Origin of the sequence: Intestinimonas sp. MSJ-38, assembly GCF_018917925.1 — a bacterium.
Lineage (GTDB): Bacteria > Bacillota > Clostridia > Oscillospirales > Butyricicoccaceae > Pseudobutyricicoccus.
The window spans coordinates 1-57,671 of the sequence record NZ_JAHLPO010000002.1 but is presented as its reverse complement, the minus strand read 5'-3'; the positions used below and the strand labels follow the sequence as shown (position 1 = coordinate 57,671).

Annotated in this window: 56 protein-coding genes; 40 read left to right on the top strand and 16 right to left on the bottom strand. The window is 55.4% G+C overall.

Going from position 1 to position 57,671, the window contains the following annotated elements; translation table 11 throughout:
- The first annotated feature begins 214 nt into the window (after positions 1-214).
- The 7 genes from KQI26_RS01550 to KQI26_RS01520 all read left to right on the top strand — a co-directional run bounded on the left by KQI26_RS01550 (position 215) and on the right by KQI26_RS01520 (position 7,354).
- Entirely contained in the window at positions 215-799 is a 585-nt protein-coding gene (locus tag KQI26_RS01550; protein WP_216502871.1) for a zinc ribbon domain-containing protein, read from the top strand.
- Positions 800-1,000: 201 nt separating this feature from the next.
- The gene (locus KQI26_RS01545) at positions 1,001-1,807 is read left to right on the top strand and encodes an amidohydrolase family protein (protein WP_216502870.1); all 807 of its coding nucleotides are present in this window, start codon (positions 1,001-1,003) and stop codon (positions 1,805-1,807) included.
- A 25-nt stretch (positions 1,808-1,832) separates the two neighbouring features.
- A complete protein-coding gene (gene pnuC / locus KQI26_RS01540) occupies positions 1,833-2,588 on the top strand; it encodes a nicotinamide riboside transporter PnuC (RefSeq protein ID WP_216502869.1) in 756 nt (251 codons plus the stop codon).
- 164 nt (positions 2,589-2,752) lie between these two features.
- Positions 2,753-4,933 (top strand): S-layer homology domain-containing protein, encoded by a 2,181-nt coding sequence (locus tag KQI26_RS01535; protein ID WP_216502868.1) that lies wholly within the window; start codon positions 2,753-2,755, stop codon positions 4,931-4,933.
- 193 nt (positions 4,934-5,126) lie between these two features.
- On the top strand, positions 5,127-6,791 hold the full coding sequence (locus tag KQI26_RS01530; protein ID WP_216502867.1) for a SulP family inorganic anion transporter: 1,665 nt from the start codon (positions 5,127-5,129) through the stop codon (positions 6,789-6,791).
- 83 nt (positions 6,792-6,874) lie between these two features.
- Positions 6,875-7,165 (top strand): hypothetical protein, encoded by a 291-nt coding sequence (locus KQI26_RS01525; RefSeq protein WP_118427955.1) that lies wholly within the window; start codon positions 6,875-6,877, stop codon positions 7,163-7,165.
- An 18-nt stretch (positions 7,166-7,183) separates the two neighbouring features.
- The gene (locus tag KQI26_RS01520; protein WP_177614155.1) at positions 7,184-7,354 is read left to right on the top strand and encodes a hypothetical protein; all 171 of its coding nucleotides are present in this window, start codon (positions 7,184-7,186) and stop codon (positions 7,352-7,354) included.
- Between the two features lie 126 nt (positions 7,355-7,480).
- Here the strand turns inward: KQI26_RS01520 and KQI26_RS01515 are convergent, their stop codons facing one another.
- From KQI26_RS01515 to KQI26_RS01495, 5 genes are all read right to left on the bottom strand, one after another.
- Positions 7,481-8,407 carry a TDT family transporter gene (locus tag KQI26_RS01515; protein WP_216502866.1) on the bottom strand — a complete coding sequence of 309 codons (927 nt, stop codon included), beginning with the start codon at positions 8,405-8,407 and terminating at the stop codon, positions 7,481-7,483.
- A 6-nt stretch (positions 8,408-8,413) separates the two neighbouring features.
- Positions 8,414-8,956 (bottom strand): C-GCAxxG-C-C family protein, encoded by a 543-nt coding sequence (locus tag KQI26_RS01510; RefSeq protein ID WP_216502865.1) that lies wholly within the window; start codon positions 8,954-8,956, stop codon positions 8,414-8,416.
- Positions 8,957-9,219: 263 nt separating this feature from the next.
- Positions 9,220-10,392, bottom strand: a complete 1,173-nt coding sequence (locus KQI26_RS01505) for an NADP-dependent malic enzyme (protein ID WP_216502864.1) — start codon at positions 10,390-10,392, stop codon at positions 9,220-9,222.
- Between the two features lie 46 nt (positions 10,393-10,438).
- On the bottom strand, positions 10,439-11,404 hold the full coding sequence (locus KQI26_RS01500; protein ID WP_118747695.1) for a transketolase family protein: 966 nt from the start codon (positions 11,402-11,404) through the stop codon (positions 10,439-10,441).
- A gap of 1 nt (position 11,405) precedes the next feature.
- Positions 11,406-12,257 (bottom strand): transketolase, encoded by an 852-nt coding sequence (locus KQI26_RS01495; RefSeq protein WP_216502863.1) that lies wholly within the window; start codon positions 12,255-12,257, stop codon positions 11,406-11,408.
- 524 nt (positions 12,258-12,781) lie between these two features.
- Here KQI26_RS01495 and KQI26_RS01490 point away from each other — a divergent pair.
- The 3 genes from KQI26_RS01490 to KQI26_RS01480 all read left to right on the top strand — a co-directional run bounded on the left by KQI26_RS01490 (position 12,782) and on the right by KQI26_RS01480 (position 14,529).
- Entirely contained in the window at positions 12,782-13,753 is a 972-nt protein-coding gene (locus tag KQI26_RS01490) for an ornithine cyclodeaminase family protein (RefSeq protein ID WP_216502862.1), read from the top strand.
- A 19-nt stretch (positions 13,754-13,772) separates the two neighbouring features.
- A complete protein-coding gene (locus tag KQI26_RS01485; protein WP_216502861.1) occupies positions 13,773-14,072 on the top strand; it encodes a DUF6506 family protein in 300 nt (99 codons plus the stop codon).
- Between the two features lie 193 nt (positions 14,073-14,265).
- Entirely contained in the window at positions 14,266-14,529 is a 264-nt protein-coding gene (locus KQI26_RS01480) for a late competence development ComFB family protein (RefSeq protein WP_118428000.1), read from the top strand.
- 141 nt (positions 14,530-14,670) lie between these two features.
- Here KQI26_RS01480 and ppdK read toward each other — a convergent pair whose 3' ends face one another.
- Positions 14,671-17,301: a pyruvate, phosphate dikinase gene (gene ppdK / locus KQI26_RS01475; protein ID WP_216502860.1), complete on the bottom strand. Its 2,631-nt coding sequence runs from the start codon at positions 17,299-17,301 to the stop codon at positions 14,671-14,673.
- A gap of 118 nt (positions 17,302-17,419) precedes the next feature.
- Complete coding sequence (gene mnmA / locus KQI26_RS01470) at positions 17,420-18,442, bottom strand: tRNA 2-thiouridine(34) synthase MnmA (protein ID WP_371744059.1); 1,023 nt, start codon at positions 18,440-18,442, stop codon at positions 17,420-17,422.
- A 341-nt stretch (positions 18,443-18,783) separates the two neighbouring features.
- On the opposite strand from mnmA, the gene dnaA reads away from it, so the two are divergent.
- From dnaA to KQI26_RS01410, 12 genes are all read left to right on the top strand, one after another.
- Entirely contained in the window at positions 18,784-20,082 is a 1,299-nt protein-coding gene (gene dnaA, locus KQI26_RS01465) for a chromosomal replication initiator protein DnaA (protein WP_253292608.1), read from the top strand.
- Between the two features lie 231 nt (positions 20,083-20,313).
- On the top strand, positions 20,314-21,426 hold the full coding sequence (gene dnaN, locus KQI26_RS01460) for a DNA polymerase III subunit beta (RefSeq protein ID WP_216502858.1): 1,113 nt from the start codon (positions 20,314-20,316) through the stop codon (positions 21,424-21,426).
- 39 nt (positions 21,427-21,465) lie between these two features.
- On the top strand, positions 21,466-21,687 hold the full coding sequence (locus tag KQI26_RS01455) for an RNA-binding S4 domain-containing protein (protein ID WP_118747688.1): 222 nt from the start codon (positions 21,466-21,468) through the stop codon (positions 21,685-21,687).
- The gene (gene recF, locus KQI26_RS01450) at positions 21,678-22,793 is read left to right on the top strand and encodes a DNA replication/repair protein RecF (protein WP_216502857.1); all 1,116 of its coding nucleotides are present in this window, start codon (positions 21,678-21,680) and stop codon (positions 22,791-22,793) included. Before KQI26_RS01455 ends, recF begins: the two co-directional genes overlap by 10 nt.
- A 10-nt stretch (positions 22,794-22,803) precedes the next feature.
- Positions 22,804-23,082, top strand: a complete 279-nt coding sequence (gene remB, locus KQI26_RS01445; protein WP_118747686.1) for an extracellular matrix regulator RemB — start codon at positions 22,804-22,806, stop codon at positions 23,080-23,082.
- A gap of 78 nt (positions 23,083-23,160) precedes the next feature.
- Positions 23,161-25,080 carry a DNA topoisomerase (ATP-hydrolyzing) subunit B gene (gene gyrB, locus KQI26_RS01440; RefSeq protein ID WP_253292607.1) on the top strand — a complete coding sequence of 640 codons (1,920 nt, stop codon included), beginning with the start codon at positions 23,161-23,163 and terminating at the stop codon, positions 25,078-25,080.
- A 27-nt stretch (positions 25,081-25,107) separates the two neighbouring features.
- A complete protein-coding gene (locus KQI26_RS01435) occupies positions 25,108-25,365 on the top strand; it encodes a PspC domain-containing protein (RefSeq protein WP_118427969.1) in 258 nt (85 codons plus the stop codon).
- Positions 25,366-25,538: 173 nt separating this feature from the next.
- Complete coding sequence (gene gyrA, locus KQI26_RS01430) at positions 25,539-28,067, top strand: DNA gyrase subunit A (protein WP_216502856.1); 2,529 nt, start codon at positions 25,539-25,541, stop codon at positions 28,065-28,067.
- 8 nt (positions 28,068-28,075) lie between these two features.
- The gene (gene rnhA, locus KQI26_RS01425; protein ID WP_216502855.1) at positions 28,076-28,513 is read left to right on the top strand and encodes a ribonuclease HI; all 438 of its coding nucleotides are present in this window, start codon (positions 28,076-28,078) and stop codon (positions 28,511-28,513) included.
- 134 nt (positions 28,514-28,647) lie between these two features.
- Positions 28,648-29,808, top strand: a complete 1,161-nt coding sequence (gene nifS / locus KQI26_RS01420) for a cysteine desulfurase NifS (RefSeq protein WP_216502854.1) — start codon at positions 28,648-28,650, stop codon at positions 29,806-29,808.
- Between the two features lie 20 nt (positions 29,809-29,828).
- Positions 29,829-30,272 carry a Fe-S cluster assembly scaffold protein NifU gene (gene nifU, locus KQI26_RS01415; protein WP_118427973.1) on the top strand — a complete coding sequence of 148 codons (444 nt, stop codon included), beginning with the start codon at positions 29,829-29,831 and terminating at the stop codon, positions 30,270-30,272.
- Positions 30,273-30,408: 136 nt separating this feature from the next.
- Positions 30,409-30,849, top strand: coding sequence for a hypothetical protein (locus KQI26_RS01410; protein WP_118747679.1), 441 nt, complete (start codon positions 30,409-30,411; stop codon positions 30,847-30,849).
- Positions 30,850-30,904: 55 nt separating this feature from the next.
- Here the strand turns inward: KQI26_RS01410 and KQI26_RS01405 are convergent, their stop codons facing one another.
- The 8 genes from KQI26_RS01405 to KQI26_RS01370 all read right to left on the bottom strand — a co-directional run bounded on the left by KQI26_RS01405 (position 30,905) and on the right by KQI26_RS01370 (position 39,889).
- Positions 30,905-31,756: a YitT family protein gene (locus KQI26_RS01405; RefSeq protein WP_253292606.1), complete on the bottom strand. Its 852-nt coding sequence runs from the start codon at positions 31,754-31,756 to the stop codon at positions 30,905-30,907.
- 202 nt (positions 31,757-31,958) lie between these two features.
- Entirely contained in the window at positions 31,959-32,597 is a 639-nt protein-coding gene (locus KQI26_RS01400; RefSeq protein WP_216502853.1) for a vancomycin high temperature exclusion protein, read from the bottom strand.
- A 4-nt stretch (positions 32,598-32,601) separates the two neighbouring features.
- A complete protein-coding gene (locus tag KQI26_RS01395; RefSeq protein ID WP_216502852.1) occupies positions 32,602-33,075 on the bottom strand; it encodes a YbaK/EbsC family protein in 474 nt (157 codons plus the stop codon).
- A 321-nt stretch (positions 33,076-33,396) separates the two neighbouring features.
- The gene (locus KQI26_RS01390; protein ID WP_216502851.1) at positions 33,397-35,286 is read right to left on the bottom strand and encodes a serine hydrolase; all 1,890 of its coding nucleotides are present in this window, start codon (positions 35,284-35,286) and stop codon (positions 33,397-33,399) included.
- A 312-nt stretch (positions 35,287-35,598) separates the two neighbouring features.
- Positions 35,599-36,357: an acyl-CoA dehydratase activase gene (locus KQI26_RS01385; protein WP_118747675.1), complete on the bottom strand. Its 759-nt coding sequence runs from the start codon at positions 36,355-36,357 to the stop codon at positions 35,599-35,601.
- A gap of 3 nt (positions 36,358-36,360) precedes the next feature.
- The gene (locus tag KQI26_RS01380) at positions 36,361-37,536 is read right to left on the bottom strand and encodes a double-cubane-cluster-containing anaerobic reductase (protein ID WP_216502850.1); all 1,176 of its coding nucleotides are present in this window, start codon (positions 37,534-37,536) and stop codon (positions 36,361-36,363) included.
- A gap of 140 nt (positions 37,537-37,676) precedes the next feature.
- Complete coding sequence (locus KQI26_RS01375; protein WP_216503065.1) at positions 37,677-39,017, bottom strand: TrpB-like pyridoxal phosphate-dependent enzyme; 1,341 nt, start codon at positions 39,015-39,017, stop codon at positions 37,677-37,679.
- Between the two features lie 377 nt (positions 39,018-39,394).
- The gene (locus KQI26_RS01370; protein WP_216502849.1) at positions 39,395-39,889 is read right to left on the bottom strand and encodes a DUF5673 domain-containing protein; all 495 of its coding nucleotides are present in this window, start codon (positions 39,887-39,889) and stop codon (positions 39,395-39,397) included.
- Positions 39,890-40,042: 153 nt separating this feature from the next.
- Between KQI26_RS01370 and KQI26_RS01365 the strand changes: the two genes are divergently transcribed.
- From KQI26_RS01365 to KQI26_RS01280, 18 genes are all read left to right on the top strand, one after another.
- Complete coding sequence (locus KQI26_RS01365) at positions 40,043-40,417, top strand: VOC family protein (RefSeq protein ID WP_216502848.1); 375 nt, start codon at positions 40,043-40,045, stop codon at positions 40,415-40,417.
- Positions 40,418-40,426: 9 nt separating this feature from the next.
- The gene (locus KQI26_RS01360) at positions 40,427-41,188 is read left to right on the top strand and encodes an alpha/beta fold hydrolase (protein WP_118747671.1); all 762 of its coding nucleotides are present in this window, start codon (positions 40,427-40,429) and stop codon (positions 41,186-41,188) included.
- A 24-nt stretch (positions 41,189-41,212) separates the two neighbouring features.
- On the top strand, positions 41,213-42,097 hold the full coding sequence (locus tag KQI26_RS01355) for a VIT1/CCC1 transporter family protein (RefSeq protein ID WP_216502847.1): 885 nt from the start codon (positions 41,213-41,215) through the stop codon (positions 42,095-42,097).
- A gap of 41 nt (positions 42,098-42,138) precedes the next feature.
- Positions 42,139-43,695, top strand: coding sequence for a UDP-N-acetylmuramoyl-tripeptide--D-alanyl-D-alanine ligase (murF, locus tag KQI26_RS01350; protein ID WP_216502846.1), 1,557 nt, complete (start codon positions 42,139-42,141; stop codon positions 43,693-43,695).
- A gap of 142 nt (positions 43,696-43,837) precedes the next feature.
- Positions 43,838-45,034 carry a D-alanine--D-alanine ligase family protein gene (locus KQI26_RS01345; protein WP_118747668.1) on the top strand — a complete coding sequence of 399 codons (1,197 nt, stop codon included), beginning with the start codon at positions 43,838-43,840 and terminating at the stop codon, positions 45,032-45,034.
- Positions 45,035-45,088: 54 nt separating this feature from the next.
- Positions 45,089-45,790 (top strand): GNAT family N-acetyltransferase, encoded by a 702-nt coding sequence (locus KQI26_RS01340; protein WP_216502845.1) that lies wholly within the window; start codon positions 45,089-45,091, stop codon positions 45,788-45,790.
- A 328-nt stretch (positions 45,791-46,118) separates the two neighbouring features.
- Complete coding sequence (rpmH, locus tag KQI26_RS01335) at positions 46,119-46,253, top strand: 50S ribosomal protein L34 (RefSeq protein ID WP_118427986.1); 135 nt, start codon at positions 46,119-46,121, stop codon at positions 46,251-46,253.
- A gap of 52 nt (positions 46,254-46,305) precedes the next feature.
- Positions 46,306-46,647, top strand: a complete 342-nt coding sequence (gene rnpA / locus KQI26_RS01330; RefSeq protein WP_118747666.1) for a ribonuclease P protein component — start codon at positions 46,306-46,308, stop codon at positions 46,645-46,647.
- A gap of 1 nt (position 46,648) precedes the next feature.
- Complete coding sequence (yidD, locus tag KQI26_RS01325; RefSeq protein WP_118427988.1) at positions 46,649-46,861, top strand: membrane protein insertion efficiency factor YidD; 213 nt, start codon at positions 46,649-46,651, stop codon at positions 46,859-46,861.
- A gap of 110 nt (positions 46,862-46,971) precedes the next feature.
- Positions 46,972-47,931 carry a YidC/Oxa1 family membrane protein insertase gene (gene yidC / locus KQI26_RS01320; protein WP_216502844.1) on the top strand — a complete coding sequence of 320 codons (960 nt, stop codon included), beginning with the start codon at positions 46,972-46,974 and terminating at the stop codon, positions 47,929-47,931.
- A gap of 21 nt (positions 47,932-47,952) precedes the next feature.
- Positions 47,953-48,639, top strand: coding sequence for an RNA-binding cell elongation regulator Jag/EloR (gene jag, locus KQI26_RS01315; RefSeq protein WP_118747665.1), 687 nt, complete (start codon positions 47,953-47,955; stop codon positions 48,637-48,639).
- Between the two features lie 74 nt (positions 48,640-48,713).
- Positions 48,714-50,069 (top strand): tRNA uridine-5-carboxymethylaminomethyl(34) synthesis GTPase MnmE, encoded by a 1,356-nt coding sequence (gene mnmE, locus KQI26_RS01310; RefSeq protein ID WP_216502843.1) that lies wholly within the window; start codon positions 48,714-48,716, stop codon positions 50,067-50,069.
- Positions 50,070-50,079: 10 nt separating this feature from the next.
- Positions 50,080-51,948 carry a tRNA uridine-5-carboxymethylaminomethyl(34) synthesis enzyme MnmG gene (gene mnmG, locus KQI26_RS01305; RefSeq protein ID WP_216502842.1) on the top strand — a complete coding sequence of 623 codons (1,869 nt, stop codon included), beginning with the start codon at positions 50,080-50,082 and terminating at the stop codon, positions 51,946-51,948.
- A gap of 1 nt (position 51,949) precedes the next feature.
- Entirely contained in the window at positions 51,950-52,666 is a 717-nt protein-coding gene (rsmG, locus tag KQI26_RS01300) for a 16S rRNA (guanine(527)-N(7))-methyltransferase RsmG (RefSeq protein WP_216502841.1), read from the top strand.
- Between the two features lie 157 nt (positions 52,667-52,823).
- Entirely contained in the window at positions 52,824-53,660 is an 837-nt protein-coding gene (locus KQI26_RS01295) for a ParB/RepB/Spo0J family partition protein (RefSeq protein ID WP_253292605.1), read from the top strand.
- 234 nt (positions 53,661-53,894) lie between these two features.
- Positions 53,895-54,650 (top strand): ParA family protein, encoded by a 756-nt coding sequence (locus tag KQI26_RS01290; protein ID WP_118747700.1) that lies wholly within the window; start codon positions 53,895-53,897, stop codon positions 54,648-54,650.
- A gap of 28 nt (positions 54,651-54,678) precedes the next feature.
- Positions 54,679-55,545: a ParB/RepB/Spo0J family partition protein gene (locus KQI26_RS01285; RefSeq protein WP_216502839.1), complete on the top strand. Its 867-nt coding sequence runs from the start codon at positions 54,679-54,681 to the stop codon at positions 55,543-55,545.
- 27 nt (positions 55,546-55,572) lie between these two features.
- Complete coding sequence (locus KQI26_RS01280; protein WP_216502838.1) at positions 55,573-57,228, top strand: CvpA family protein; 1,656 nt, start codon at positions 55,573-55,575, stop codon at positions 57,226-57,228.
- Between the two features lie 73 nt (positions 57,229-57,301).
- Here KQI26_RS01280 and KQI26_RS01275 read toward each other — a convergent pair.
- Positions 57,302-57,671: IS3 family transposase (locus KQI26_RS01275; protein ID WP_253292604.1), on the bottom strand; the 370-nt coding region annotated here is incomplete at its 5' end.

The window sequence follows — 57,671 nt, the reverse complement described above, 5'->3', positions numbered from 1 at the left end:
ACTGGTACACATAGGGTGTCTGGACTGGCTGAGAGGCCAGATGTCTCCGCCCCTGTTTGTCAGTAGGAATCACGAAAATCCAAATTTGGCATGTCAGAGATATGTCAGGCTTAATGAAATCGATTATTCCAAATGTCCTGTATTTGATTCAGGGACTACTCTATGCTATCTATGGAAAATGAATCTTTACTCGTACGTTTCCCTGTATAAGCGAATGACTCGGGCCAGAGATGGGAAAAAGCGTATCGTATGGCGCTGCGTTTCCGGATTGGAGTTTGGCACGAAATACTGTCACAACTCCCCGACACTGGATGAGAGCAAGCTCCACAGTGCAATCCTCGCCGCCATGAACGAGTTTGCCGCCATCCGGCAGGAGGTCTGCCCCGATGTACTGGCGATGGCAGAGGAAGCCAAGCAGGCATTATCGCAGGCTGGCGCAAAGCTGCTGGAACTGAAGAAACACCTGGAAGCGGTGAGTCGGGAGCAAAGCGATCTGCTGGACCGGCTGCTGGAGAACATGGGCGATGCCGAACTGAATGCCAAAATGAAGGCCCTGACGGACGAGAAAGAATCCCTCAAAGCACAGATCCTGGACACCCAACAGATGGAAGTCAGCTTGGAGGAACAGGCCGCCCGCCATCAGCAAATGTGGGACAGCATCATGGAGTGCAGCGCGGACTACACGGAGTTCGACGATGAGTTCGTCCGTCAGATCATCCAGAAGATCACGGTAGAGGACGAGGAAACCATTCGCATCCACTTCCGGGATTCGGAGATGGTGATGGAACAAGAATTATAAAAGATGTGAATGGACAATCATATAAAGTAGAGGTACAATATAAACAAGAAGCTTAGAGATGGTGAACACAATAAGAGGCAATAACCTTAGTAATGCATCTTTTCTGTCAATACAAGGCAAAAAGAGCCTTGGCATTGTTTGCCCTAGGCTCTTTTTTGCGGTTTCCTTATTCCTCCTTTGCTGCAAAAGGAAAAAAGAAAGGTGTTTTCTGTGCGCCCCAGGATCGATTGCCATACCCACATCGTGTCCCCGGCCATCCGGGACGAATATTTCCAGCGTGCCCAAGGGTTCGCTCTGGTGATGCAGTTTCCCCCCGACCTGATGGAAAATCCCCAGTGCATCCAGACGGTGCTGTCCGATCCCCGGCTGTTTCTGTGCCCCTGTGTGGATCTCCATCGCCCCATCCCGCCCCAGCTCAGTGAGCTGGAACCCCATCTGGATGAGTGGAAGGTGGTAGGCCTTAAGGTCTACCTTACCTACCAGAAGGGAAGGGCCTGTGACGAAAAGATGATCCCCATCTATGAATTTGCCCGTCAGCACCAGCTGGCGGTGACTTTCCACACCGGCCTTTGTTCTCTGGTCCTCCCGTCGGAAAATGACATGGAGGGCTCCCAGGCCAAGTACATCGCCCAAGCGGCCCAGCGTTTCCCAGAGGTGAACTTTATCATTGCCCATATGGACGACCCCCGCTTTATGGAGTGCGCCGCCCTGCTGCACCGGCATAAAAACCTGTTCACCGATGTATCCGGCGCCTATGAAACCGGTACCAAAGAGGGAAACGATGTGCAGGGAGCCATCGCCACTTTCCGCCAGGCCCTTCTGTCCCAGCCGGATCTTTGGAAGCAGTTTCTCTATGGTACCGACTTCTGCCCGCCCCTCAATCTCGGTCAACTGGACGAATACGACGAGACCATCGAAAAGATTTTCCCGCCGGAGACTTTTGACGCCATCTATTATCAAAACTGCCTGCGGGCCTTCCCTCGGCTGGGCCGCTGGCTTTCCCTTTAAAATTCAAAAGAGAGGACACTTTTTCGTGAAAACTTCATCCCAGTTCAAAGCATTTCTCAAAAGCTTTACCCCTTACCAGATCGGCTACCTCACTGTGGTGCTGCTGCTGACCATCGGCTTTACCATCTTCCTGCCCGATATGATGCTGGAGGATATGTCCAATTCCTTTGTGGTGGTCTGTTCGGTGATCGCCGTCCTGGCCAATCCGGTGTGTGAGCTTCTGATCTCCAAACAAAGCAAACTGAATTTTATGGTGGACTTGTTTTTCATCGAGATCCCCGAGCTGGTGCTGTGTGTGGCCCTGGGCTGGTATACCATCGCCATCATCACTGTGGCCTTCTGGATTCCCATCGACATCATCAGCTTCCTGCGCTGGAAGCGCCACCCCGATGAAGTCCAGCAGGAACTGACCGTGGTCAAGCGCCTGGGCTGGAAACAGGATATTCTGGTGATCGCCGGCATTCTGGTCTTTGGCCTTGTGGTAGGCCAGCTGATCCAGATGATCCCCGGGGCCGAAGACTCCTTCCTGGACGCCCTGGCCAGCGCCTGCGGCATTGCCAACGGCATTCTGCTCCTGCTCCGCTACACCGAACAGTGGTATGCCTGGTTTGTCACCCTGCTGCTCTACACCGCCCTGTATCTCATCTCGGGCAGCTACATCATGCTGATCACCGTGGCGGCCATGCTGGTCAACACCTGCTATGGCTTTGGCAAGTGGCTGCTGTACACCCGCTCCCACCGTCAAAAGCAGGAAAAGTCCTTTTCTCCCGCTTCCCATTGACATAGACAGACAGGGGAAAAGGGGACAGGTCAACCCCATTTACTCCATCAAGTTTTTTACAAATAAACCCCCGGTTCTCGTCTTGACGAAACCGGGGGTTCGGTTTATATTGTTAATTGAAGGGAATTTTAAATTTTTGTAAACAGTATAAGGAGGAAGGTATTGTGAAAAAAGCCCTTTCCCGGCTGGTAGCCGGGCTCATGGCAGGGGTGCTTTGCATTTCCCTGTGTCCCTCTCCGGCCAAGGCCGCCTCGTCTGTGTCTGTCAAGACCAAGTATCTCTATTCCGGCGCGGCCCATGCCAAATACACCAACCTGGCTTATTATGCCGAGCCGGTGGTGGCCGACATCAATAAGGACGGCCGGGACGAAGTGGTCAGCGTATCCTTCGCCATTACCGTCACCGACGCCCAGAGCGGCAAGACTCTGTGGCAGGTGGACTCCGGCAAGGACCATTCCACCCCCTATAACAGCGAACCCTCCGCTCACTATTCCGGCGCCTGGTGCTCTCCCGTGGTGAAGGACATCGACGGCGACGGCTATGTGGAAATCATCTCCACCCACAAAAATCTCATCTCTGTGCTGGATCACAACGGCTATTTCAAGAAGGGCTGGCCCAAGTATCTGGAAGTGGACAGCTTTATCCGTTCTCTGGCCGTGGACGACTTTGACGGCGACGGTACCTGTGAGATCGTTGTAGGCGCCGGTGTCAACTCCGAGGCCTCTGTGTGGGTCTACGACTGCTACGGCGTTCTCTTCCCCCACTGGCCCCAGCTTTCTCCCGACCAGCAGGATCAGGCGGAAAGCTACGGCATCTTTGCCAACGGCATTTCCACCGGCGACATCGATGGCGATGGCCTGCCGGAGATCATTGCTCCCACCGACAACCGGTGCATCCAGGCTTTTGAGCTGGACGGCTCTCTCATCATGGCCGATGCCGAAACCTTCGGCGACAGCCCTTGGGGCTCCATCCGCACCTACATCGACTACGACCATGAAAAGACCGTGGCCCAGCGGGGCTGGGACACCGACCAGGGCAAAGTGGATATGAAAGAGCGTCTGTGCATGGAATTCGGCCATGCCGGCTCGGTGATCGACGACCTGGACGGCGACGGTAAAAACGAAGTGGTGGTCACCGGTATCGTCATGGATACCAACTCCATCTCCAATGCCTTCTGGCTGGACAGCCTGTGCATGTCCGTGGCCATTTTCAACGGCGACCGCACCCGCTACCAGAACACCGAAAAGGGCTTTGACTGGACCACCATTCCCACCAATCCGGGCGCCCGCATCAAGGATTGCCAGAACTCCGGCTCCTCCTTTGTGCTGCCCGAGCCTGTCACCGCCGATCTGGATGGAGACGGCAACAAGGAGATCCTGTTCAATTCCTTTGACGGCAAGCTCTATTGCTTCTCCCTGGATCAGACCATGAAGAGCTTCACCCTGCCGGCCACCACCTCCACCATTGCCGAATATGCCGCCCAGCCCACCTGCGTGGACATCAACGGCGACGGCAAGAAGGAGATCATCTTTGGCTCCTGGACCGACAGCATCACCAGTCCCAACCACGACACCACCAGCGAAAACACCGGTGTCAACGGTTCGCTGTACATCCTGGACAGCGATCTGAAGCTGATCTCCCGCACCCAGCTGCCTGCCGAATATCCCGGCTATCTGGGGGCTTATCAGACCAACGGCGTCAAAGCAGCTCCTGCTGTGAAGGATGTGGATGGCGATGGGGAATATGAGGTCATCCTCAACACCTCCTACCGTTCGGTGTGCGCCTACGACCTGGTGGGCTCCACCATCTATGACACCCCCTTCACCGATATGCGCTGGCATTGGGCCAAGGACTATGTGAACACCTGCGTCAAACGGGGCTATTTCAACGGCACCGGCAACAACACCTTTACCCCCAGCGGCACCATGACCCGGGGCATGCTGGCCACCGTGCTCTACCGTATGGCCGGTTCTCCCCAGGTGACCATCGACAATCCCTTTACCGATGTACCTGCCGGTCAGTGGTATACCAATGGCGCCATCTGGTGCTATGAGAAGAGAATTCTGGCCAATATGGACAGCACCACCATGGACCCCAACGCTTTGGTGACCCGGCAGGAGCTGGCCTATATGCTGTATCAGTACAGCGGCGCGCCGGAAGAGCCCTCTTCGGCCCTCACCGATTTCTCTGACAGCGCCTCGGTGTCCGACTGGGCCCAGGATGCTATGGAGTACTGTGTGGGCCTGGGCGTGCTCCAGGGCAGCGAAGGCAAGCTGAATCCGCAGAATTCTGTTACCCGTGCTGAGGCCGCCACCATGTTGGTGCGCTTTGCCGACGCTCAGTAATCAAATTTCCCTGTATCATTTTTCCCCAGGCGGCTTGCCGCCTGGGGAATTTTTTTGTCAGACTGAAAAAATATCCCAGTTTTTCTGGAATTTCTTGCCCTTTGTTCACTGCCATGATATACTTTCTTTGCATTTTTATACTTTTTCCCGTTTACAGGGGGAAAAGAAAACATATTCCGGGGGGAATAACAAAATGCTGCAAAAGTATGCACAGGATCTAAAGAAGGAATTTGCAGGCTACAATGCCAAAGGACTGCTATCCGATGTGATGGCCGGTTTGACGGTGGCGGCGGTGGCACTGCCCCTGGCCCTGGCCTTCGGCGTCAGCAGCGGCGCTTCGGCGGCCTCCGGCCTGCTTACCGCCATCGTGGCCGGTGCCATCATCGCCCTTTTGGGCGGAGCTTTTTACCAGATCTCCGGCCCCACAGGGGCCATGGCCGCCATCCTCACCTCCGTTGTGGCCCAGTATGGCCTGAACGGTGTCTTCCAGGCCACCTTCCTGGCCGGTATTCTGCTGGTAATCGCCGGACTGTTCAAACTGGGACGGCTCACAGCCTTTATCCCCATGCCGGTCATCACCGGCTTCACTTCGGGCATCGCTGTGATCATCGCCTTGGGGCAGGTGGACAACTTCTTTGGCGTCACCTCCATTGAAGGCTCTGCCATCCAAAAAGTGGGGGGATATTTCACCCATGGCTTTGACCCCAACTGGACCGCCGTGGCCATCGGTTTTTTCGTGGTGCTCTTCATGGTGTTTTTCCCGAAAAAGTGGAACAGCGTGGTGCCTGCATCCCTGGTTGCCATCATCCTGGCCACAGCCGCTTCCATGCTGCTGAAGCTGCCCGTAAACACCGTGGGTGAGATCCCTTCCTCTCTGATGCTGCCTCAGCGGCTTGACCTGCTTTCTCTGGATTTGAACACTTTGAGCGGATTGCTGGCTCCGGCCATCAGCATTGCCGCTTTGGGCATGGTGGAAAGCCTGCTCTGCGGAGCCAGCGCCAGCCGGATGACCGGCGTCAAGCTGGACAATGACCGGGAGCTTCTGGCCCAGGGTATCGGCAACATTCTCACTCCGCTGTTTGGCGGTATCCCGGCCACTGCGGCCATTGCCCGTACCAGTGTGGCGGTGAAATCCGGCGCCCGCACCCGGCTCACCGGTGTGTTCCACGCTCTTTTCCTGCTGATCTCCATGCTGGCCCTGGGGCCGGTGATGGGACAGATTCCTCTGTGCGCTTTGGCCGGAGTGCTGATGGTCACCGCCTGGCGGATGAACGAGTGGAAGACCATCCGTTATATTTTCTCCAAAAAATTCAAAGGCGCTATTCTGAAATTCCTGGTGACCATGGCCGCCACCATCCTCTTTGACCTGACGGTGGCCATTCTGCTGGGCATTGTGGTGTCCCTGGTGCTGCTGGCCGTGCGGCAGTCGGAACTCCAGGTCAACTACGAAGATGTGCTTCCCCATCGCCTGGCCGCCCCTGACGCCCTTCTGGCCCATCGGGCCGAAAACGCCCGGGTGGTCTATATCACCGGCTCCATCCTGTTTTCCAACACCCAGATGATCGAAGAGATCGGCCAGCAGGTAAGCGGCTTTTCCAGCGTGATCTTTTCCATGCGGGGCGTCTCCTATATGGATATCTCCGGCGCCCAGGCTTTCCTGGATCTGCTGCGCCAGCTGCAAAACCAGCAGGCCCAGGGATTCCTCTGCGGCGTGTCTCCCTCGGTGCGGCAAATGATGGACCGCAGCGGCATCACCCAGCAAGCAGGAGAGAAGGCCTTTTACTGGAGTGTGGAGCAGGCCCTGACACAGGATGAACCCACTCCCGCCCCTTATCTCCAAACGGCCGTCAAAAACTGATCCCTTGCCCCAGAGCTGGTTGCAAAATCCCACAGGGATGCTATAATAAAGCTACACACTTTAATGATGATGGAGGAAAAACAATGAAAGCATATGATATGATCCACAAGCAGGAAGTGGAAGTGGACCGGAAGGGCCTGATCGACCTGATGCTCAACAACCGGCAGATCGACCTGAAGTTTGCTCAGAAGAAGACCGATGGCGACGGCTACCTCACCTGGGATGCAGAAAACTGGACCACTGTGGACGGTAAGAAGTTCATCCGCTGCTACTCTCTGGAAGGCCGGGTACTCCGTGACTCCACCACCCACAACATCTACGACCTGGACAACGACTTTTTCCCCGAGCAGGCCGAAAAAGTAGAGATCAACTAAGCTTTTCTTTCTGATTTTATGGAACTGACCCCTTTGGCCCTGGGTGTTTTGTGCTTTCTCATCGGCAGCATCTGTCTGAAAAAAGAAAAGCACTACAAGACCTTTTTCATCTTGGCCATTTTGTGTTTTGCCGCCACGCTGGTGCTTTCCATTCTGCGCTTACTGGATGGCATGACAATTCCCTTATAGCGATAACCAGATGCAAAAAAACCGCCGGACAAAACCGGCGGTTTTTTATCCACAACCTGTGGACAAGTATTGTGGATACTTTGCGCAAAAAAATGCCTGAGATTAACTCTCTGGCATTTTTTCGATTTATTTTGCTGCCTGCTTAGGTTCTTGAAACAGAAAGATCAGATACCGAATCAAGGCATAAAGGGTGGTGCAAGTGGCGATGATGGTCTCCACCAATACCACCGTATTCAAAAAGGCCATGGGATTTCCCAAATTGGCCGCACAAGCCATCAGCTGTTTGGAAGCGATAGCGCTGATAACAAAGGGAAAGGTATAGGCGGAATAGCTGGGGAAGAAGGGCAGCTTCCAATATTGCACAAACTTGATACAGGCCAGCACAAAGAGTACCGTCGCCACGGCCCACAAAACAGTGAGCAGGGACAAGGACTTGGGTGTGACCGACTGAATATATCCAGCAATGCACAGACTGGTAGGTGCAGCATAAATACAGATCACTGGCTTGGCCGGATCGGGAACAGGCTTTTTCACATACCGCATAGTCACCAAAATCAGCAGGACCACCAGCGCCGCAATGCCAAACCAGACACAGGCCGATCCGATGGACTCGGTCCCAAAGGCCGGTGCAGTGATCCCGGCCATGGCAATACCCACATAGACGATAAACCAGCTGGCAAAAACCTTTTCCAACGAAAAATGCAGTACAAACTTCGCAGTGAAATAGAGGATCATCACCACATGGATGGCCACACCCACAAACCAAATTGCCTTGGTCGGAGAACCAATATAGGGTTTCACATAAGTGGCCAGCATCATCACAGCCATGGGAAAGGCACAAAACACGCTGGCCATGATGGGATTTCCCATTTCATTGCAAAACTTTTTCCAATCCAGCAGTACACGGATCAAAAACATCACCATCAGCACTGCGCCTACGGCCCCGCACAACAGCCGAACTCCTTCGGAGTAGGACTGAAGCAGATTGCCCAGGCCGAACATGCCCAATATTACAGCACAAATAGGGACGGGAACTTTCTTGAATACATTCATGCTGCACTATGCCTCCAGCGGAGCCACTCTGGTTTTGATGTACTCCTCATAGGGCTGGACGGTGATCTCTCCTTCGGTGGGAATGCCCAGCTCTCTGGCGATGATCTCAGCGGCCTTGGCTGCACAAATGCCGGTGTAATAAATGCACTGGCTCTTGTGGCCGCCTTGGGACATATCAAACTCGCGGGTGAGGATACGGCAGCAGGTAACACCTTTGGTGTTATTCTCCTTGAACCAATCATGAAGCTCCTTGGTCAGACTCATACACTTGACCACATTGGGATCGGTGGGGCCTTTGTGCTCGGTGCGGCCAAAGAACATACCGATGGCCAGAACACCGCCGTTGAGGGCGCCGCAGATACAGCCCGACTTGCCCACACCGATGGCCATACCGGAAGCCATGCGGATCACATCTTCCGGCACATCCAATTCAAAATTGGAACGGATGATTTCCATCACCGCTTCACAGCAAAAGAAACCTTTGCGGAACGATTCTTCCGCTTCCTTCTGAATTTTTGTCAGATTGATGGATTTTGCATTGACTTTCATATCTTTTACCTCCTGAACATCTCACTTTTCCCCAGGGCTTGTTAATTATATCACAACTTTTTTATGCTGTAATCCATTATTTAAAAAAACGATCATATTTATAGGTACTTATAGAGATTTTTATAAACAAAAAAGACGCTTGGATAAAATCCAAGCGTCCTTTTTGTTATTGATCAGCTGCACACCCAGCCAAACGGCCGGAAATCCAGTCTCTTTATCCACATAGGCCGGCGACCGGCCAGCATGGGTGCACAGACACTGTGCTAGATGCGGGCAACGCCGCTCTTGCGAGCCGCTTCGGCCACAGCCTTAGCCACAGCGGGAGCCACTCTGGGATCGAAAGCTGCGGGGAGGATGTAGTCGGGATTCAGCTCCTCAGGGGAGACGATGTCAGCAATGGCATAGGCAGCAGCGGCCTTCATCTCATCGTTGATATCGCTGGCACGCACATCCAGAGCGCCACGGAACACGCCAGGGAAGGCCAGAACATTGTTGATCTGATTGGGATAGTCGCTGCGGCCAGTGCCGATAACGGCAGCACCGCCCTTCTTGGCCTCTTCGGGATAGATCTCAGGCACAGGGTTGGCGCAGGCAAAGACCATGGGATCCTTGTTCATGGTAGCCACCATCTCGGCGGTGAGCACGCCAGGAGCAGACAGGCCCAGGAACACATCAGCGCCCTTGACCACATCGGCCAGAGTACCCTGCTTCTTGTTCTTGTTGGTGATCTTAGCCATAGCGGCGATCTCGGGGTTGAGGTCGGTGCGGCCGTCATAGACAGCGCCGCCACGGTTGACCAGGATCGCGTCGCCAATGCCCATGGACAGCAGCAGGCGGGTGACAGCCACAGCAGCAGCGCCGGCGCCGGACACCACCATGGTCAGATCGCTCAGCTTCTTGCCGGTGAGGCGGCTGGCGTTGATCATAGCTGCGGCAGTGATGATAGCAGTACCGTGTTGGTCATCGTGGAAGATGGGAATATCACACTCTTCCTTCAGGCGGCGCTCGATCTCAAAGCAGCGGGGAGCGGAAATATCCTCCAGGTTGATGCCACCGAAAGAACCGGCCAGCAGCTTAACAGTGTTGACGATGTCGTCCACATTCTTGCTGCGCACGCAGAGGGGGAAGGCATCCACATCGGCAAAGGTCTTAAACAGGGCGCACTTGCCCTCCATCACAGGCATACCGGCTTCGGGGCCGATGTCGCCCAGGCCCAGCACAGCGGTGCCATCGGTAACAACGGCAACCAGGTTGCCACGGCGGGTATATTTATAGCTCAGGTCCACATTCTTGCTGATTTCCAGGCAGGGCTCGGCAACGCCGGGGGTGTAGGCCACGGTCAGGTCGTCGGCGTTTTCCACCTTGCAGCGGGCGATGACTTCAATCTTGCCCTTCCAGTCCTCGTGGGCCTTGAGAGCCCGTTCCTTGATGTCCATAGTACAGATTCTCCTTTTATATTTTGATAAAATAGGAAAAACAATGTTATTTCCGGCTGATGGCCTTCTGAGCGGCAGAGACGATGGCCGCAGCGGTGAGACCGAAGCGCTCCTGGAGGTAATCCACAGTGCCCACTTCGCCGAACTCGTCCTGCACGCCTACCATTTCCACAGGCACCGGATGGCTCTTGGCCAGAGATGCAGCCACAGCGCTGCCCAGGCCGCCCACCACATTGTGGTTTTCGGCGGTGACAAAAGCGCCGCACTTCTGAGCATAATTGCCGATGGTGTCGCCGTCCAGAGGCTTCCAGGTGAAGCAGTCGATGACGGCGGCGGAAATGCCCTGTTCCTCCAGCACCTTGGCGGCCTTCAGAGCCTCGCTGACCATGATGCCCGAGGCGGCGATGCACACATCGGTGCCGTCCCGCAGCACGGGAGCCTTGCCCAGGGTGAAGGTGGAACCTTCCTCATAGATGCCCACGGCATTTTTCCGCAGCATCCGGATATAGAAAACGCCGTATGCGTCCTGAAGCATTTTGATCACCTGCTCCAGCTGCACGCTGTCGCAGGGCTCGATCAAAGTGATCTTGGGGATGCTCATCAGGCAGCCCATATCCTCAAAAGGCATATGGGTGCCGCCGTTATAAGCCGCTGTGACACCGGGATCGGAACCCACAATGCGCACATTCTGCTTGCCATAGGCGCAGGAGATGAAAATCTGGTCCATCACCCGGCGGGTGGCAAAGGGAGCAAAGGAATGGGCAAAGGGAACCATGCCGGCGGCGGACAGGCCAGCGGCCATACCCACCATGTTGGCTTCCTGGATGCCGCAGTCCACAGCCCGATCGGGGAACTCTTTGAAGAAAGCCTGCATACCGGAGGAGCCGATCAGGTCGGCGTCCAGAGCGCAGATGCGGCTGTCTTCCCGGGCCATGTCGCACAGAGTCTTACAATACACTGCCCGCATTTCTTTCTCTTCGTTTTTCAGAGTCTCTTTCACTTTGTAGCTCATTTTACCGCACCTCCAGCGCTTCCCGGGCCTTGGCCAGCACCTGTTCGGCCTCGATCACCGAGGGGGCGATCTGCTCGGGCTTGAATTTCAAATGGTGGCAGGGGAAGGTCTCCATGGCCAAACGGCAGCCGTTGCCCTTGATGGTGTCCAGCACGATCATGGAAGGCTGGCCCTTATGGGCTTTGGCGCTTTCCACCGCTTCCAGCAAAGCGTCGATATCGTGGCCGTTGACCTGCTGCACATGCCAGCCGAAATCCTCGAATTTCTGTCCGATGTCGCCCAGGTCCAGCACATCGTCCACAGCGCCGTCCAGCTGCTGCTTGTTCCAGTCCACAAAGGCAATGAGATTGTCCAGCTTCAGATGGGCAGCAGACAGAGCACCCTCCCACACCTGGCCTTCATCGCATTCGCCGTCGCCCAGGATCAGGTAGGTAGTAAAGTCCTTGCCCCGCATTTTAGCGCCCAGAGCCAGGCCCAGGGCCATGGAGATGCCCTGGCCCAGAGAGCCGGTGGTCATGTCCACGCCAGGAGTTTTCAGCCGGTCGCAGTGGCTGGGCAGTGTGGTGCCGTTCTGATTGAGCGTCTTCAGCCGCTCCAGGGGGAAGAAGCCCTTGAGAGCCAGGGTGGCATAGAGGGCCGGGCCTGCGTGCCCTTTGCTCATCACCAGCCGGTCTCTTTGTTCCATGGTGGGGTTCTTGGGGTCATAGTTCATCTGGCTGCCGTAGAGCACCGCCAGGGTCTCCACCACCGACATGGAGCCGCCCACATGGCCAAATCCCAGATGGGCCAGCTCTTTGATGGTCTCCACCCGGATCTCTTCGGCGAACACCCGCAGTTCCTTGTTTTTTTCCATGTTCGCAACACCCTCTATCCTTTTTTATTTGATGGGACATTTTGTTGTTTTTTTAACGATCGCTGCCAGGAGAAGATCTCCAGACTGTTTTCATTATACCATAACCGCAAGTCCATGCAGACTTGCACGCCGCCAATGCGGCATAAAATCAGCTTTGCTGATTTTTGCTATGGTGTAACATCAACAGCAGTCGTTTTGTGAACAAAACGACTGAATACGCAGTATCCTGCCGCACATGTGCGGCTACTGTTGATATTATACCACAAAGCGAAAGCGAAGTGGTAGAATGGCCGTGTTTTCGGTTGTCCCGCTTGCGGGACGAGAAAACGGCCGCAAAATCCGGTATAACAACCGTTCTGCGGTTATTATACCACAACGGTCTGCCGTGTGTCAGCATGGATTGTGAACATTTCCCCAGGGGGTACTTTTCTTTTTTTTGTTTTTCCGGCCTTTTTCATTTCTTCCCAAAGGCTTTTCTTTTTGCCTTCCATGGAGTATCATGAAGGCAAAAGGAGGGAAGCGCCATGCTTTATTTAAACAAACAGGACATCATCCGCTCCATCACCCCTCAGGAGATGATGGAGGCCATTGAAAAAGCCTATGGGCTTTTTACGGCCGGAAACTATTTCATGCCCGATCGCCCCACCGTGGAATACCAGAACAAAACCATCGTCTATATGCCTTGCTTTGCCGATGGGGCCATGGGCCAGAAGATCCTCACTGTTTTCCCGGAAAACACCCAGCGGGGCCTTCCCGCCATCGACGGACTGATGCTCTTGTGCGATTATGACACCGGCATCCCCCAGGTGATGATGGACGGCAAAGCCCTCACCGCCCTGCGCACCGGTGGTGTGGGAGGTGTGGCGGTGCGCCATCTGTCCCCGGCCGATGCCCACACCCTGGCCGTCATCGGCGCCGGCGTACAGGGGGCCAACCAGGCCGCCTTTGTCTGCGCCGCACGGCCCATCCAGCACATTTATGTATACGATGCCTATGCCAAGGACCCGGCGCCATTTATCCACAGGCTGGAGGAAGTTCTGGGGGAAACTCATCCTCCCGTCACTTTCTGTGCCTCCTCCCAAGAAGCCGCCCGGCAAAGCCAGATCCTCATCACGGCCACCACATCCAATGAGCCGGTTTTTCCTGATGACAGTGCCCTTTTTGCCGGAAAATGCTGCATTGGCGTAGGCTCTTATAAACCCACCATGCGGGAATATCCCCCCTGCCTGTGGTCTTTGCTTTCCCAGGTCTATGTGGACCTTCCCTTTGCCTGCGAGGAAAGCGGCGATCTGAGCCAACCACTAAGCGAAGGGCTTCTGACCATGGATCAGGTAATCACCATGGGGCAGCTCCTGGCCGGTCAGGCTACAAAGCCAAAAGAAGGGGAGACCGCCTTCTTCAAAACGGTGGGCATGGCGCTGTTTGATCTGATTGCCGCCCAGGCCATCGCCCAGAAGGCCATGGAAAAGGGCATCGGACAAAAAATTCAGCTGTAACAGGAAAGGAGTACACCAAATGAAACCCATTTTTGCCTTTATCCTCATGGGAGCCCAATACGATCCGGAAAAGGACCAGGCCCATTTTGAAACCGAAAGCAAACACACCTATATCTACACCGTGCAAAACTGGGAGCAGGCCAAAAAGCGGGTGCAGGATCTGTACCAAAAAGGCTGCGGCGCCATTGAAGTGTGCGGCGCTTTCGGCCCGGAGAAAACCAAGGAGCTGATCGCCCTGACCGAGGGAAAAGTGGCTATCGGCTATGTGACCCACTTTGCGGAACAAGACGCCCTCTTCACCGCCTTTTTCGGCAAGTAACCACAAGATATGCTAAGTTGTCCCCAGGAAATTTCCACAGGGTGTGGATAACCCCTGGGGATAACTTCTTGTAAAAAAGAAAGAGATCATTGCGCTTTGTTCATAAAGCAACAAAAAGAGACCGCCGGAGGCTTTCTTTACATCGGCCCAAAGCTGTGATAAAATATTCAAAAATTGAAAAGGGATGAGCACCATGAGTTCTTACCACAATATCATGGAAGATGTGGTGGAAGAGCAGTACAACGCCATCAAAGACCGTTTGGATGCGTGTTCCTGTGAGCAGTGTCACAGCGATATCGTCGCTTTGGCGCTGAACAATCTGCCGCCCCGTTATATTTCCACCATCAGCGGCCTCACTTTCAGCAAAGTGGCCAGTGCAAAGGTCCAATTCCAGGCCGATGTACAGGCGGCCCTGATCCGTGCGGCCCAGATTGTGAAGCAATCGCCCCGTCACTAAACCCGAAATAGGAAGGGCCTGCCTGAAAAGCAGGCCCTTCTGGTATTTTTCAGCAAAAAAGCGTGGCCCAGGAATTTTATCCTGGGCCACGCTTTTTATATGATGCTTTGCAGCAACAATTCAGTCTATCGGAACCAAAACTTACTTATTCAGCAGTTCCTTGGCTCTGGCCTGAGCAGCCGCCAGACGGGCGATGGGCACACGATAGGGGGAGCAGGACACATAGTTCAGGCCGATCTTGTGGAAGAATTCCACAGAGGCCGGATCGCCGCCATGCTCGCCGCAGACGCCCAGCTTGATGTCGGGACGGGTCTTCTTGCCCTTTTCCACAGCCATCTTCACCAGCTGGCCGATGCCATCCTGGTCCAGGGAGGCGAAGGGATCCCGCTCCATGATCTTCTTGTCATAGTAAGCGTTGAGGATCTTGCCCACATCGTCACGGGAGAAGCCGAAGCCCATCTGGGTCAGGTCGTTGGTGCCGAAGGAGAAGAACTCAGCTTCCTGAGCGATCTCGTCGGCGGTGACAGCGGCCCGGGGGATCTCGATCATGGTGCCCACCAGGTACTTCATTTCCACACCGGACTGAGCGATGATCTCATCGGCGGTCTTGGTGACCACATTCTTGACAAACTTCAGCTCGTTGACCATGCCCACCAGGGGGATCATGATCTCGGGCTCGATATCCAGGCCGGTGGCCTTCTTCACATTGATGGCAGCCTCGATAACGGCACGGGTCTGCATCTCAGCGATTTCCGGATAGGTGACGGCCAGACGGCAACCACGATGACCCAGCATGGGGTTGAACTCATGGAGATCGGCGATGATCTGCTTCAGATCGGCCACAGACATATTCATCTCGCCGGCGATCTCGATGATGTCCCCTTCCTCCTGGGGCAGGAACTCATGGAGAGGGGGATCCAGGAAGCGGATGGTGACCGGGCGGCCGCCCATGGCCATGAACAGGCCTTCGAAGTCACCGCGCTGCATGGGCAGCAGCTTCTCCAGAGCCTTGCGGCGCTGCTCTTCGTTCTTGGAGACGATCATCTCCCGCACGGCCTTGATACGGTCGGCTTCGAAGAACATATGCTCGGTACGGCACAGGCCGATGCCTTCGGCGCCAAAACGGACAGCCTGCTCAGCATCCCGAGGAGTATCGGCGTTGGTGCACACCTTCAGGGTGCGGATCTCGTCGGCCCAGCCCATGAAGCGGCCAAAGTCGCCGGTCATGGAAGCGGGAACGGTCTTGATCTCGCCCAGGTACACATTGCCGGTGGAACCGTCGATGGAGATGTAATCCCCTTCGCAGACCTTCTTGTCGCCGATGAGGAAGTACTTCTCCTCTTCATTCATCTTCACTTCGCCGCAGCCAGCCACGCAGCAAGTGCCCATACCGCGAGCCACAACGGCGGCGTGAGAGGTCATACCACCGCGGACGGTCATAACGCCCTGAGCCGCGGCCATGCCTTCGATGTCTTCAGGAGAGGTCTCCAGACGGACCAGAACCACCTTGTTGCCGTTTTCCGCAGCGGCCACAGCCTCAGCGGCGGTGAAATAGACCTTGCCGCAGGCAGCGCCGGGGGAGGCGGGCAGACCCTTGGTGACAGGGATAGCGGCCTTCAGGGACTCGGCGTCAAACTGGGGATGGAGCAGAGCGTCCAGCTGCTTGGGCTCCACCTTCATGATGGCCTCTTCCTTGGTGAGCATGCCTTCGTCCACCATGTCCACGGCGATCTTCAGAGCGGCCTGAGCGGTACGCTTGCCGTTTCTGGTCTGGAGCATATAGAGCTTGCCCTTTTCGATGGTAAACTCCATGTCCTGCATATCTTTATAATGCTTTTCCAGCTTGTCGGCAATGGCGGCAAACTGATCGTACACTTCGGGCATGACCTCTTTCAGCTGGTCAATGGACTGAGGAGTCCGGATGCCGGCCACCACATCTTCGCCCTGGGCGTTCATCAGGAACTCGCCATAGAGGTGAGGATCGCCGGTGGCGGGGTTACGGGTAAAGGCAACGCCTGTACCGCTTTCATCGCCGGTGTTGCCGAAGACCATGGCCTGGACATTGACGGCGGTGCCCCAGGAGCTGGGGATGTCGTTCATGCGGCGATAGACGATAGCACGCTGGTTGTTCCAGGAGCGGAAAACCGCCTTGACAGCGCCCATCAGCTGCTCACGAGGATCGGAGGGGAAGTCCACGCCCAGCTTGGCCTTGTATTCGTCCTTGAACTGCTCGGCCAGCTTCTTCAGGTCGTCGGCATCCAGTTCGGTGTCCAGCTTGACGCCCTTTTCGGCCTTCATCTCGTCGATGAGCTCTTCGAAATACTTCTTGCCCACTTCCATAACCACATCGGAATACATCTGGATGAAGCGGCGATAGCTGTCATAGGCAAAACGGGGGTTGCCGGTGATCTTGGCGAAGGATTCCACCACTTCGTCGTTGAGGCCCAGGTTCAGGATGGTGTCCATCATGCCGGGCATGGAGGCCCGGGAGCCGGAACGAACGGAAACCAGCAGAGGATTGTGGGGATCGCCGAACTTCTTGCCGGTGATCTCTTCCATCTTCTTCAGGTATTCGTAGATCTGATCCTCGATGTCCTGAGCGATCTTCTCCCCGTCTTCATAGTAACGGGTGCAGGCTTCGGTGGAAATGGTGAAGCCCTGGGGCACAGGCATGCCGAGATTGGTCATCTCAGCCAGGTTGGCACCTTTGCCGCCCAGCAGCTCACGCATATTGCCGTTGCCCTCGGAAAACAGGTAAACGTACTTATGCATTTTCTACACTCCTTATGTGTTTCTATACAAAACTCTTGGTATCCAGGGTCAAAAATGCAGACTGCTCCACATTCGGATTTATTATATCAGACAATTTCTCTCATTGCACGAAAAATTTTTATAAACAGGGCTGTTTTTCAATATACCCGCCGCCGATGACCCGGCCATCCTGGTAAAAAACCGCCGACTGACCGGGGGAGGGAGCCCGCACCGGGGAGGAAAATTCCACTTTGGCCCGTCCTTCCGGCAGATAGGTGACGAGGGCTTTGTCCAGACGGCGGCTGTGGCGGATCTTCACATCGGCCCAGAAGGACTCTGCCCCGTATTCCGGCGCCGTGCGGCACAGATTGTCCACCGTAATGACCTGGGATGTGGGAGGGGTCAGGGAAAGGACCACCTGGTTTTGTTCTGTCCGGATCTCCTTGACAAACAACCGCCCCTCTGCGGCGATGCCCAATCCACGGCGCTGGCCCAGAGTGTAATGGTGGATGCCTTTGTGTTTTCCCAGAACATTTCCCGCTTCGTCCACAAAATCCCCGGGAGGCAGCCCCAGGCCCCGCTGTTCCATAAAAGCCGCGTGATCCCCTTCCGGAATAAAGCAAATTTCCATGCTGTCCGGCTTATTGGCGGCGCTGAGCCCGACCTTGCGGGCCAGAGTCCTGGTGTCCTCCTTACTGCAAAACTCCCCCAAGGGAAAGAGTACATGGTCCAAAAGCTCCGGCAGCAAACGATAAAGCATATAACTCTGGTCATTGGGAGAGGGGGACATATACAGGCCGGTGACCCCGTTTTCCAGCCTGCGGGTCACGGCATAATGGCCGGTGGCCACATAGGAAGCCCCCAGTTCCTGGGCTTTTTGCCAAAGGATATGAAACTTCACCGCCGGATTGCAGAAAATGCAGGGAATGGGGGTGATCCCCCGGCGGTATCCCTCCATAAAGGGGGCAATGACCTTTTCCTCCAACTGCTCCCTTACATCCACCGAGCAAAAGGGGATCCCCAATTCCAAAGCGGCCTTGTGAGCTTCTTCCACCCCTCCGTGGCCGGTGTCCAGATAAACACCTGTGACCGAATGACCTTTTTCCAACAGCAGACGGGCACACAATGCGGAATCCACGCCGCCGGACAGCCCCAATACCACTTTTTCCAATTCGTTCCCCTCTTTTCCATGTTTTGAATCCCGTTTATTGTACCCCACTTTCTCCCTTGGTGCAAGGTTGAGGGCAAAGGAACCAATCTTTCAACAGCCTGTGGAGATTTTTGTGCACAACACCATTTTCTCGGTTTTTGCAAAATCCACCGGAGAAGACTTTCCTTTTTTCCGTTATTATATTATAATGTATTATATATAGTTTATGGAATACTCCCCAGTTATCCACAGGTTATCCACCGTTTTTTTGTTGTGCTGGGGAATTTATTGTGATACAATATAGTCTGCTGTTTTATAGGCTTTACAGAAAAAATTTGAATGGATGAGAAGATATGATGAGCCCTGCCGAGCTGCTGCAAAATGTAATCCATGTGCTGGAGCAGCAATTCACACCTGTTGTCATCTCCACCTGGTTTGGGGACGCCTCCGCCGTGACGGTGAAAGACGGCGTTTTTATTTTGCTCACCACCTCCCGCATGAAGCAGGAGATGATCGAAAACCGGTATGCCCAGCCTTTCTGCGATGCTGTGCGGGACCTGACCGGCAGCGATCTAGCCCTGCGGGTGCTGTGCGGTGACGAAGAGCTGAGCCTATGGAAGGCGGCCAACGAGGATACCGTCTATGCCAACTACACTTTTGAGCGCTTCATCGTGGGCAGCAGCAACAAGTTTGCTCATGCGGCCGCCTATGCCGTGGCGCAAAAACCGGCCAGTGCCTATAACCCCCTGTTTATCTACGGCCAGTCCGGTCTGGGCAAAACCCACCTTCTCTATGCCATCGCCGGTTACATCGCCCGCACCCGCCCGGCCTACCGCATCGTCTATGTCAAGGGCGACGATTTCACCAACGAGCTGATCAGCGCCATCCAACGGGGCGATGTAGCTTCCTTCCGGGAAAAATACCGCATGGCCGACCTGCTGCTGGTGGACGATATCCAATTTATCGCCGGCAAGATCAGCACCCAAGAAGAATTTTTCCACACTTTCAACACCTTGCACGAATCGGGCAAACAGATCGTCCTCACATCCGACCGGCCTCCCAAGGAAATCCTCACACTGGAAGATCGTCTCCAGTCCCGCTTCGAATGGGGCCTTCTGGCCGACATCCAGCCCCCGGATTTCGAAACCCGCATGGCCCTGGTCAATGCGAAAACCGAAATGCTGGGAGCTGAACTGCCTCCCAATGTGGTGGAATACATCGCCTCCTCCATTACAAACAATGTGCGGCAGCTGGAAGGCGCGGTAAAAAAGATCTTCGCCAAACACTCCCTCATGGGCCGGGCCATCGACATGACCCTGGCGGAAGAGTGCATCCGGGACATCTTCAAAGCAAGCCCGGGCCTGAAACCCACACCGGAACTGATTCTGGAAGAGACGGCCAACTTCTACAACATCACTACCGAGCGGATTCTGGGCTCGGCCAAAACAAAGGATGTGGTGGTACCCCGGCAGGTGGCCATGTACCTGATCCGGGAAATGACCGATCTGTCCTTCCCGGAAATCGGCCGGTTTATGGGAAGAGACCACACCACCGTACTCCACGCCATCAACAAAACCCAGGTGCAGATCGAAAAGGACGAAAGCTTCTCCGCCGCCCTCAGCGACCTGAAAAAGAACATCCAGAACCGATAAAACACAAAATCCACATTTTTTCCCCCAAGGGCTGTGGAAGGACGTGGATAGCTGTGGACAAAAAATAGACTGTGGACAACCCCATCAGAAACGAAAAATCATCCACACCCCCTGTGCAAAGCCTCATCCCTTGAAACCCAAGACTCCGGGGAAACTTTCCACAAATCCACAGGCCCTACGACTGTTACTATAAAAATGAATAACAGATAAGAACTGAAAGGAGCCCGCGATATGAAGTTTACCTGTGAAAAAGCGGTGCTGAACGAAGCCATTTCCATCTGCATTCACGCCGTAGCCACAAAAAGCACCATCGCTGTTTTGGAAGGTTTACTTATTACAGCAGAAGATGAACTCACCCTTTGCGGCTACAATTTCAAAACAGGCATCAAAAAAACATTTCCTGCTGAAATCAGCGAAAAGGGAAGCATCGTACTCAATGCCAAAATCTTCAGCGATATCGTACGCAAACTGCCCGACGATATGGTGGAGATCGTCTGCGACGATCATTACATGACCACCATCCGCTGCGGCCTGAGCGAATTCAACCTGATCGGCGCTTCTCCCGCCGAATTTCCGGAACTTCCCAACGTAGAAAAAAGCCAAGGAATCAAACTGTCCTGCAAACTGCTGCGCAGCATGATCGACCACACTGTTTTCGCCGTGTCCGACAACGAAAACAAACCCATCCACACCGGCTCCCTCTTTGAAATCACCGGAAACCAACTGACTGTGGTGTCGGTAGACGGCTACCGGCTGGCCATGAGCCAGGAAGAAGTGGAAAACGACAAGACAGAAAATCTTTCTTTCGTGGTTCCCGGGGAAACACTGAAAGAAATCAGCCGGATCATTCCCGACAGCGAAGACAAAGCAGTCCATATTTATCCAGAGAAAAAACACGCTCTCTTTGAAGTGGAAGGCACATTGGTAACCACCCGGCTTCTGGAAGGGGAATTTCTCAACTATCGCAATGCTATTCCCAATGATTGCACCACAAAACTGGAAATCAACGTAAAGAGCATCATCGACTGCGTGGAACGGGTAAGCCTGATCATCTCCGAACGGCTGAAAAATCCCATCCGCTGCTGTTTTGAAGGAAATAGTCTGAAAATTTCCTGCGTTACATCCCTGGGACGGGCCTACGATGAATGCACCATTGAAAATTGCCCGGAAAAAATCGAGATCGGTTTCAACAACCGGTACCTGCTAGACGCTCTGCGGGCCTGCCCTGAAGAAAAGGTGGTTCTGGAGCTGAAAAGCAGCCTGTCCCCCTGCGTCATCCGGCCGGTGGAAGGAACCAAATTCCTTTATATGGTACTGCCTGTGCGGCTAAAAGCGGATGCCTGATACAAAAAAACGTCGTTCCTTTTCACAAGGGAGGAGCTTATGGAAACCATCAAAATCCCCATCAAGACCCCATTCATCAAACTGGACAGCCTGCTGAAATTTGCCAATCTGTGTCAAAGCGGCGGAGAGGCCAAAGAGCGCATCCAGGGGGGCGAAGTGCAGGTCAACGGGGAAGTCTGCCTGGCCCGGGGCAAAAAATGCCTGCCCGGCGACAAAATTTTGTTCGAAAACACTGAGGTGGAGATCACTTCATGCAACTAGAAGCCATTCGCCTGAGCCATTTTCGCAACTACCAGGATGCTTCCCTTTCTTTTCCAGAAGGGGTCACCATCCTGGCGGGAGAAAACGCCCAGGGAAAAACCAACCTGCTGGAGGCCATATTTCTTCTCACCGGCGGCCGGTCCTGGCGGGCGGGAAAAAGGGGAGACCTGATCTCCTTTCACCAAAGCCAGGCGCAGATCCAGGCCAAGGTCTTTTCCCGGCAGCGGGAATTCCGCATGGATCTGACTTTGCCCCGCACGGGGAAGCTGCAAAGCATCGTCAATGGCGTCAAACAAAAACGGCAGAGCGATCTGTCGGAAGTGTTTCGCTGTGTGCTTTTTTCCCCAGAAGATCTGTATCTGATCCGGGAAGGCCCGGCGGCCAGAAGACGGTTTCTGGACACCGCTTTGTGCCAGCTGCGGCCCCGGTATGCTCTGGCTTTGGGGGAATACAACAAACTGCTGGAGCACAAGGCCAAAATCCTGCGGATGCAGGAGGAAAACCCCTCTCTTCTGGCGGTTTTGCCCGATTTTACCCGGCGTATGGCCGAATGCGGGGCGGCCGTCATCCGTTACCGGGCTTTTTTCGCTGAAAAACTGGCTCGGGAGGCCTACCAGATCCAGCAGACCATTTCCGGCTGTGGGGAGGAGCTTCTGGCCGAGTACCAGACGGTGTCCACGGTGAAAGATCCCAAGGCTTCGGAAGAGGCCATCGAAGGCTGGCTGCTGGAACACGCCGAAAGCCATGAAAAAGCAGAGCTGGCCGCGGGACAATGCCTGACCGGACCACACAAGGACGATTTGCTGCTGACCGTAAATGGCTCGGCGGCCCGGGGCTTTGCCAGCCAGGGACAGACCCGCACTGCCGCTTTGGCGCTGAAATTCGCCGAGCGGGAAATTTTCAAAGACGATCAGGGGGAATATCCGGTGATGCTGCTGGACGATGTGCTCAGCGAACTGGATTCCCGGAGACAGGAATATCTCATCGGAAAGACCGGCGGCGGACAGGTGATCATCACCTGCTGCGAGCGCACCCAGCGGCTGCGTCAGCTGCAGGGAGCGGCCTTTTTGGTGGAGGGGGGAACCATTGCCCCCTTGAATCAGTGAGGAATGGAGTATGTATCTGCATTTGGGACGGGATATTGTCGTATCCCGGCGGACCATCGTGGGCATTTTTGACTTCGATACCGCCACATACGGCAAGCGCACCCGGGAATTTCTCACAAAAGCACAGAAGGAGGGGCGGGTAGTCACCGTCAGCGATGAGCTGCCCAAAAGCGCCGTGGTTTGCGAAGAGGATGGCCAGACGGTGGTCTATATCTCCCAAATCTCCTCTCAGACCCTGCTGAAGCGGGCCAATGGCCAGCCTCTGCCGGAAAATCTGCTGTCTTTTTGATCAAACAGGAAACAAGCGATCCGCCCCGTGGACTTTTGAACTGCGGCGGCAATTTCCATAGAACGCGAGGAAGAAGCAATGACTGATATCCAAAAAGTTGAAACCACTTATGACGAAAGTCAGATACAGGTGCTGGAAGGCCTGGAAGCGGTGCGGAAACGGCCGGGTATGTACATCGGCTCCACATCCCAGAGGGGCCTGCATCACCTGGTTTATGAAATCGTGGACAACGCCATCGACGAGGCGCTGGCCGGTTACTGTACCCATATCGAAGTGACCATTGAAAAGGACAATGTGATCTCCGTGCGGGACAACGGCCGTGGCATTCCGGTGGGGATTCACCATAAAATGGGTATTTCCACGGTGGAAGTGGTGTATACCATCCTCCATGCCGGCGGCAAATTCGGCGACGGCGGCTACAAGGTCTCCGGCGGCCTCCACGGCGTGGGCGCCAGCGTGGTCAACGCCCTGTCCCAGTGGCTGACGGTGGATGTGTATCTGGACGGCCATGTGCATTCCATCCGCTTTAACCGGGGCGTGCCCGAAAGCCCGCTGCACATCACCGGCGATACCAATGAGCGGGGCACCTTTGTGCGCTTCAAAGCCGATGACACCATCTTTGAGACGGTGGAATACGATTACGATGTGCTGCTCAACCGGCTGCGGGAGCAGGCCTTCCTCAATGCCGGCGTCACCATCACTTTCACCGACCAGCGGGATGACGAAAACATCCGGGTCAATGAGATGTGCTATCAGGGCGGCATCCGGGAGTTTGTGGAGCATCTGAACCGGAATAAGACCCCGCTCCATCCGGAAGTGATCTATCTGTCCGCCCAAAGAGAGGACAACATGGCGGAAGTGGCCATGCAGTATAACGACAGTTATAACGAAAACATCCTCTCTTTTGCCAACGACATCAACACCACCGAGGGCGGCACCCATGAGACCGGCTTCAAATCGGCACTCACCCGGGTGATCAACGACTATGCCCATAAGTATAAATTCCTGAAGGAAGACGACAAAAACCTCTCCGGCGATGACACCCGGGAAGGTTTGACCTGCGTCATCAGTGTCAAGCTCACCGAGGCACAGTTCGAAGGCCAGACCAAAACCAAGCTGGGCAACTCCGAGATGCGGAGCCTGGTGGATGGATCGGTCTATGAGGCTCTGTCGGCTTATCTGGAGGAGAACCCCCAGACCGCCAAGACCATCATCGACAAATGCCTCACCGCGGCCCGGGCCAGAGAAGCGGCCCGGAAGGCCAGAGAGGCCACCCGCCGGAAAAGCGCTTTGGAAAGCGCCTCTTTGCCGGGCAAGCTGGCCGATTGCCAGGAAAAAGACCCCACCTACACCGAAATCTACATCGTGGAGGGCGACAGCGCCGGTGGCTCGGCCAAAAATGGCCGGGACCGGCGGTATCAGGCCATCCTGCCCTTGTGGGGCAAGATGCTCAATGTGGAAAAGGCCCGTCTGGACAAGGTGTACGGCAATGAAAAGCTGATGCCTATGGTCACCGCTTTCGGTGCCGGTATCGGAGACGAATTCGATATTTCCAAACTCCGCTACGGCAAGATCATCCTGATGGCCGATGCCGATGTGGACGGCAGCCATATCCGCACCCTGCTGCTCACCTTCTTTTTCCGTTTCATGCGTCCTTTGATCGAGGGGGGTCATGTGTATATTGCCCAGCCTCCTTTGTATAAAATTGTAAAGGGGCGGAATGAGCCCCGGTATGCCTACAGCGACGATCAGCTGAAAGAGATCCTGCAGCAGATCCCCGGCGCCGAAGTCCAGCGCTACAAAGGCCTGGGCGAAATGGACCCGGAACAGCTGTGGGAGACCACCATGAACCCTCAAAACCGCACGCTGCTCAAGGTGAATATGGAGGATGCCGCTGTGGCCGATGAGATCTTTACCATCCTCATGGGCGAAAAGGTGGAGCCTCGTAAGAATTTCATCGAGCAGAATGCCAAATATGTAAACAATCTGGATATCTGATCCTGTGAGTGGGAAAGGAGAGGTACTATGAAACGACTGCACAAAAGCCGCAATGATCGGGTATTGGCCGGTGTGTGCGGCGGCATTGCCGAGTTTTTCGGCATCGATCCCACCTTGGTGCGCCTGGCCTGGGCTGTGATGATCTTTTTCGGCGGCAGCGGGCTGCTGCTGTATATCATCTGTGCTCTGATCATTCCCAATGATACAGGGGACAACTATTATGGCCCCTCCCAGAACCAGGGAATGAATATGGACGGCACCGACGACAACGGCGGCTGGCGTTAATGGAAAAAACGGTCTTTTGCAGCCCTGGCTTGTGGGCTGGGGCTGCAAAGGCCGGGAGCTTCCTGCCACAGCGGTGCCTTTAGGGGGCAAGGTTGCGGCAAGAGTCTCCCATTTTGCTAAAAAGTGATATTCTTTCTTGATAATACATATGGTATTTGAAAATAGGTGAAAACATGAGTGAAATCAACGATTTGACCTTTGAGGGCCAAACGATTATCGATGTAGATCTGGAAAAGGAAATGCGCAAGTCCTACATCGATTACGCCATGAGCGTCATCGTCAGCCGGGCCCTGCCCGATGTGAGGGACGGTCTGAAACCGGTGCACCGGCGCATTCTTTACGCCATGTACGAGGACAACCTGACGGCGGACAAGCCCTACCGAAAATCGGCCACCACCGTGGGCAATGTGCTGGGCCGGTACCATCCCCATGGCGACGCTTCGGTGTACGATGCCCTGGTGCGTCTGGCCCAGGATTTCTCCCTGCGCTATCCTTTGGTGGACGGCCACGGCAACTTCGGCAGCGTGGACGGCGATCCTCCGGCGGCTTACCGTTATACCGAAGCCCGTATGGCCAAGCTGGCGGCCAATATGCTCAGCGATATCGAAAAGGATACCGTGGATTTTGTCCCCAACTACGACGACAAAATGAAGGAGCCCTTTGTGCTGCCTTCCCGATTCCCCAATCTGCTGGTCAATGGCTCTTCGGGCATCGCGGTGGGCATGGCCACCAATATTCCGCCCCACAACCTGCGGGAGGTCTGCCAGGCCATCTGTCATGTGATTGACAACCCGGAAGCCACTTTGGAGGACATCTGCCGTTTTATCAAGGGGCCGGATTTCCCCACCGGCGGCATCATCATGGGCCGGGCCGGTATCCGGGCAGCCTATGCCACCGGCCGGGGCCGGATTATCGTTCGCTGCCGGGCGGAGATCGAAGAGCATAGCCAGGGCCGGTTCCGCATCGTCATCACTGAACTGCCCTATATGGTCAACAAGGCCCGTCTGATCGAAAACATCGCCGATCTGCACAAGGAGCGCCGGGTGGAGGGCATCACCGATCTGCGGGATGAATCCGACCGGGACGGCATGCGCATTGTCATTGAACTGCGCCGGGATGCTAATCCTCAGGTGGTGCTCAATCAGCTGTACCAGTATACCCAGATGCAGGAGACCTTCTCGGTGATCAACCTGGCCCTGGTGCACAACCAGAGTCAGCCCCGAGTGCTCACTCTGCGGGAAATGCTGGATGAATATATCCGGTTCCAGTATGAAGTGGTGGAGCGGCGCACCCGCTATGATCTGCGCCGGGCCCAGGAGCGGGCGCATATTCTGGAAGGATTGAAGATCGCCTGCGAGAACATTGACGAAGTCATCCGCATCATCCGTCAGAGCTATGACGACGCCAAAGTGCGTTTGATGGAGCGGTTTGATCTGTCGGAAGTCCAGGCCCAGGCCATTCTGGATATGCGTTTGGGACGGCTGCAAGGCCTGGAAGTGGAGAAGATCGAAAACGAATTGGACGCTCTCCACAAAAAGATCGCCGAATACGAGGACATTCTGGCTCACGCCGAAAAGATCTATGCCATTGTGAAGCAGGAGCTCACCGAGATCTGCGACAAGTTCGGTGACGAACGGCGCACCGAGATCTCCATGGTGGAAAATGAGCTGGATATTGAAGACCTGATCGAAGAGGAACAGTGCGCCTATACCCTGACCCGTCTGGGCTATATCAAGCGGCTGCCGGTGTCGGCCTACCGCACCCAGAAGCGGGGCGGCCGGGGTATCACCGCCATGGCCACCCGGGAAGAGGACATTGTGGAAACGGTGTTTACCGCCTCCACCCATGACCATGTGCTCTTCTTCACCAATCTGGGCAAGGTGCTGCGGCTGAAGGGATATATGATCCCCGAGGCTTCCCGCACCTCCAAGGGCACCAACATCGTCAACCTCCTCCAGCTGGAAGGGGGCGAGCGGGTCACCGCCATGATTCCCATCAAGGAATTCTGTGACGGGGCCTATGTTTTCTTTGCCACAAAACAGGGTGTAGTCAAACGCACCCATTTGTCTGAGCTGCATACTGCCCGAAAGGCCGGCGTGCGGGTCATTACCCTCAATGAGGGAGACGAACTCATCGGCGTGCGTCTCACCGATGGCCAGGACAAGATCATCCTGTGCACTCATGACGGCAGGGGCATTCGTTTTGATGAAAAAGAAGTGCGTACCATGGGCCGTTCGGCGGCCGGTGTTCGTGGCATCCGTCTCAGCGAAGGAGACTATGTGGTGGGCGTGGCCTGCGACAGCGAAGGCCAGTATCTGCTTACCGTCACCGAAAATGGCTATGGCAAGCTGACTGCTCCCCGGGAATTCACCGAGCATCACCGGGGTGGCGGCGGCATCATCGCTCATAACCTCACCGACAAAACAGGGCCTTTGGCTGGGATTAAGTCGGTGGATACCTATAGCGACATTCTGCTCATCACCGATGAGGGCGTGATCATCCGCACCGGTGTGGAGACCATCCGTGTCTGCTCTCGTTCTTCCCAGGGCGTCAAGCTGATGCGGCTGGATGAAGGGGTTAAACTGATTTCTCTGGCTAAGGCTGACAAGGAAGAAGAGGGGGAAGCGGAGGAAAACGCAGAAAATACAGAAACTGCAGAAAACACCCAGCAGCCTCAGGCTGAGCCGGAGAAGGGAGAATAAATCTCCGTATGAAACAAGTGGAAGTATATACCGACGGGGCCTGTTCGGGAAATCCGGGCCCCGGAGGCTGGGGCGCCATTCTCCGGTTCCAGGGGATCGAAAAGGAGATCGCCGGTTTTGAACGGGAGACCACCAACAACCGGATGGAGCTCACCGCGGCCATCCAGGGCCTTTCCCGGCTGAAAGAGCCCTGTCTGGTGGATCTTTATACCGATTCCCAGTATCTGTCCAAGGCCATCAACGAAGGATGGCTGCAAAACTGGAAGAAAAAAGGATGGGTGAAAAGCGACAAAAAGCCGGTGCTCAATGTGGAGCTGTGGCAGGCGCTGGACGAGCAGCTGCGGCGGCATCAGGTGAGCATCCATTGGGTCAAAGGTCACGCGGACAACCCATTCAACAACCGATGCGATGCTCTGGCCACTGGCCAGATTGCCCAAAATCGTTAGCGCAGAGTAGCGTATAAAATTCCTGTTGCAATATACACTAAAATGGTGTATATTGAAGGCGGAGAAACAAATCCCTCTGCACAGCATCCAAGCATCATGCTTTGCAGGAAGCCATATAGAAAGGATGTTGCAACATGTTTGTTTATGCAGATAACGCAGCCACAACCCGCATCGCTCCCCAGGTGCTGGACGCCATGCTGCCTTATTTGAAAGAGGAATACGGCAATCCCTCCACCTTGTATAAGCTGGGCCGGGAAGCCAAAATCGCCATAGAAAAGGCCCGGGAGCAGGTGGCTCAGGTCATCGGCGCCAAGGCCGAGGAGATCTTTTTCACCGGCAGCGGCACCGAGGCTGACAACATGGCCCTGAAAGGGGTGCTCTATGGCCCCGCCGGCAAAGGGAAAAAGCATCTGATCACCACCAAGATCGAGCATCATGCCATTTTGCATACCGCCATGGCTCTGGAAAAAGAAGGATTCCAGGTGACCTTCCTGGATGTGGATAAGAACGGACGGGTGGACCTGGAAGAGCTGAAACAGGCCATCACACCCGATACTGCTCTGGTGTCCATCATGGCGGCCAACAACGAAGTGGGAACCATCCAGCCCATTGAAGAGATCGGAAAAATCTGCCGGGAAAAGGGCGTTTTGTTCCACACCGATGCGGTACAGGCCTTCGGCCATATGCCTCTGGATGTGAACAAAATGAACATCGACCTTCTGTCCCTGTCGGCCCATAAGATCAACGGGCCCAAGGGCAGCGGCGCTTTGTATATCCGCCGGGGACTGGGCCTGCGCCCGGTGATCGAAGGCGGCGGCCAGGAGCGCAACCGGCGCAGCGGTACCGAGAATGTGGCCGGTATCGTTGGCCTGGGCCAGGCGGCTCAGCTGGCCATGGAGACCATGGTAGAAGAGTCGGCCCGTCTGAAGGCACTGGCCAAAAAGCTCACCGACGGCGTGCTTCAGATCCCTGAGACCATTCTCACCGGAGATCCGGAAAACCGCCTGCCTGGCGCTTGCAGCTTTGCCATCAGTGCCATCGAGGGCGAATCCCTGGTGCTCTATCTGGATATGGAGGGCATCTGCACTTCCACCGGTTCGGCCTGCTCTACCGGCAGTCTGGACCCGTCCCATGTGCTCATGGCCATCGGTTTGTCCCATGAGGTCTCCCACGGCTCTCTGCGGGTGACTTTGGGCCGGTTCAACACCGAAGAAGAAGTGAACTATATCATCGAAACACTGCCGAAGGTGGTGGAGAAGCTCCGGAGCATGTCTCCGGTGTGGAACCGCAAGTGATCGGCAAGGAGGAGTTTGTTATGCTGTATTCGGAAAAAGTTATGGACCATCTGGCCCATCCCCGGAATGTGGGTGAGCTGGAGGATGCCAATGCCGTGGGTGAGGTGGGCAACCTCAAGTGCGGCGATATCATGAAGATCTACATGAAGATCGATGAAAACGAAGTGATCCAGGATGTGCGCTTCCAGACTTTTGGCTGCGGCGCTGCGGTGGCCACCTCTTCCATGGCTACCGAAATGGTCAAGGGCAAGACGGTGAAGGAAGCTCTGGAGCTGACCAACGCCGCTGTGGCCGAGGCCCTGGACGGACTGCCCCCGGTAAAGATGCACTGCTCAGTGCTGGCAGAAGAGGCCGTCAAGGCTGCTCTGGCCAACTATTACAAGGGTCAGGGCAAAGACCCTGTCCAGTATGTAGGCTGCACCGGCGATTGCAAGGCCTGCCACGGAGAAGAAGATCATCACTAAAGATGGAAAATACCGCTTTGAATTTATTTCAAAGCGGTATTTTTTTGTAAAAATTAAGTATATTTATTATTTTTTAAAAAGGTTAGTCGATATAAAAAAAGCATGATTTTGGGGGGAAAGGAGGAAAAAGGAAACAATGTATCATTATCGTCGCAATCTGATGATTTTCAGCGTGCTTTTGTTGTTGCTGGGCCTGCTGCGTACTGTGTCCTTTGTTCAGCAGATGGGCTCCTGGATGGAGCTTTTCAAGATGGACAACATCGATATGGTCAAGCTGGTTCTTTTGTTCCTGTGTGATCTGCTCACCAGCATCGGGGCCGTGGTGTCCGGTGTAATGGGAATTTTGCTGCGGAAAAAGGACAAAGGTCTGATCGTGTGGAGCATTCTGTCCTTTGTGGTGTGCATTGCGTTCTTTGCCAATGCGATGCTGATCATTGTCAACAGCAATGGCCAGTACAGCAATTACAGCAGCCGTCGTGGCTTGGCCTATCTGGCTGCTTTGCCTGCGCTGCAGGGGCTGTGCTTCATCGGCGTGGAGAAGAACTGGGAAGAAAAAATGCAGAAGAACCAAAAGTAATTTTGCCCATTTCTGTAAAAAACCGGCTGTGCATCAAGCACAGCCGGTTTTTGTTTTATCGGTATTTTTTCTGCATGGAGAAGCCCCGGCCCTTGACTTCGGAAATACGGCTGACCATGAGGAAACATTCTGGGTCGATCTGGTGGATCAGCTTTTCCGCTTTGGGCAGTTCCCGGCTGGACAGCACCGAAAGCACCAGCTGGGCGTTCTGCCGCAGATAGCCGCTTTCTGTCTGAATCAGGGTGACGCCCCGGTTGAGATCCTGGAGAATGGCCTGGCGGATCTCCTCCGATTTTTCGCTGACCACCTTGATTTCAATGCGGGAAGTACCCATGAGCAGCATTTTGTCCAGCACCATGGTGTAGATCATCACCAACACCACGCCATAGAGCAGCTTTTCCGGGGACTGGAACAGCCCCTGGCTCAGCAGGATACACACATCAAAGAAATACATACACACCGAAACCGGCGCCCGGAACAGCCGGTTGAGGATGAGGGGAGGGATGTCCATGCCGCCGGTGGAAGCGCCGGCCCGGATGACTAGCCCCAGGGAGACGCCCACGCCCAGGCCGGCAAAAAGGGTACACAGCATCACATCTTTGGTGAGCACATAATCTCCCAGAAGCCGCTGCCAGAATTCCAGGGCCAAAGGATAAATGAAGCTGCTGAGCAATGTGGTGGCAGCAAAACGGCGCCCCAGCACGCACAGCCCCAAAAGCAGCATCACCATATTAAAGGCCAGCACAAAGGCGGAAATGGGCACACCGGTCAAATAATTGGCGGTAAGGCCCAGGCCGGTGGTACCGCCCATCACCAGCCCGGTGGGCAGAACAAAGAGCTTGATAGTGAGGGCATAGAGCAGATTTCCCGCAGTCACAATGGCGGCGGAAAGCATCCATTTTTTCAAAATCAGATCAATCCTTTCCCAGGTATTTTCACAAAAAAACGCTTGTCAGAGATTTTCCCTGACAAGCGTGGATCGGGCAAGCGCCCCATACTCATGGGATGATATCATGGGATTTGCCTTCTGTCAAGCAAAAAAAGCAAGGGGCCGGGGTTTTCCCCACAGATTTTCCCCAGGCTGTGGAAAACGTTTCATGTGAAACCGGTCAGGCGCCGGGGGCGAGAAGGGGAGCGGGATCGGGGGGAAGAACTTCGGCGTTGAAGAAGGCTTTGACCCGGGCCAGGGATTCCCGCAGCAGGTTCTGTGGCAGTTGGGCTTTGAGAACGCTGTTGGGCGTACCCACCCCCTCACAGGAAAGCCCCAGCTGCTGGCCCAGGTAAAGGGCCCGTCCCAGGTGATAGTCCTGGGTCACCACCAAAAGGGTTTCCAGCTGATACACATGCTTGGCCCGGTACAGGCTGGCGTAGGTGTTCAGGCCATGGTCGTCGGCCAGAATGTCCTCTTCCGGCACGCCTTGTTCCAGAAGCCAGCTTTTCATGACGGCGATTTCGTTGCGTTGCTGGTTTTCTCCGTCGCCCGAGATGAGGATGGTTTGGCTTTTGCCCAGCTGATAAAGGGCCAGGCTTTCTTCCATTCGTCCCAGCAGAGCCGGACTCATATTCCCGGAAGAATCCACCTTGGCTCCCAGGATCAGAATGGCCTGGGCCGGCTGGGCCTCCTCCCGGCTGACCCGATCGTCCCGGGATAGGCTCCATATCCGCATTTGGATGAGGACAAAGGCCAGAATGCCCAGGCAAACAAGGGAGAGCAGGGGGAGAAGCCATTTTTTATAGGGTTTCTTCATGGTTTTACCGCTCCCAGTCTTTGCACACATCCACCCAGCCCTGGCAAGCGCTGTATTGGGCCAGTTCCTCACAGGTGAGGGGAATGGCAGAGTTGCCGCTGCCGCAGGCGGGGTAGACAATGTCAAACCGTTTCAGTGATTCATCCAGATAGATCTTTACATCCTCCGGCACCCCAAAAGGACAGACGCCGCCCACCGGATGGGTGGTGTATTCCTCCACCTGCTGGGGGGTGAGCATTTTGGCTTTTTGATGAAACAGGTCTTTATAGCGCCGGTTATCGATGCGGGCATCACCGGCACATACGATGAGGATGGGACCGTCTTCGGTGAGGAAGGACAGGGTTTTGGCAATGCGGCCTGGCTGGGTGTGCAGGGCGTGGGCGGCCAGCTCCACAGTGGCGCTGGACTCTTGAAAAAACAGGATGGCATTATCTTTTCCAAACTGGGCCAGATGAGCCCGGGCTGATTCTACGGACATAGGGATCTCCTCCACAAGGCTTTTTGGGTATTATAGTATATTTCATAGGAAAACACAAGAAAAAGGGCCGCTTTCAGCGGCCCTTTTGAGCGTGTCGAAAAAGTGGCTTAGGCCACTTTTTCGAGTTTTTGCAAGGGGCTGTATGCACGCCTTTGGCGCACACTTGCCCCTTGAGAAGTGCAAAAAGCCACGCACAGGTCGCGGCTTTTTGCGGATTTATAGGGGTAGGGCGGATGACCCTTTTCGTTATATAGGTTTTTCGACAGTCTGACAAGAAAAAGGGCCGCTTTCAGCGGCCCTTTTGAAAGGTTGCAGGAAAAATCAGACCAGGATCAGATAGCCCTTGTCCTGCTTTTTGTATTCGCCGCCCATCAGGCTGTCATAGCAGGTGACCATATCCTCGTCCAGAACCATCAAACGGTGATTTTCCGGAACTTCCGGCAGTGTCTCCAGTGTTTTGTCAAACCGGTAGACTCTGTTCAGGGTGTGGGGATCGTAAGCGCCGGTAAAGCCTTCGCCCTGGTATTCCGGAAGGCTCTCTGCGTCCCGGAAGGTGTAGGAGGCCATGACGCAGTGCTCGGCGCCATCCTTCATCTCAAAGCAGGGAGTGATCAGGTCCCGGCTGCCGTTGGCCGGAGTGCGCAGGAAGCCGGTGCCCTTCTGATCGTCCACCGGGGTGAAGGAGCCTTCAAAGAGGCCATACACGCCGCTGTCGCTGCGTCCCGAGCAAGAGGCCACCAGGATTCCCTCGTGATCCGGCAGGGGGTTGATGATAAAGCCGGTCATCAGTTCACAGGGGATCAGATCCCAGGGAGAGGTGCTGCACAGCACATATTTTTTGCCTATCCGATCTTTCCAGGCCTGGCTGACGGGAGGCAGATTCCGGGGAGCCTGCATGGCAAAGGGAGCCACCTTGCCCCGCAGATCCAGGATCATGAATTTCTGGCCTTCGTGTTCCTGGAAGGAGATGCGGGTATCGTTTTCCCCTTCGAAAACCTTACCGTTCCATTTCAGGTTTTTGTGGATGCCCTCGCTGTCCCCACGGGTGCTGTCCCGGGTCACATTGAGCACGGCCCCATACAAATGGGCGTTGAGCACGGCGCTGGGCACCAGATAAGTACCTTCAAACTGCTCTTTCAGCTCCTGAGGTACCGGCTGATACTGGGTGTAGATGTTGACCCCTTCGGTCTCCAGCATAGCAGTGGCAAACAGCCGCAGGATGGTCTCCGGCACATCGATGCCGCAGTCGTGGGTTTCCGAAATGGCCAGAACGGCATCGTATTTGGGGATGATGATAAACTGGGTGGTAAACTGGAAGCTGTTGCCACCTTTTTGCAGCACGCCTTCTCCCAGATCGTAGTCCTTGTCCTTCATGTCCACATTGTCCCAGCCCAGGCCGAAACCGGTGCTGCGGGTATCGCCAGGGAGGAAGGAAACTCCTTGATGCTTGGCCATTTCCCCTTTGCTCTCTTTGGTGAGAATGCTGGAATCTGTGAGGAACTGATTGCCGAACAGGCACAGATCGCTCATAGTAGTGGTATAACCGGCGCCGCCCTGGATGAACAGCAGTTCATGGGGTTTCTTGCCTTCCTGCACCAGGGGATACTCCGTGTTGCGCACAGGGGAGAGGCGGCTGGAGTGGGCGCCGATGGGTTCGGTGATATAATCTTTGCAGTATTGGGCGTAGCTCATGCCGGAAACGGCGGCCACGGCCATTTCTGCCAAAGTGAAGCCGTCGTTGCAATAGACGGAATATTCGCCAGGGGCGGCTTTCAGATAGCTGTGGGCCATGTAGTCATACACTTCTTCGTAGTAGGTGTCGTGGCTCACATCGGAGGCGGAAAAATGCTTCCACTGGGTGCCCGGCAGGCCGCTGCTGTGGCTAAGGCAATGGCGCAGGGTGATCTGACGGTACCGGTCGTCCAGCATCTTGAACCGGGGCAGATAGGTGACGATGGGCTCATCCAGGTTCAGCTTGCCCTGTTCCACCAGCTGCATCACGGCAACAGTGCAATAGATCTTGGACACCGAGGCCACATTGTAGGTGCAGTTTGTATCGGCAGGCTTTTTCTCTTCGCCTCCTTGGGTGCCCAGGGAATCGGCGGCCAGGATCTCTCCATGGCGCATGATGGCATAGGACACCGAGGTGTAATCCTTTTTCAGATTCATCCCCAGGATGGCGGACAGCTTTTCTTTCAGCGCTTGGTTCATTTTCCTTTGTTCTCTCCTTTCAGAAGTCCCCGGACACCTCCGGGAAATCATGGATATGAGTATAGTATACCATAGGTTTCTCCCCCAGTGACAGGGGGAAATTAGGGATTTCACTATAAAATATCGCACAATTTTTTGCTCTGTTTTTTGGCAGGGAAAGAGAGCATGGAGAAAAAAGAAAACCACAGTTACAAAAAGTTATACACAGGGGTTATCAACACCCTGTGTATAACTCCTGTGGACAAAAAAGCAAACAAACTTTTGAAAAAAGAAAAATGCCCCAAACGCCTGGGGCGTCTGGGGCAGAAGGTTTTATCGGATTTTTTGCCAGCCGATGATGGCAGCGCCGATGGCGCCGGCCATTTGGGAACGGGGATGGGTGTGCACAGGCCAGTCGATATAGCTTTCCAGTGTTTTGCGGAACACTTCGAAGCGGGCCAGGCCGCCGCTGAAGAATAAATCCCCCTCCGGCCGCAGCTTTTGGGCAAACAAAGCGGTGCGCTGGCAGATGGAACGGATGACTCCCAGGGCGATATCGCCTCGTGCCCGGCCTTGGGCCAGCAGGCTGATGATCTCACTTTCGGCAAAGACAGTGCACATGCTGGTGATATCCACCGGTTTGGCGTCCTTGGTAAATGCATCGATCTCGTCCAGAGGGCAATCCAGAATCCGGCCCATCATTTCTACAAAGCGGCCGGTTCCGGCGGCGCATTTGTCGTTCATGACGAAATCGGCCACATTGCCGTCCCGATCCAGCAAAATTGCTTTGCTGTCCTGGCCGCCGATGTCCACCACACCGGAAATGCCAGGGCACAGATAGGCCGCCCCTTTGGCATGACAGGTGATTTCGGTGACACGCTTGTGGGCCTGGGGCAGCAATTCCCGGCCGTAGCCGGTGGTGACCAAATATTCCACTTCCGGAGAATACATGGCGTCATAGATCTGTCCCATCCGCTCCCGGGGACGGGCAGCGGTGGGAAGTAGAATTGTTTTTACCACAGTTTCTCCATCGAACAGGGCTCCCTTTGTGGTGGTGGAGCCGCAGTCGATACCCAGACTGAGACGAGCCATGGCTTAAAGCATCTCCAGGAAGGCGGCCAGACGGGTGCTGATCTGTCCGGCATCGGAGGTGGAGTAGTCGGTTTCCAAAGCGATGTAGGGCTTCTTTTTCTCTTCGGTGACAAAGCGCTTGATGAGGAAGCTTTCCACATTGTAGGTGTGGCAGGCCTGGAGCACCACTTCCACCACAGCATCCACCTGGTATTCGTCGATGAGACGATCCATCAGCTTGAAGCGGTTGGTATCAGGAGTCATACAGGAGCAGCCGATGTTCAGATACCGGCGGGCCAGAGCATCGTAGATATCGGGGTTCTGTTCGTCCACCATTTCATCCACCGATTTGGCGCCGCTGCAGTTTTCGAACACCACCACCTGGGCGCCGTTGTCTTCCAGGCACTTGATGACCTTTTCGCTGGCGCCGCCGATGGGGCTGCCGGTGACCATGATCCGGGGACGGCCGGCGAACTTCTGCTTGGGGCAGTCGGGGGTGCCGTCGTCATAGGTGTCCTTGATCTTCTGGGTCAGAGCCTTGACCTCCTGGATCAGCGCTTCTTTGTCAAACTTGAAGGTGGAGCCATAGAGGACCTTGTACATATCGCCGCCCAGCATAGGAGCGGGATTGAGCTTCATCAGGCTGTAAAAGTCCTTCAGAGCCTGGCGCTCTTCATTTTTCAGCTTGATGGCCTTGCGCACATCTTCATCGGTGATGGTGACGCCGAAGTGGCTCTCCAGCTTCTCCTTAAACTTGATAACTTCCTTTTTCCACAGCTCCAGAGCTTCCGGGCTCTGGCTGTTGGGCAGCTCCATCACATAGACGGGCTTGAATTCGCCCAGCATTTCATACATCTTCTTTTTGCCGTCGCAGGTGGTTTCGCCCACGATCAGGTCGGAAAAATAGAAGAAGGGGCACTTGTCGGTTTTGGCAAAGCCGTAGCTGGACTTGACCAGGGGGCACAGGTTGCGGGGCAGGTCCTTTTCGGCTTCGGGGATGGTTTCGCCGGACATGGAGCACAGGCCCACCACAACGGCGCCCATGGCCATGGGCAGCTCCTGGGGCAGATAGGTGCAGAACACGCCCACAAAGGGAACGCCCTTCTGCTTCATCTCCATGGCGGTGACAAAGGATTTTTTCCGCTGTTCGTTGAATTCATCAAACACAGCGGGCAGGTCTTTAATGAGTTCGCGGTTCATTCTTGTATCTCCCATCTTTCATCAAATCACTTGAAAAGGGGTAAAATTCCTCAATCAAAACAATTTTAGAGCAAATAAAGGGGGAATTCCAATCGTTTCTATTGATAATATCAAAGACATTGATAGAAAAGGATGATAGCTTATTTTTGGAAATGTGTTTGCTGGGAAGTCGATTCCTCCATCTCTCCTTGGAGAAAACGGTGATAGGCATTGAGATCAAAATAGCCGGTGCCGGTGAGATGGCACAGGATGACCTGGCTTTTTCCTTCTTCCCGGCATTTTTCCGCCTCTTGTATGACGGCGCACAGGGCGTGGGCCGATTCGGGGGCCGGCAGGATGCCCTGGCAGCGGGCAAAGGTCACAGCGGCCTGGAAGATCTCCTTTTGGGTAAAGGCCCGGGCTTCGTCGATATATCCTAGGTGGTACAGCTGGCTGATGAGGGGACTCATGCCGTGGTAACGCAGACCGCCTGCATGAATGGGAGAGGGCATGAAGTCACAGCCCAGGGTGTACATTTTGGCCAGAGGAGTTTGTTTGCCCGCATCGCAGTAATCGTAGTCGTAGCGGCCCCGGGTCAGGCTGGGACAGGCGGCCGCTTCGGCGGCCAGGAAGCGGACAGAGGATTGTCCCTGGATGCGTTGAGGGAGAAACCCTGCCATGATGCCGCCCAGATTGGAGCCGCCGCCGGCACAGCCCACCACCAGATCCGGGGTTTCTCCGATCTGCTCCATGGCCGTGCGGCATTCCAGCCCCAGAATGGACTGGTGGAGAAGCACCTGATCCAAAACGCTGCCCAGGGCATAGCGGCAATGGGAAGAAGTACGGGTCATTTCCACCGCTTCGCTGATGGCGCAGCCCAGACTGCCGCCGGTACCGGGAAATTCCTCCCGGATGCGCCGTCCCACCTGGGTTTCCAGGCTGGGGCTTTCCACCACTCTGGCTCCCAACACTTCCATCAGGGTTTTTCGTTGGGGTTTCTGCCGGGCGCTGGAGCCCACCATAAAGACGGTGAGGGAAAGGTCGAAATGGGCGCAGGCCATGGCCAGGGCAGTGCCCCATTGACCGGCGCCGGTTTCGGTGGTCAGACTGCGGAGCCCCTGAGCCTTGGCATAATAGGCCTGGGCTGCGGCGGAGTTGAGTTTATGGCTGCCGCTTAGATTGTTTCCTTCAAATTTGCAATAGATGCGGGCGGGAGTGTCCAGAGCCTTTTCCAGTTCGTAGGCCCGGATGAGAGGGGAGGGACGGAAGGTGCGGTAATAGTCCATCACCGGGCCGGGAATGGAAAAGACGGGGGTCTTGAAATCCAGCTCCTGGGCGGCGGCCTGCTGGGAGAACAGTTCTTCCAGCTGGTCCTGGCCCACCGGCTCACGGGTGTCCGGGGAAAGCAGAGGCGCATGGGGAGGCAGGTCGGCGCGAAGGTTATACCAGTAATCGGGAATCTCCGAAAGAGAAAGCAGAATGCGGGATGGAATGGTGTTCATCATGATACTCCTTTCATTTTTTCATCGCGCCGAGATGGAGAGAGCAACAAAAAAGCTCCTGTCCCTGTATCAAAACAGGGACAGGAGCGAATGTCCTGCGGTGCCACCCAGATTGGCTCATAGAGCCCACTTTTTTCACATACAAACATATGTGCTCTGCGAATAACGACTCGAGCCGCCGTCAGCCACTACTCCGCCCGAAGGCGTTTCGGTCTGCCCTCATAGGTCCATTCGGCAAGCATCCGGTCTCCGCCTTTTCACCATCTGGCGGCTCTCTGTGGGCTTTCAGACTTGCGTACTCTTCCTACTCTTCGGTTTCTGCGATGGAGTTTGCAGCTATCATACACCCACAGCGGGGCATTGTCAAGAAAAACGGGTTAAGACTTGCGGGAATTGCGCAGGGCCTTATACTCTTCAAAAGAGAGCACTTTCTGGCTTTTCAGATGGGCGATCACCAGCTCTTTCTGTTCTTTGGGGAACACCAGGTTCCGTTCGCTGGCGGCCAGATGGGCACGCAGCCGCACTTTCTTTTCGGAATATTCCTCAATGTCATAATAGAAGATCTTGCTCCAGGGGGTGGGCATCACATTGCAGAAGATCCCCTCTTTGGAAAGGCCGGAAGGGGTGATGGCCACCAGCAGCACGGCCAGCACAGTGCAGATATTAAAGACCAGGGTGTACTGGGTGAAAGCGCCCCGGCAGGCCTGGATGACCACCACGGCGCATACGATCCCCAGCATGATCAGCCGGCCGGGCACCATGCCCCGCACTTTGATCTGCCGGCGGAACTGGAAGAAGCGGATGAGCAAAAACAGGTCGAAGGCGGCGATGAGGATGATCAGGCCGCTGTCGAAAGTGAGATCAAATGGCATGGCACGACTCCTTTTTGGGCAAATGCCCGGAATTTCTTCTATCCTATCATATTTTGACGCCGGAGAAAAGGGGGCAAAGACAAATATCACATTGAACCAGGGGGGCAAAAATGGTATGATAAAAGCACCAAATGCCATGAGAGGAGAAAAAGCATGGATTATCGGTTTGCCCATTTCAATTTCAATGTACTGGATATGGAAAAATCCCTGGCTTTTTATAAAGAAGCGTTGGAACTGGAGCCGGTGGAGGAGAAAAATGCTCCCGACGGCGCCTTCCGCATCGTCTATCTGGGAGACCCGGAAAAAAGCGGTTTCCTGCTGGAGCTCACCGCCCTGCGGGACCGGACAGCGCCCTATGACCTGGGGGATGAGGAGTTCCACCTGGCCCTCACCGTCAGCGATTACCAGAAGGCCCATGACAAGCATGCAAAAATGGGCTGCATCTGTTTTGAAAATCCCCAGATGGGCATTTACTTTATTCAGGACCCGGACGGTTACTGGATCGAGATCGTGCCCGCCTGCAAATGAGGTGACAAGGTGACCATTGATGTAAAAGGTCTGTCGGTGGATTATATCGACCAGGGGGAAGGGCCGGTGGTGCTGCTGCTCCACGGCTGGGCCGCCCCCATCGAAGCCTACCGACGGATTGTGGATAAACTTTCGGCGCGCTACCGGGTGCTGGTTCCCCAGATGCCGGGCAGCGGCAAGACCCCGGAGCCGTCCCAGGCCATGACGCTGGAGGATTACGGGGCTTTTGTGCTGGATTTCTGCCAGGCTGTCAAAGTGGAGGAGTGCATCTTTATGGGCCACAGCAACGGCGGCCGGATCATTCTTCACTTGCTCAGCCAGGAGAATTGCCCCCTTCGCTGCAAAAAGGTGGTGCTGATGGACGCCGCAGGAGTGCCTCCTGTCCGCCCGGCCAGCTATTATGTGAAGGTCTATTCCTATAAGCTGGCCCGGAAGCTGGCAAATATGCCGGTGCTCAAATTGATCTTTGGCCCGTTGTATCAGAATATGAGCCGCAACCGGGGCAGTGAGGACTACCGCAACGCCTCTCCGGTGATGAAGAAGACCCTGGTCAACCTGGTCAATCTGGATCTGACGCCCCTGATGCCCAAGGTGCGACAGAACACCCTGCTTATCTGGGGGGAAAACGACACGGCCACCCCTTTGCGGGATGGAAAGATCATGGAGGAAAAACTGCCGGAGAGCGGTCTGGCCGTCATCAAGAACGCGGGGCATTTTCCGTTCCTGGACAACTGGCCTCAGTTTTCCGCTGTGCTGGACGCTTTTTTGTAGGGGAAGAAAAGGAGAGAATGGAAGATGGAAAAGACGGCTCTTTCTCCGGAAGCGGAGAAATTTTTGTGGGAGAGCCAGCGCAATGAGCTCACCGAAAGCCTGATCTATGAGGGCATTGCCGCCCGGGAGAAAAATCCCCGGAACCAGGAGATCCTTCGCAACATCGCCCATCAGGAGCGGGAGCATGAGAAGATCTGGCGGTCTTACAGCGGCAAGGAAGTGGCACCCAACCGAAAAACGGCCTTTTTCTATTTGCTGCTCAGCCGCATTCTGGGTTTTACCTTTGTATTGAAAAAGATGGAAAAGGGGGAAAACGCCGCCACCCGGAAATATGCCCAGGTGATGGAGCAGATCCCCCAGGCCGAGACCATCTCCCAGGAGGAGGAAAAGCACGAGCAGGAGCTTCTGGAAATGCTGGACGAAGAGCGGCTTCAGTATGTGGGCAGTATGGTGCTGGGGCTTAACGACGCTTTGGTGGAACTCACCGGCACCATTGCCGGTATGACCTTTGCCTTGATGAACACCCGTCTGGTGGCCCTTTCCGGGATCATCACCGGGGTGTCGGCCACATTTTCTATGGCGGCCAGCAACTATCTGGCCCAGCGGGCCGAGGGCAGCGACGACGCTTTCCGCTCCAGTCTGTATACCGGCGCAGCCTATCTGGTGACGGTGGCCATTCTGGTGCTGCCCTTCCTGCTTTTCCCCACGGGAATGTATCTCCCGGCCCTTTTGACCATGCTTTGCAGCGTCATTGTGATCATTCTGGCCTTTAACTACTACATTTCGGTGGCCAAATCCCTGCCATTCCTGCGCCGGTTCGGGGAGATGGCGGCCATCAGTCTGTCGGTGGCAGCCATCAGCTTTGTCATCGGCCTTGTGGTGAAAAAGTTCCTGGGGATCGATATCTAAGATAAATACCATGATTTCAGCATAAGATTCGGAGAGAGTGTATGACTATTTTGGAAACCATTTTCATGGCGGTGTTGGCCTTGGCCGCAGCCGGAGCGGGGGCGGTGTATTTCGTCCATATGCTCCAGCTGTGCTCCTATCAGTTCGGCCAGTACCGGCATTATTTGCAGAAAAATACCAAAAGCATTTTCAGCTTGCGCCGGCTGGAAAGCCTGCTTTTGCTGCTTCCCTGGATTCTGAACCAGGGGAGAGCCGATCGGGGCGCTTATTATGGGGTGATGCTCTTAGGATACTGCGTGCTCAACCGACCAAAGAAGGCCAAAAAGCCGCTGGTGTATACCGCCCGGGTCAAGCGGCTGCTGGGAACTTCGGCGGTGCTCTATGTGCTGGCCCTGATTCCCGGCCTGCTCCTGCCCTATGGCATGGCCATTTTCGGAGTGGTGCTGTTGTGTACACCTCTGGTGGTGCTGTTGGCCAACTTCATCAACACCCCTGTGGAAAAAATGGTGGCCCGCTATTATGTGGAGGATGCCCGGAAAAAGCTTCAGAGCATGCCCGATCTCACCGTGATAGGCGTCACCGGAAGCTTTGGCAAAACCAGCACCAAGTATTTTCTCAACACCCTTCTTTCCACCAAGTACCATGTGCTCATGACCCCGGGCAATTATAACACCACCCTGGGCGTGGTGCGCACCGTGCGGGAGATGCTTTCGCCCACCCATCAGATCTTTCTCTGTGAGATGGGCGCCCGGCACAAGGGGGATATCAAGGAGATCTGCGACTTGGTTCATCCCCGCTATGGTATCATCACGGCCATCGGGGAGCAGCATCTGGAAAGCTTCGGCACGGTGGACACCATCATCGACACCAAGTTTGAGCTGTATGATGCCATTCCAGCCGATGGACTGTGCTTTTTGAATGAGGACAACGAATATATCGCCACCCGGAAAGTGGGAAGCAATGTGATCCGCTACGGCCTGGAAGGGGAGAGGGACTACAAAGCCAGCGATATCACCGTCACCCCGAGTGGTACCGAGTTTACCGTCTCCGCTCCCGACGGAGAGAGTTTCCGCTATAAGACCCGGCTGCTGGGTGAGCACAATGTGCAGAATATCACCGCCGCCATCGCCGTATGTCATAAGCTGGGCATTTCCCTGGAGGAACTCCAGCCGGCCGTGCGCCGTCTGGAACCGGTGCCCCATCGGATGCAGTTGATCCGGGGCGGAAGCAACTATACCGTCATCGACGATGCCTATAACTCCAACCCCAAGGGAGCCCAGGCTGCGCTGCGCACTCTTTCTATGTGCCAGGGACTGCGGATTCTGGTGACCCCCGGCATGGTGGAGCTGGGAGAGCGGGAGTTTGACCTCAACTTCCAGTTTGGCAAACAGGCGGCGGCTTGCTGCGATTATGTGGCCCTGGTCAATCCCCGTCAGGCCGAGCCCATCCGTCAGGGTCTGTTGGCAGCCGAGTTCCCCGAGGAAAAGATGCTGGTGGCCGATACCTTGCAGCAGGCTCTGGCCTTTGCTCAAAGCTGCGGTCAGCCCGGCGAGCCCCGGTTTGTGCTGTTGGAAAACGACCTGCCGGACAACTATTAAGCCGTGCCCTTTTTTTCCGGAGAGATTTGTGGTATGATCTCTAGGGCAGTAATCAGAAAAAATGAAAACTGTTTGCGATAATAATTGTTTTTAAAACAAATAGTGAACTATTTGTCTGCGATGGAAACGGAGAGGATTAGGTATGAAGATTCGCGTGGGCGTCTTTTTTGGCGGCAAAAGCGTGGAGCACGAGGTCTCGGTGATCTCGGCCATGCAGGCCATTGCCGCTTTGGATCAGGAGAAATACGAAGCGGTGCCCATTTATATCACAAAGGACAACAAATTCTATACCGGTCCTCATATGGGCCAGATCGACACCTATAAGGACATCCCGGCGGCTTTGAAGCAGGCCACCCGGGTGGTGCTGGTGGGCGGAGAAAACACCGCCACCCTTCAGTGCTATCCTCCCAAGAAGCTGGGAAACAGCACTGTGGGAGAGATGGATGTGATCCTGCCCGTGACCCACGGCACCAATGTGGAAGACGGCGCCTTGCAGGGCTTCTTTGAGTACCTGAACATTCCCTATGCCGGGTGCGATGTGTGTGCTTCGGCGGTGGGTATGGACAAATGGGCCATGAAATCCCTGTTCAAAAGCGCCGGTCTGCCGGTGGTGGAGGGGATTCTGACCCACAAGAAAAAGTGGTTCCACGATATCGAGGCAGAGGTCCAGCGGGTGGAGGCCGTCTGCGGCGGTTACCCGGTGGTAGTCAAACCGGTGAATCTGGGCAGCAGCATCGGCATCAGCAAGGCCAGAGACCGGCAGCAGCTGGAGGAGGCGGTGGAGACCGCCATGGAATATGCCGATCGGGTGATCGTGGAGACCTGCGTTGCCAACCTGCGGGAGATCAACTGCTCGGTGCTGGGCGATCTGGACGAGTGCCAGAGCTCGGTGTGCGAAGAGCCGCTCAATGCCACCGACATCCTCACCTTTGGGGATAAATACGAAAGCGGTTCCAAGGGTTCTTCCAAGGGAATGGAGAGCCTGAGCCGGAAGATACCTGCCGATCTGCCGGAGGATGTGACCGAGAAGATCCAGCATCTGGCCGCCGAGGCCTTCCGGGCCATCAACGGCAACGGCGTGGCCCGCATCGACTTTATGATGAACAATGAGACCGGTGAGGTCTTTATCAATGAGATCAACACCATTCCCGGCTCCCTGGCCTTCTATCTATGGCAGGAAAGCGGTATTGCCTTTGATGAGCTGTTGGACAAAATGATCTGGCTGGCCATCAAGCGGAAGCGGGAAAAGGATGCATTGACGGTGACTTTTGACACCAATATTTTGTCCAACAACGCCTTGGGCGGTTCTAAAGGCGGTAAAATGGGAAGCAAACGGTAAAATCACAAAGGAAAGGGCGGCTCGGCCGCCCTTTCCAGAGGAAGTGGGGATAATATGGATCTGAACAAGCTGGAAGAAGCACTGGAACAGGACCGGCTGTGCCATATCGATATGATTGACTGCATTCGCCGGGGTTTTGCCCAGGTGGAAAAGTGGGATGAGCGGGGTGTGCTGCTGTATAACACCGGCTGCAACCAATACCATCTCACGGCAAAGGACCCCTCCTTTTTGGAGGAAGCGGTGGCGCTGTGCCGCCCTGGCCGGACGCTGGTATGCCATCAGGAAGAATATGTTCCCCAAGCGGTGAGCCGCCTGGGTCTGAACCGGATGGATTTTTACCACGGTGTCTATTCCCATTCTGCCCCGCCGCCTCAAAGGGGAGAGGAGCCGGTGATCCGCACTTTAGACCCTTCCTGGCTGGATCAGGTGTCCCCGCATTACTACGCCGACAGCGAACGGGCCATGCTGGCCCACACCCTGGCTCGGGGAGAAATCTTCGGCGCTTTCAAAGAAGAAAAGCTGGCTGGATTCATCGGCTGCCACGAAGAGGGCACTTATGGTATTCTGGAAGTGATGCCCGATTTCCGCCGTCAGGGCATTGGATATGCCTTGGAGCGCCATGTGATCGGCTGGCTGCTGGAGAGAGGAAGAATCCCTTATTGCCAGATCCGGCCAGACAACAAAGCCTCCCTTTCTTTGCAGAACCGGCTGGGACTGGAGCTGTCTCCCCGGGTGGTCCATTGGCTGTTTCCCTGATGGGAAACAGCCCTTTCCACAAGATAGTCACAGGTTGTCCCCAAGTTATGCACAGATTCCACAGGTTTATCCACAACCTGTTGGGAAAACCGGTGGAAAAATACAAAAAGTTATATTAAGTGTAAATATAACAAAAAATACAAAACAAGGGGATAATTTCTTTCCAAAAAGCCAGAATATTAGGCAAAGGATGGCTTTTTGAGGTTGACAGAAAGGCTCCCGGCACATTATAATACAAAGTGCGCAGTTGTCGTAGGCAGCGGCATGCGTCTGAGAACATCAGGCTTATGCCGGTGTCTTACCTAAAATCATTGGGGAGGTGAGCCAAATGCTGAGAACATACCAGCCGAAGAAGCGCCAGCGCAGCAAGGAACATGGCTTTATGAAGAGAATGAAGACCAGAAACGGCAGAAAGGTTCTGGCCAGAAGACGGGCCAAGGGCAGAGTACGGCTTTCTCACTAAAAACTAAGACCGCGCCATGCGGTCTTAAATTTTAATACCGAGGCTTTTCATTATGCAGCATACCCAGTCCCTTTGTGAAAATAACCGGTTCCGGGCCCTCTATGCCAGGGGGAAATCGGCGGCGGCCCCCAGTCTGGTGGTCTATGCCAGAAAGAACCGGCTCAAAACCATCAGCCGCATGGGGATCACCTGCAGCGTCAAGCTGGGGGGCGCGGTGCAGCGCAATCGGATGCGCCGCCGCCTACGGGAGGCCTATCGCCTTCAGGAGAGCCAGTTTGCCCCGGGCTATGATATTGTCATCGTGGCCAGGTCCCGGTGCATGAAATGTTCCTTTGCTGCTTTGCAGCGGGATATGATGGAGCTGTTTTCCAAGCTGGGCCTTTTGAAAAAGTGAAATGAAAAATCTGGTACTTGCGCTCATACGGTTTTACAGAAGGCGGCTGTCCGGGCTGAAACGGGCCCCGACCTGCCGCTTTATTCCCACCTGCTCTCAATACGCCTTGGAGGCGATTGAGAAATACGGCCTTTTGAAGGGCGGCGCCCTGGCTCTGTGGCGCATATTGCGCTGCAACCCGTTTTGCAGGGGCGGATATGATCCGGTGCCGTAACAAAAGAGTGTCCGTCCCTCTGCCGGGGATGGGCCTTTGACAGGATTCTGCAATTTGGCAGAAGGAGAAGATCTATGCTTGATTTTATAGCGGTCCCTTTCGGATACGTTATGCGCTTTATCTATGAAGGGGTGGGCAGCTATGGCCTTTCCATTATCCTCTTCACTCTTTTGACCCAGATCATCCTGCTCCCCTTTAACTGGAAACAGAAAAAGGGTATGATGGATGTGCAGCGCATCCAGCCCAAGATGCTGGAACTGCAAAAAAAGTACGCCAACAACCGGGAAAAATACGCTCAGGAAGTGCAGAAGCTCTATGATGAGGAAGGGGTCAGCCCCCTGTCCGGCTGTCTGCCCATGCTGCTGACGCTGCCCATCATGATGGGTCTTTATTATGTGGTGGCCCAGCCTCTGCGGTACTTCATGGGCCTGAGCACCGAAGAAATCGCCAAGATGGCCGAGCTTCTGAACATCGAAGGTCAGAGCACCATTCAGATGCAGGCCCAGGTGGTGGCCCAGTATTTCGATAATTTCAACCTGCTCAGCCAGCATTTTGATGGGCTGATGAAGGTGGATTTTAATTTCCTGGGCATCAATCTGGCGTTGACCCCGTCTTTCAAGGAATTCAACATTTTGTGGGTTGTGCCCATTTTGTCGGGCGCTACCGCCTTTTTGCAAAGCTATGTCATGCGCCTGATGCAGAAGCGTCAGGGGGTGGTGCCGGATGCTTCGGCCAATGCCTCCGCCGCAATGATGAATGTGATGATGCCGGCTATGTCCATCTATTTCGGCTTTATCCTTCCCGCTGGTCTGGGGGTCTACTGGATCTCCCGCAACATCTTTTCCGTGATCCAGGAGCTGATCCTCACCCCGTACTTTATCAAGAAGGGCCGGGAGAAGGAAGCTCAGATGATCGCCGAGCAGGAAGAGAAAAAGAAGCTCCGCCAGGAACAAATGGCCCAGCGGCGGATGGAACAGAGCCAGCAGGCCAAATCGGGCAAGGAAAAGGGCAAGCAGTCCGGAAAGACCAAGGAAACAAAGGACTCCTCCCAGGACGACGAGCAAGTTTAAAGTGCACGGAGGGTGTTTGAAATGGTAAAAAGTGTAGAAGCAAAGGGCGAATCCATCGAAGCGGCGGTGGCCAATGCCCTTGCGCAGCTGGGGAAAGAACGGGACGATGTGACGGTAGAAGTGCTGGAAAAGGGCAAAAACGGCTTTTTCGGCATCGGCGCCCAGCCTGCTGTGGTGCGGGTGAGCTATGAGACTTCTCCCGCTGATACCGCCATCGACTTTTTGGAAGGGCTTCTCACCCGCTTTGGCGTGGAAGCCCAGGTGGAATGCTCGGTGTGCCCCGAGGAAGAGAGCATCCGCCTCAACCTGGTGGGCCAGAACATGGGTTCTGTCATCGGCCGGAGAGGAGACACTCTGGACGCCATCCAGTATCTCACCAACATCGTTGCCAATAAAAACGAGGAAAAGCGGTGGCACCTGGTGCTGGATACCGAAAACTATCGGGCCAAGCGGCAGGCTACCCTGGAGCGGCTTGCAGTGAACACTGCCCAGAAAGCCCTGCGTTATAAGCGCAGCATGGCGCTGGAGCCGATGAATCCCCAGGAGCGGCGGATCATCCATTCGGCCCTTCAGGATTATGAAGGAGTGAGCACCCATTCGGTGGGCGTGGAGCCCAATCGAAAGGTGATCGTGGTGCCGGAAGGCGCCCGGGAAAACCGGGGCGGCGGCCGTCCCAATAAAGGCGGACGGGGCCGTCAGGACCAATAACCAAGTGACCCAGAGGGGCGCGGGGCTTTAACGCCCCCGCCCCCTTTTTTCTGCATCGGAAAGGAGAAAGCACCATGATGGAAGATACCATCGCCGCCTATTCCGGCGGTACATTGCCAGGGGCCATCGGTATCTGCCGCATCAGCGGACCTCAGGCCTTTGCTTTGGCCGATGACCTGTTTTTCCCCACCAAAGGGGGAAAGATGAGCCAGGGGCCTTTTTACACCATGCGCTATGGACAGGTGCGGGCCGGGGACGGCCGGGCCCTGGACCTGTGCCTGGCTTGCTGCTATCCCGGGCCGTCCAGTTACACTGGGGAGGATCTGCTGGAGATCTTCTGCCATGGCTCCCAGGCGGTGGTGGCCTGCATTCTGGAGCGGGCCATGGAACTGGGCGCCCGTCCGGCCCAGGCAGGGGAATTCACCAAGCGGGCCTTTTTGGCAGGAAAGCTGGATCTCACCGGAGTGGAGGCTGTGGCCGATCTCATCGAGTCCCAGTCGGCCGCCGCTGCCAAGAATGCAGTCTCTTTGCTGCAAGGGGGGATCTCCCGGCCCATCCGTCAGATGCGGGAAAAGATCTTTCAGCAGTTGACCCATTTTTATGCCGTGTGCGATTATCCCGATGAAGATCTGGACCCCTTTGTCAACGAAGAGGCCCGGAAGGTGCTGGAGGAGTGCACCGCAGAGCTGGACAAGCTCTACCAGGGCTTCCAGCGGGGAAGAGTGCTGAAGGAAGGACTGCCGGTGACCATCCTGGGCCGGCCCAATGTGGGAAAATCCTCTTTGCTCAACAGCCTGGCTGGATATGAGCGGGCCATTGTCACCGACGAGGCAGGCACCACACGGGATGTGGTCACCGAATCGGTGCGCTGCGGAGATACGGTGCTGAGGCTGTCCGATACAGCCGGATTGCGGGAGACCTCCAGCCAGGCGGAAAAGATGGGCATCGACAAGGCCCGAGAGAGCGCCCGGGAAAGCCGGTTGGTGCTTTGTGTCTTTGACGGTTCGTCTCTCTTGACGGAAGAGGACCGTCAGGTGATGGAAACCGCCCAGGGATTGGAGCGGGCCGCTATCTTGAACAAATGGGACAAGGGGGCTTTGGATTTCCCGGAGGTGGAACAGGCTTTCCCCAAGGTATTCCGCCTGTCGGCCAAAACCGGGGAAGGCGTATCGGAGCTTTGTCAGTGGCTGGCGGGGCTGACCCAGGGGGAAGGAGAGACCCTGGTGACCAGCGCCCGGCAGGCGGCCTTGCTGGGCAAGGCCGCGGAAAGCTGCCGTATGGCTGCGCAAAGCGCCGCCATGGGTTTTACCGCCGATGCCTTTCTGGCCGATGGGGAAGAGGCCGTGCGGCTTTTGGATGAAGTGCTGGGAGATGCAGTGAGCGAGGATATCGTCCACGGCATTTTCTCCCGGTTCTGTGTAGGAAAATAGGAGAACAGTCATGTCTTATCTGGCAGGAACATATGAAGTGGTGGTTATCGGAGGAGGCCATGCTGGCATCGAGGCGGCGCTGGCCGCGGCCCGGCTGGGCCATCGTACCCTGATGATCACCACCAATCTGGACAGCGTGGGCAATATGCCCTGCAACCCTTCCATCGGCGGCACCGCCAAGGGCCAGCTGGTGCGGGAGATCGACGCCCTGGGCGGAGAGATGGGCCGTGCGGCCGATGCCTGCGGCATTCAGTTCCGCATGCTCAACCGGGGAAAAGGTCCGGCTGTCCATTCTCCCCGGGCCCAGGCCGATCGGGCCGCTTACAAGCAGTATATGAAGGAAGTGTTGGAGCACTGTGAGAATCTGTCCATTCGCCAGGGAGAGGCGGCGGAGATCCTCACCCAGGAAGGAAAAGTCTCCGGCGTCCTGTGCGTGGGCGGCGCCCTTTATGAGACACGGGCGCTGGTGGTGTGTACCGGCACTTTCCTCAACAGCCGTATTTTTATTGGAGAGCAGAATATCTTCTCCGGCCCGGATGGTCTGGCCGCTGCTACCCACCTCACCGAGTCACTGGAAAAACTTGGCTTGCACACCCGCCGGTTCAAAACCGGTACCCCGGCCCGGGTGGATGCTCGTTCTATCGACTTTTCCGCTTTGGAGGTGCAGCGGGGAGATGAGCCGCCCCGTCCCTTTTCCTTTGACTTTCAGAGGCAGCTCGATAACGACAGCTTGTGCTATCTGACTTACACCAACAGCCATACCCATGAGATCATCCGAAAATCGTTGGATCGGTCTCCTTTGTATGGGGGAGAGATCCAGGGAGTAGGCCCTCGATACTGTCCGTCTATTGAGGACAAAATCGTCCGATTTTCCACAAAAGAAAGACACCAGGTCTTTATCGAGCCTTGTGGAAAAAATTCTGGTGAGATGTATTTGCAGGGGCTTTCCACCTCTCTTCCGGAGGATGTACAGCTGGCTTTCCTGCGTACTGTGCCTGGGCTGGAGAAAGTGGAGATCATGCGGCCGGGCTATGCCATTGAATATGACTGCCTGGACCCCACCCAGCTTACCTCCGGTCTAGGGGTGCGGGGTGTGCCCGGACTGTATGCCGCCGGACAGATCTGCGGCACTTCCGGTTATGAGGAAGCGGCAGGCCAGGGTCTTATTGCCGGTGTCAATGCCGCCCGATTCCTGGAGGGAAGGGAAGAGGTGGTGCTGGCCCGGTCCGACGGCTACATCGGCACTCTGATCGATGATATCGTCACCAAGGGCACCAACGAGCCTTATCGCATGATGACTTCCCGTTCGGAATACCGGCTGCTGCTTCGTCAGGACAATGCGGACGCCCGTCTGATGCCCCTGGGCCATGCCATCGGTCTGGTGTCCCAGCAGCGGCTGGACAAGATGCAGCGGGACTATGACCAGGTGGCAGAAGAGATCCGCCGGCTTCAAAAGACCGCGGTTTCCGGTCCGGCCCTGGCCCGGGTGCTGGAAGAGCGGGGCAGTGCGCCGGTGGGGCAGGGGATTCTGCTCAGCGATCTGCTGCGGCGTCCCGAGATCAGCTATGACTGCCTGGCTCCTTTGGACTCGGGCCGTCCGCCTCTTTCGGAAAAAGTGCGGGAGCAGGTGGAGATCCAGACCAAGTACCAGGGGTATATCCAAAGAGAACTGCGCCAGGTGGAAGAACACAAAAAGCTGGAGGAAAAGCGCTTGCCGGAGGATCTGGACTATCTGTCCATGTCCACTTTGCGGCTGGAGGCCCGGCAGAAGCTGGACGCTCTTCGGCCCCGGAGTCTGGGCCAGGCCTCCCGGATTTCGGGGGTCAGCCCTTCGGATATCGCGGCGCTGATGATTTTACTGGGGCAAAGGGGGAAATGAGATGAGCTTTACCGATGTGATCGCCCAGGGATGTTTCACATGGAACATTCCCTTGCACGAAGGGGCTTTGGAAGGGCTGGAGGAATACACCCGGCTGTTGCTGGAGAAAAACCAGGTGATGAACCTGACAGCCATTACCGAGCCGGATCAGGTGGCTGTGCGCCATATGCTGGACTGCCTGTTCCAGCTTTCCTGCGGAGATTTTGAAGGAAAGTGGGTCATTGATATCGGAAGCGGGGGAGGGTTCCCTGGTATTCCTTTGCAGATCGCCCGGCCCAGCGCCCGGTTCCTGCTGCTGGACAGCCGGAAAAAGCGGGTGGATTTTTTGCAGGAAGTGTGCGATGCCATGGGGCTTCCGGCTGAGACCATGGCCGGGCGGGCGGAAGAAGCGGCCTGGCAGAAGCAGCTGCGGGAGAAGTTCGATATTGCTGTCTCCCGGGCGGTGGCGCCTATGAATATCCTTTGTGAGTTGTGTTTGCCCTTTGTCCGTCCCGGCGGATTGTTCCTGGCCATGAAGAGCCAGAACGAAGGGGCTGAACAGGAGATCCAGGGGGCACAAAAAGCCATCCGCACTCTGGGAGGACGGCTGAAGGAGCAGCGGAGTTACCAGCTGCCCGGCACCGATGTGCATCATCAGGTAGTGGTGATCGAAAAAGTGAAAAACACCCCGCCGGCCTATCCCCGGCGTTATGCCAAGATCGAAAGCGCCCCTCTGTAAGGGAGGGCGTGGCGGGACAGCCGTTCCTCTCTTTGCCTTGGGCGCTCGCCGCTGGGGGAGGGGGGAGGTGCCGACAAAAGATTCTGTTTTTTTCTCTCTTCATGTGACACTTTTTGCAAAGAGATGCTGATAAAATGTCACCATGGAGGTGATGGACATGCTGGAACGGTTCTCTCTTCGGCGGACAAGCCGGGAAAATCAACCCCTGCGGTTTTTGCAGGTGGAGGATATCCACATCAATCCCAACCAGCCCCGGAAGTTTTTTGATGAGAAGGCTTTGGAAGAGCTGACGGCCAGCATCCGACAATATGGGCTCATCAACCCTCTCACCGTGCGGGAGACAGGGGAGGGCTATGAACTCATTGCCGGGGAACGGCGGCTGCGGGCCAGCCGGGGGGCCGGATTACATACCGTGCCCTGCTATGTATTACCCTCCAGCGATCAGGATTCCTCGGTGTTGGCTTTGGCGGAAAACCTTCAGCGACAGGACTTGGATTTTTACGAAGAAGCCCAGGGCATCGCCCGGCTGATCCATGTCCATGGGCTGACACAGCAGCAGGCGGCGGACAAGCTGGGAAAAACCCAGTCGGCCATTGCCAACAAGCTGCGTCTGCTCCGCCTGCCGCCGGAGGTCATCGCTCTTCTCCGGCAATACCAGTTCAGCGAGCGTCATGCCCGGGCTCTTCTTCGGCTGGAAAATGGGGAGCAGCAGCTGCAGGCGGCCCGGGCCGCCGTCCGCCATGAATGGACGGTGGCACAGCTGGAGCGGTATGTGGAATCCTTGCGCCAAACGGGGCAGAAAGGCCTTCGTTCCCGCCCCAAAATGCTGGGCGATGTGCGCCTCTTCATCAACACCCTGAGCCGGGCAGTGGAGACCCTGGGTCAGGCCGGTGTAGGGGCCGCCATGCAGCGCCGGTATGAAGGGGAGGAAATGGTGGTTACCATCCGTATCCCCGCTGCCGCCCCCACCGGGACGGGCAGCGTTTCTCCATAACCTTTTGATCCTCTCTGTTTTTGTTCCATGTGAAACATTTTCACATGGAACATTTTTTTATGTTTCACATGAAACAGCGGGGAACAGGAGAAGAAAAGGGAGAAAAATCGTTCTGTGGGCCTTTGCGCTCTTGCGGCTTTTGGGTTTAGGCATTATAATAGAAAAAGACGAAAAAATTTTGAAAATGCCCCTTTCTGGGGGAAAAAGAAGAAAAACAGAGCGTTGGAGGAGAAAATGGGCAAAATACTGGCAGTAGCAAATCAAAAAGGCGGTGTGGGAAAGACCACCACCGCAGTGAATCTGGCGGCCTGCGTGAGCAGCCTGGGGAAGAAAGTCCTGCTGTGTGATTTTGACCCACAAGCCAATGCCACTTCGGGTTTTGGGCTCACTGAACGGGTGCGTCGGAGCGTTTACGATGTGATCACCGGGGAAGTACAGGCGAAAGATGCCATTTTACGCACCAAATGGTGTGATGTGCTGCCGGCCCACATCAATCTGGCGGCGGCTGAGGTGGAGCTGGCCTCGGTGGAAGGACGGGAACACCGGCTGAAAGAGGCGCTGGATGAACTGGCGCCTCAATATGATTTTATCTTTATCGATTGCCCACCTTCTCTGGGGGTGCTCACCGTCAATTCCCTGGTGGCCTGCCAGCAAGTGCTGGTGCCCATGCAGTGTGAGTACTATGCTTTGGAAGGGCTGAGTCAGCTGGTCAATTCCATCCGTACTGTCAAGAGATCCCTCAATCCTCAGATCGATATCGAAGGGATCGTGCTCACCATGTACGATGGCCGCACCAATCTGACCATTCAGGTGGCCGAGGAAATCAAACATTTCTTTGGGGAGAAAGTATATCGCACCGTGGTGCCCCGGAATGTGCGGCTGTCGGAAGCACCCAGCCACGGGATGCCTATTCTGGCCTATGAGCGCACCTCTCGGGGGGCTGAGGCCTATCAGGCCATCGCGGAGGAATTCCTCCGCCGGAATCAGTAGTCGCAGAAGGGGAGAGGAGGAACACCCTATGACAGCAGGACACAAAGGCTTGGGAAAGGGCCTGGGCTCGCTTTTTGGAGAAGAGCTCACCGAAACACAGGGAACGGTCTCCCAGGTGGAATTGCGGCAGATCGAACCCAACCCCGCCCAGCCCCGGCGGGATTTTGCCGAGGAAGCATTGGCACAGTTGGCCGAAAGCATCCGGGAAAACGGACTGATCAGTCCCATTACCGTACGTAAAACCGATACCGGCTATCAGGTTGTGGCCGGAGAGCGGCGCTGGCGGGCTTGCCGCCTGGCCGGCTTGGATAAGGTGCCGGTGATGGTGGTGGAGGCCGATGACAAATTGGCCTTTGAAATGGCCATGATCGAAAATCTTCAGCGGGAAGATCTGAATCCCTTGGAAGAAGCAGAAGGATACCGGGAACTGATGGACCGGTTCCACATGACACAGGAAGAAGTGGCCCGGAAGGTGGGAAAGAGCCGCCCGGCGGTGGCCAATGCGCTGCGCCTTTTGGGTTTGCCGGAGCCGGTACGGGAGCTGGTGCGCACCGGGGAGTTGTCCCAGGGCCATGCCCGTACGCTTCTGGGCCTTTCCAAAGAAGAAACCCTGATCAAGGCAGCGGAAACAGTGCTCACCTATGGCCTTTCGGTGCGCCAGACCGAAAAGCTGGTGAAGCGGCTGGAGCAGCTGGATCAGGGGGAAGAAGAGGAACCCATCCTGGATGAAGGACAGATCTATATTGATGAGCTGGAACACCGGCTGGCCCAGGTCACTGGCCGCAAAATCAGCATCAGTCAGGGGAAGGACAAAGGTCGGATCACCATCGAATACTATGGCAATGAGGATCTGGAAAGCCTGACCCAGGTGATCTATTCCATGAAAAAGCAGTAGGTCCGTGGGCCGGGAGGGTTTTCATCCATGAAAAAAAGCAAGTACCTTCGGGGAGAAGGCTTGGCCTTGCTCATCGCTCTGGTGGTGGGATTTGTGGTTTTTTATGCCTTTTTACCCCCGATTTCCCTGCAATCCAGGGAATTTTATTTCTTTGCCATCCTGCTGATGGGCGTGTGGTTTCTGGCCCGTATCCCCATCGTCTCCTCCTATGTGGAGGAAAAGGGGATGCAGGGGCGCAAGAAGAAACTCTATTCCTTTTTCCCGTTGCTCATCGCCGCCTTGCTGGCCGTGCTGCTGGTGCTGTTTAGCGTGCTCTCTCTGAAGATTTTCAACGCATCCCGGTACAGCAGTTTGCTTCGGGTGGAGGAGGGGAACTTTACCCAAGACATTCCCCAGATCACCTATGACCAGATCCCCATGCTGGATACCGAAAGCGCCCAGCGGTTGGGAGACCGGAAAATGGGTGAGCTGGCCGCCACCAACAACGAGGAGCAAAAGTCCCTGGTTTCTCAGTTTGAAGTATCCGACGACTATATCCAGATCAATTACCAGAACCGGCCCATGCGGGTGACTCAGTTGGAATACGCCAGCTTTTTCAAATGGCTGACCAACCGGAAAGAGGGTCTGCCCGGCTATATCATGATCGATATGGTGACCCAGGAAACCCAGCTGGTTCGGCTGGAGCAGGGGATGAAGTATTCTCCTTCGGAATATTTTGGCCGGAACATTGAGCGGTATATGCGCTTCCGCTATCCCACCATGCTGCTGGGCAAGCCCAGCCTGGAAGTGGACGACGACGGCACACCCTACTTTGTGGCACCCCGATTGAAGAACAAGATCGGTATGCTGGGCGGCACCGATGTGGTGGGGGCTGTGTTTGTCAATGCCGTCACCGGCGGCCATACCTATTATGATCTGGCCGAGGTGCCCTCCTGGGCCGATCATATTTGCCCCGCCGATCTGCTGGTGGAGCAGTACGATTATTACGGCGCCTTCAATGACGGTTTCTTCAATGCCTATATCGGTCAGAGAGGCGTCACCCGCACCACCGAGGATTACAACTACATCGCCATGAATGACGATGTGTTCGTCTATACCGGCGTCACTTCGGTGAGCAGCGATCAGTCCAACATCGGCTTTTTGCTGTGCAACCAGCGGACCAAGGAAGCTAAGTTCTATCCGGTTTCCGGCGCCACCGAACAGTCGGCCCAGTCCTCGGCCCAGGGAGCGGTGGAGGATCTGGGGTATACGGCAACTTTCCCCATTTTGCTCAACATCAACAACCAACCCACTTACTTTATGTCTCTCAAGGACAGCTCCGGTTTGGTGAAGATGTACGCCATGGTCAATGTGGCAAACTACCAGCGGGTAGCGGTGGGGGGCACCGTGGCGGAATGTGAGAAGAAGTACACCCAGACCATGCAGGCCGACAGCAGCTATGTGCCACAGGAAACACAGCAGGCCAGTGGTTCCATTGAAGAAATCCGTTCCGCTGTGGTGGGCGGGTACACTTGGTATTATTTCAAGATCATCGGCTATCCCCAGTATTTTGCCATGTCTGTGGAACAAAACACCTCGCTCCCGGTGCTCAACACCGGCGACAGCATCACCATCACCTACGACAGCCAAGCGGTGGACGGGGTGGCCAAGGCATTGGATGTGACCCGGAACCCTGCATCCTAAAAAAGAACAGACCAAACAGGCGGCCAGTGAAGTGACCCCAAAAAGTTAGACAATATTTTGAAGTAAAAATTGTTCAAGCAGCCGAAAGGGCTTGCTGTCTGTGACTTGCAGGCGGCAAGCCCTTTAGCTTTGCCTTGATCCTGCGGTTGTTGTAGTAATCCAGATATTCAACGAGTTCCAGTTTGAAGTGTTCCATGGACTGAAATTCTTGCAGATATAGCAGCTCACTTTTGAGCAGCCCAAAGAAATTTTCTATCACAGCATTGTCCAGACAGTTCCCCTTACGGCTCATGCTCTGCCGGATGCCTTTCTCTCGGAGCATCCGTTGATACTGTTTATGTTGGTACTGCCAGCCCTGATCAGAATGGAGAATGAGGTTTGTTCCGTCCGGAATTTTTGCAAATGCCTCGTTCAGCATGGTCGTCACCATGCTGAGCACAGGA

Bases quoted from the DNA above. Each gene is read 5' to 3' on its own strand.
- KQI26_RS01365 (WP_216502848.1), top strand. From the start codon at position 40,043: ATGGATTATCGGTTTGCCCATTTCAATTTCAATGTACTGGATATGGAA.
- mnmE (WP_216502843.1), top strand. From the start codon at position 48,714: ATGATGGAAGATACCATCGCCGCCTATTCCGGCGGTACATTGCCAGGG.
- recF (WP_216502857.1), top strand. From the start codon at position 21,678: ATGCAACTAGAAGCCATTCGCCTGAGCCATTTTCGCAACTACCAGGAT.
- KQI26_RS01505 (WP_216502864.1), bottom strand. From the start codon at position 10,392: ATGGACATCAAGGAACGGGCTCTCAAGGCCCACGAGGACTGGAAGGGC.
- rsmG (WP_216502841.1), top strand. From the start codon at position 51,950: ATGAGCTTTACCGATGTGATCGCCCAGGGATGTTTCACATGGAACATT.
- gyrA (WP_216502856.1), top strand. From the start codon at position 25,539: ATGAGTGAAATCAACGATTTGACCTTTGAGGGCCAAACGATTATCGAT.
- KQI26_RS01490 (WP_216502862.1), top strand. From the start codon at position 12,782: ATGCTTTATTTAAACAAACAGGACATCATCCGCTCCATCACCCCTCAG.
- remB (WP_118747686.1), top strand. From the start codon at position 22,804: ATGTATCTGCATTTGGGACGGGATATTGTCGTATCCCGGCGGACCATC.
- KQI26_RS01340 (WP_216502845.1), top strand. From the start codon at position 45,089: ATGGATCTGAACAAGCTGGAAGAAGCACTGGAACAGGACCGGCTGTGC.
- KQI26_RS01280 (WP_216502838.1), top strand. From the start codon at position 55,573: ATGAAAAAAAGCAAGTACCTTCGGGGAGAAGGCTTGGCCTTGCTCATC.
- KQI26_RS01390 (WP_216502851.1), bottom strand. From the start codon at position 35,286: ATGAACCAAGCGCTGAAAGAAAAGCTGTCCGCCATCCTGGGGATGAAT.
- KQI26_RS01345 (WP_118747668.1), top strand. From the start codon at position 43,838: ATGAAGATTCGCGTGGGCGTCTTTTTTGGCGGCAAAAGCGTGGAGCAC.
- KQI26_RS01355 (WP_216502847.1), top strand. From the start codon at position 41,213: ATGGAAAAGACGGCTCTTTCTCCGGAAGCGGAGAAATTTTTGTGGGAG.
- yidC (WP_216502844.1), top strand. From the start codon at position 46,972: ATGCGCTTTATCTATGAAGGGGTGGGCAGCTATGGCCTTTCCATTATC.
- KQI26_RS01500 (WP_118747695.1), bottom strand. From the start codon at position 11,404: ATGAGCTACAAAGTGAAAGAGACTCTGAAAAACGAAGAGAAAGAAATG.
- KQI26_RS01435 (WP_118427969.1), top strand. From the start codon at position 25,108: ATGAAACGACTGCACAAAAGCCGCAATGATCGGGTATTGGCCGGTGTG.
- KQI26_RS01510 (WP_216502865.1), bottom strand. From the start codon at position 8,956: ATGAAAGTCAATGCAAAATCCATCAATCTGACAAAAATTCAGAAGGAA.
- KQI26_RS01520 (WP_177614155.1), top strand. From the start codon at position 7,184: ATGGAACTGACCCCTTTGGCCCTGGGTGTTTTGTGCTTTCTCATCGGC.
- rpmH (WP_118427986.1), top strand. From the start codon at position 46,119: ATGCTGAGAACATACCAGCCGAAGAAGCGCCAGCGCAGCAAGGAACAT.
- KQI26_RS01485 (WP_216502861.1), top strand. From the start codon at position 13,773: ATGAAACCCATTTTTGCCTTTATCCTCATGGGAGCCCAATACGATCCG.
- mnmG (WP_216502842.1), top strand. From the start codon at position 50,080: ATGTCTTATCTGGCAGGAACATATGAAGTGGTGGTTATCGGAGGAGGC.
- murF (WP_216502846.1), top strand. From the start codon at position 42,139: ATGACTATTTTGGAAACCATTTTCATGGCGGTGTTGGCCTTGGCCGCA.
- KQI26_RS01455 (WP_118747688.1), top strand. From the start codon at position 21,466: ATGGAAACCATCAAAATCCCCATCAAGACCCCATTCATCAAACTGGAC.
- rnhA (WP_216502855.1), top strand. From the start codon at position 28,076: ATGAAACAAGTGGAAGTATATACCGACGGGGCCTGTTCGGGAAATCCG.
- KQI26_RS01290 (WP_118747700.1), top strand. From the start codon at position 53,895: ATGGGCAAAATACTGGCAGTAGCAAATCAAAAAGGCGGTGTGGGAAAG.
- KQI26_RS01375 (WP_216503065.1), bottom strand. From the start codon at position 39,017: ATGAACACCATTCCATCCCGCATTCTGCTTTCTCTTTCGGAGATTCCC.
- KQI26_RS01380 (WP_216502850.1), bottom strand. From the start codon at position 37,536: ATGAACCGCGAACTCATTAAAGACCTGCCCGCTGTGTTTGATGAATTC.
- KQI26_RS01515 (WP_216502866.1), bottom strand. From the start codon at position 8,407: ATGAATGTATTCAAGAAAGTTCCCGTCCCTATTTGTGCTGTAATATTG.
- dnaA (WP_253292608.1), top strand. From the start codon at position 18,784: ATGATGAGCCCTGCCGAGCTGCTGCAAAATGTAATCCATGTGCTGGAG.
- nifU (WP_118427973.1), top strand. From the start codon at position 29,829: ATGCTGTATTCGGAAAAAGTTATGGACCATCTGGCCCATCCCCGGAAT.
- jag (WP_118747665.1), top strand. From the start codon at position 47,953: ATGGTAAAAAGTGTAGAAGCAAAGGGCGAATCCATCGAAGCGGCGGTG.
- KQI26_RS01495 (WP_216502863.1), bottom strand. From the start codon at position 12,257: ATGGAAAAAAACAAGGAACTGCGGGTGTTCGCCGAAGAGATCCGGGTG.
- yidD (WP_118427988.1), top strand. From the start codon at position 46,649: ATGAAAAATCTGGTACTTGCGCTCATACGGTTTTACAGAAGGCGGCTG.
- KQI26_RS01550 (WP_216502871.1), top strand. From the start codon at position 215: ATGACTCGGGCCAGAGATGGGAAAAAGCGTATCGTATGGCGCTGCGTT.
- KQI26_RS01285 (WP_216502839.1), top strand. From the start codon at position 54,679: ATGACAGCAGGACACAAAGGCTTGGGAAAGGGCCTGGGCTCGCTTTTT.
- KQI26_RS01295 (WP_253292605.1), top strand. From the start codon at position 52,824: ATGCTGGAACGGTTCTCTCTTCGGCGGACAAGCCGGGAAAATCAACCC.
- KQI26_RS01410 (WP_118747679.1), top strand. From the start codon at position 30,409: ATGTATCATTATCGTCGCAATCTGATGATTTTCAGCGTGCTTTTGTTG.
- KQI26_RS01530 (WP_216502867.1), top strand. From the start codon at position 5,127: ATGCTGCAAAAGTATGCACAGGATCTAAAGAAGGAATTTGCAGGCTAC.
- KQI26_RS01385 (WP_118747675.1), bottom strand. From the start codon at position 36,357: ATGGCTCGTCTCAGTCTGGGTATCGACTGCGGCTCCACCACCACAAAG.
- KQI26_RS01525 (WP_118427955.1), top strand. From the start codon at position 6,875: ATGAAAGCATATGATATGATCCACAAGCAGGAAGTGGAAGTGGACCGG.
- gyrB (WP_253292607.1), top strand. From the start codon at position 23,161: ATGACTGATATCCAAAAAGTTGAAACCACTTATGACGAAAGTCAGATA.
- dnaN (WP_216502858.1), top strand. From the start codon at position 20,314: ATGAAGTTTACCTGTGAAAAAGCGGTGCTGAACGAAGCCATTTCCATC.
- KQI26_RS01480 (WP_118428000.1), top strand. From the start codon at position 14,266: ATGAGTTCTTACCACAATATCATGGAAGATGTGGTGGAAGAGCAGTAC.
- ppdK (WP_216502860.1), bottom strand. From the start codon at position 17,301: ATGCATAAGTACGTTTACCTGTTTTCCGAGGGCAACGGCAATATGCGT.
- nifS (WP_216502854.1), top strand. From the start codon at position 28,648: ATGTTTGTTTATGCAGATAACGCAGCCACAACCCGCATCGCTCCCCAG.
- KQI26_RS01400 (WP_216502853.1), bottom strand. From the start codon at position 32,597: ATGAAGAAACCCTATAAAAAATGGCTTCTCCCCCTGCTCTCCCTTGTT.
- KQI26_RS01370 (WP_216502849.1), bottom strand. From the start codon at position 39,889: ATGCCATTTGATCTCACTTTCGACAGCGGCCTGATCATCCTCATCGCC.
- rnpA (WP_118747666.1), top strand. From the start codon at position 46,306: ATGCAGCATACCCAGTCCCTTTGTGAAAATAACCGGTTCCGGGCCCTC.
- KQI26_RS01395 (WP_216502852.1), bottom strand. From the start codon at position 33,075: ATGTCCGTAGAATCAGCCCGGGCTCATCTGGCCCAGTTTGGAAAAGAT.